Raw genomic sequence first — 57,671 nt, 5'->3', positions numbered from 1 at the left:
ATCTGGACAAATGTGGACCGATTTGAAAGGCTTGCAAGACTTTGTAGTTCCAAAAGAAATGACTGCGCAAGAAATACTTCATGCCCGAACAGAATATGTTGCCGCTGCAGAAAATGCTTTATTTGCCAAATTTGATGGCGTAGAATTACATTCGGCCAATGGCTATTTACTAGAAGAATTTCTTTCACCAATAAGCAACATCCGAACTGATAATTATGGTGGAAGTATTGAAAACCGATGCCGCTTTGTAATTGAAGTTGTTACTGCTGTTGCAAATGCCATTGGTAAAGATAAAACCGGGATTCGTTTATCACCTTATGGAGTAGCCAGTGATATGCCTCATTATCCTGAAATTGATGCTACTTACGATTACCTATCAAAGGAACTTAACAAACTGGACATTGCCTATATTCATCTTGTGGACCATTCTGCCATGGGGGCACCGCCAGTACCTTTAGAAATTAAAAAATTAATACGTAAGAATTTTAAAAACACCTTGATTCTTTGTGGTGGTTTTGACAAAGAATCAGCTGAAGCTACAATTGAAAGCGGTTTAGCTGACCTCATCGCTTTTGGACGCCCGTTTATCAATAATCCTGATTTAGTGGAACGATTCAAAAACAATTGGCCTTTGTCTGAAGACTTAAATATGGATTTGTTTTATACTGCTGATGAGAAAGGATATACTGATTATCCCGTTTATAAAGGTTAAATCAAAATAAGCATTTTTGTAAAAAATGTATTAGAAATTCATTCAATTCAAAGTTAAAATGAAAGATATAGCTCAATTATTGAATTTATTAGGCAATGAAAAAGACTCTTTGTTGAACCATATTTGTAAAACAATTTCGAAAGACCAGATTCACATCCCAACTCCTTTCCATATTGATACTAATTTTCTGCAAAGCAATCGTAATGCACAAACTCTTCGGAGTTTGAACCAATTATACCTACATGGACGACTTGGCAATACGGGCTATCTTTCTATTTTACCAGTAGATCAAGGAATTGAGCATACAGCTGGAAGTTCCTTTTCTCCAAATCCCATTTATTTTGACCCTGAAAACATTATAAAATTAGCTATCGAAGCTAATTGTAATGCTGTCGCTTCTACAATGGGAGGACTGGCAATGTTATCCAGAAAATATGCACATAAAATTCCGTTTGTGGTAAAATTGAATCATAACGAGCTAATGACTTATCCCAATAAATACAATCAAATTATGTTTGGAAGTGTTCGAGATGCTTGGAATATGGGAGCTGTTGCTGTTGGAGCAACTGTTTATTTTGGTTCAGCCGAATCAGACAGACAAATCATAGAAATAGCTAGCGCTTTTGAAGAAGCACATAATTTAGGAATGGCGACAATTCTTTGGTGTTATTCCAGAAACGACAGTTTTATAAAAAACGGTATTGATTATAATACGGCTGCTGATATTACCGGTCAGGCCAATTATTTAGGAGTTTCGATTCAGGCAGATATTATCAAACAAAAAGTGCCAACTAATAATGGTGGTTTTACAGCCATAAAATTTGCCAAAACAAATCCTGAAATGTATACCAAATTAGCCAGTGATCATCCAATCGATTTATGCCGTTATCAGGTTATGAATTGTTATTCAGGGCGCATTAGCATGATTAACTCCGGTGGGGAATCAAAAGGCGATACGGATTTGGCAGAAGCCATAAAAACAGCTGTAATAAATAAACGTGCCGGTGGAGCAGGAATGATAATGGGTCGAAAAGCTTTTCAGCGCCCCTTTAACGAAGGTGTTAAACTTATAAACGCCGTACAGGAAATTTACTTGACCAAAGAAGTATCTATTGCTTAATCTTTGTATCTATAGATATTTTACGTTTTTAATCTTTAGAGTAGAATCTAAATCATAAAGTCGGGGTGTTCCGGTGGGAATATCTATTTTGGTTATATCTATCCGGCTAATATTTTCTAAATACATCAATAAAGCTCTAAGACTATTGCCATGTGCCACTATCAAAATATTTTTACCGGATTTTAGCTTTGGCTCTATTTCTTGTTTATAATAGGGTACAATTCTATTGTAGGTATCTTCTAAACTTTCTCCATCTGGAGGGCGAACTTCATAACTTCTTCTCCATATTTCCACCTGATTCTCTCCGTATTTTTTTGCTACTTCTTCTTTATTAAGTCCTTGTAAACTGCCATACATTCTTTCATTTAGAGCTTTATCCTTAATCACAGGAATAGTATTTTGTTGCATTTCTTCTAAGATAATTTTCAAAGAGGCCACTGCCCTATTCAGTACTGAAGTATATGCATAAGAAAAGCTGAATTCCTTTAACTTGGTTCCTGCAAGTCTAGCTTCTTTTTCTCCTTGAGAAGTCAGTCCTATATCTAGATTTCCTGTGAAACGATTCTCTAAATTATAAATCGATTCTCCGTGTCGGATAAGTGCTAATAAGGCCATATTTTGTTATTTATTGTTTCATTTATACATTGGATATTCAGAAAAAAACATTCCATACAGCCTCAAAAAAAGTCTAAACAAGTACTTTTTTATATCCTACCAATATCGGTATAAAAACGATAATTAACTACTATTTAAATTAGTATTAAATTTAAAATAAATACATAAAATACTGATTATAAATAATATATACTCTTAAAAATCAATCTTTGTGTAATTTATTTTTGTAAATTTATAATGTTAACCAAATAAGGATACAATCCTATTTGAAGTGAATCTTTTTTAAATAAAAACAGCATAAAGTGATAGCATAGTAACAACATAGAAAAGCTCCAAAATGGAAACGCTTAAAACAAAGAAATATTTATTTTCTAAAGGAATCGATTCCTATTTAGAAGGCGTTCATAAAGGCTATCAATTTACCATTCGTTTTTTTAAACAAGTATTTACACTGCCTTTTCATTGGCGTGAAATTATTAATCAATGTTTCGAAATTGGATTAAAATCACTTTCATTAATAATATTGACAGGGTTTATTGTAGGAGTAGTTTTTACAAAACAATCACGACCTTCGTTGGAAACTTTTGGAGCAGTTTCGTGGCTGCCTTCCTTAATTGGGATTGCCATTGTAAGAGCGTTAGGGCCATTAGTAACAGCACTTATTTGTGCTGGTAAAGTAGGTTCCAGCATTAGTGCCGAATTAGGTTCCATGAAAGTTACGGAGCAAATTGAAGCGATGGAAGTTTCAGCAATTAATCCTTTTAAATACTTAGTGGTTACGCGGGTAATTGCAACAACTATTTCTATTCCCATACTTGCATTGTATTGCAGTTTTGTTGGACTATTGGGTTCGTACTACAATGTTCACAATGAAGAAATGACAAGTTTAGAAATTTTTTATAAAAATGCTTTTTCAAATATTTCTTTTCTGGATATTTTTTCATCATTAACTAAATCTATCGTTTATGGATTTACAATAGGAATTATAGGTTGTTACAAAGGTTTTTTTGCCACTCAAGGTACTCGTGGCGTAGGAAAAGCAACTAATCAAGCGGTCATACTTTCCATATTTCTTATTTTTTTTGAAGAAGTTGTCATTGTGCAGGTTGTAAATTGGATTCGATATTTTTAAACATGAAAAAGGATAAAATACAACATAGTATTAATAAAGAAGAATCCGTTATAACAATCAATGGTCTATACAAATCCTTTGGTGAATTGGACGTTTTGAAAGGCATAGACTTAAGCATTTATAGAGGTGAAAACGTAGCTGTTCTGGGTAAATCCGGTTCTGGTAAATCCGTATTAATAAAAATTATTGCGGGTTTATTACAACCTGACAAAGGGGAAGTTGCTGTATTAGGAAAAAAAGTTGCTGATTTAAATGGAAAAGAATTAGATGAACTACGACTACACATAGGATTTTCATTTCAAAACAGTGCTTTATATGATAGCATGGATGTATATCAAAATCTGGCTTTTCCATTAATTATGAATGTAAAACACTTGACGAGAAAACAAGTTGATTATTCTGTAGAAGAAGCATTGGATGCTGTAGGATTAAAAGATAAAATAAAGGAACTTCCTGCAGACCTTTCCGGAGGGCAGCGTAAGAGAATTGGCATAGCACGTACTTTGATTTTAAAGCCCGAGATAATGCTGTATGATGAGCCAACTTCAGGTTTAGACCCAATTACATCTGCTGAAATAAATACGCTTATTATTGAAGTACAGCAGCAATACAAAACAAGTGCTGTTATTATCACACACGATTTAACATGTGCAAAAAATACCAGCGATCGCATTGCAATGTTGATTGACGGTACGTTTTCGAAAGTAGGAACATTTGAAGACGTTTTACATGCAGATAATGATCAAGTCAAAAAGTTTTTTGCTTATAATTTTATACAGTAAACCATGAACGATTCATCAAACAAACGCGCTGTAATTGTAGGCCTTTTTATTTTTTTAGGGCTTACATTTCTTATTGTTGGAATTTTAATGGTGGGCAATTTACATGAAACCTTCAAAAAGAAAATGTTGTTGGTTTCTTTCTTTGATAATGTAAACGGACTTCAAAAAGGCGATAATGTTTGGTTTTCAGGTGTAAAAATAGGAACCGTAGGCGAAATAACTATTGATGGAAAAACACTTGTTTTAGTAAGTTTGAATGTTGAAAAAAAGGCACAAGATTATATTCGTAAAGATGCTAAAGCAAAAATAAGTACAGACGGACTCATTGGGAATAAAGTCATTGTTATATATGGTGGCACTCCACAATTCAATGCTGTTGAAGAAGGAGATACTTTAGCTGTTGAAAATTCATTTTCTACAGAGAATATTTTGAATACACTACAAAAGAACAATGAAAATCTGCTGGCAATAACCACTAATTTCAAAACAATCAGCAAAAAGCTCACCACAAGCGAAGGAACCGTTGGAAAATTATTGAATGATAACACCTTATACAACAATGTAAATTCAGTAACCGTTTCTCTTAATGATGCTTCCGCAAAAGCAAAACAACTTATTAGTTCCTTGAATGATTTTAGTTCAAAGCTAAACAACAAAGGAACTCTTGCTAATGAATTAGTAACCGATACAATCGTTTATGCTTCGATAAAAAAATCAGTTTTACAATTGCATCAAATGACTGAAACTGCTAATTTATTTGTGAATAATCTCAAAGAAGCCAGCAATAATCCCAACTCTACTATTGGCGTATTGTTGCATGATGAAGAATCAGGTGCTAATATGAAAAAAACTATTAGAAATTTAGAAAGCAGTTCTGAAAAACTAAATGAAGATCTAGAAGCCCTACAACATAATTTTTTACTGAAAGGCTATTTTAAAAAGAAAAATAAAAAAGCTGAAATCAACACCTCTGAAAAATAAAATGTGAGAATGTTGTAAGTTCTTTAAAAAGTTATATAACACTTTAAACTTATTAGATTTCCACCTTTGTAAGGTGAATTTTTAGTATTTACAACCCTTGAATTCAAAAGATGCAAGTCCTGTATTCAGGAAAAATCATCCATTAAAAAGCAATAGTTTAACATCAATAAAAAATCTAGAAAATATGAAACCACAAATAGGAATTACAGAAGAGCATTTAAAAAAAAGTATAACAGTTCTTTCTTCAATTTTAGCAAATGAAATGACGCTATATATTAAACTAAGAAAATTTCATTGGAATGTATCTGGTGAAAGTTTCATGGAACTTCATAAATTATTCGAAGGTCAATACAAACAACTAGAAGAATCAATCGATGAAATTGCAGAACGTATCAGTAAATTAGGCGGAAAAGCCATCGGAACAATGAAAGATTTTTCTGATTTGTCAACAATTAAAGAATCTCCAAATCAATATCCTGCTCAAAAAGAGATGCTAAAAGAATTATTAGCCGATCATGAAACAATCATCGTTCATTTACGAAAAGATGTTGACCTAAGTACTCAAGAAAACAAAGATGCAGGAACAGCTGATTTTCTAACAGGAATGATGGAGTCACATGAAACAATGTCTTGGATTTTAAGAAGATATTTAAACTAATTTAAATTAAAAAATTAACTCATAACAAAATGGAAAACTCAGAAAACGAAGTTTATTTAGCACATAATAGTTATTGCAAAGTTGGTAAAATTACCGCAAAAAAATCTTTTGAAGAATCAGAATCTGAAACTGAATTTGAAAAATTTGACGAAAATTTATCTTGCATAATGCTTTAATACTTTTTAAGTTTTGCGTTTTGACCATCATATATTACCAGCAAACATTTTGTTGTAGGGATTATGCATGCAACAGCTGTTGAGGATGTACCCAAAAAAAAATTAGGTTAGGTTTTTGTTTTGATTAAGGGCTGTTGACAACAACAGCCCTTTTTTTATGCTTAAAAAGCATTATAAAATTCAAATTTACAAACATGTAAATTATATAACTTTTATCAAAAGTTATATAATCATTTTAACGATTAAAATACTGAAATTTAACTTATTAATACAATTAAACAAGCTGTAATTGTAATACAATACCACGTCTAGGAACTATTAAAAAGAATATCATGAAAACTACAAAAAAATTAGGCATTTGGATGGATCACTCTATTGCTCATTTAATGGAATTTACATCTAAACATTTTGAAATAGAAACAATCGAATCAAATTTAACTACTGATCTCCAACATGAAAGTGTAGTGAAAAATAAAAATCTTACACCTAAAAAAGAGACCAAACAACTTTTTGATTATTATAAAAAAATAGCAGAGGCTATAAAAAATTATAAACGAGTAATTCTTTTTGGACCAACTGATGCTAAAATAGAATTATTTGACTTATTAAGTGAAGATGAGCGTTTCTTAAAAATCAAAATTGAAATTAAAAATACAGATAAAATGACTGAAAATCAAAAACATGATTTTGTAAGAGAATATTTTTCAAAAGCCTAAAAATTTTACTAATCAATTTTAAATTATAAAAAAATGCAAACACGTACTATAGGAATCGTAATGGTAATTATTGGAGTAATAATGATGCTTTATAACAGCTTTAATTATATAACAACTGAAAAAATAGTCGACATAGGTCCTATACAAATCAATAAAGAAGTAAATCATCCGATAGTATGGTCACCAATAGTTGGAATAGTACTGGCTACGGGAGGAATTGTTTTAATCCTTAGTAAAAACAAACAACTCTCCTAAAATTGATCTTAAAAAAACTGTGAATATTGTAATTTCTATAAAAATTTATGTAACAGATATTCTTTAGATAGTCACCAACTTTGTATAAAACTGATAGTCATTAATTTAAATTGAATAACAATGGATACTAATAAATCAATCGAAGTATTAAATACACTTGTAGAGATTAATAATGACAGAATAGAGGGTTATAAAACTGCTTTAAATTCTACTGAAAAAAAAGGGCTAAAAAAACTTTTTTTAGAATTTCAACAAACAAGCCTGAAATGCAAATCAGAACTTATAAAAGAAATTGAAAAATTAGGAGGAAATCCAAGAGATAACTATAAAAAAAATAACCGATTTTCGAAATTTTGGATTAATCTCAAAGCATCGCTTATTTGTAAAGATAGCCAGGATGTCATTAATTACTGCGAATCGTATGAACATATAGCTGGACAATATTATAAAAATGCATTAGTTTTTAAAATGAAACATTTAAGTTTTGAGCAACAAGTTATGTTACGAAAACAATATTCATTAATTACTGTTGATAATTCCAGAATAATAGAACTGCGAGACAGATTATTCAGTAATAAATATTTTAAATAAACTCCGTAAAAACAAAGGTTTTCTATTAAAAAATTGAAATATAAAATGTAAAACCTTTTCAAAAATTAAGTATTGATTTTATTGTTTTTATACCAAAGACAAATTTCACCAATCCTATTTTATTCTTTCAAAAAGGCTTATAAATAAATTATGATAGTATAACTATCATAATTTATAGGTTAATCAACTGCATCCAATCAATTAATCACAATTAAAATATTTTATTTTGATTCTATATTTAAAAAATACTTTTAACGATTTTGGTAAAGTAACACTATTTACGAAACGTTTTTTTAGTGAAGTTTTTATACCTCCTTATGAAATGCGAACGTTTATTAAACAATGCTATTCTATAGGATATAAATCTTTACCATTAGTGACTATAACTGGTTTTATAATGGGATTAGTCCTCACACTTCAATCCAGACCAACTTTAGCGAAATTTGGTGCCGAATCTTGGTTACCTGGAATGGTTGCGCTTTCCTTAATAAGAGAAATTGCACCTGTAATTACAGCATTAATTTGTGCAGGAAAGGTTTCTTCCGGCATTGGTGCAGAGTTAGGTTCGATGAAAGTTACGGAACAAATTGACGCCATGGAAGTTGCAGCCATAAATCCGTTCAAATATTTAGTAGTGACAAGGATATTAGCCACTACACTTATGATTCCGGTTTTAGTTATTTATGCTGATGGAATTGGAATATTTGGAGGATATATAGGCGTAAATATGCATAGTGATGTTAACCTGACACGGTATACTTCTCAAGTTTTTGAATCATTGACCTTTTTAGACATTATACCGGCCACGATTAAAACTTTTTTCTTTGGATTTTTCATCGGAATGATAGGATGTTATAAGGGTTTTAATGCTTCAAATGGAACTGAAAGCGTAGGTAAAGCAGCAAACTCAGCAGTAGTAACTGCATCACTGACTATATTTATTATAGACATGCTTGCAGTACAATTAACTGATTTATTCTTTTAAAATGATACAAGAAAAAGCAAACATAGCTATAGACAAAACTACTATTGAAAATACTCCTATAATAGAAATTAAGGATTTACATAAAGCTTTTGGAGATAACGAGGTGTTAAAGGGAGTTAATCTCTGCGTAAATAAAGGCGAAAATGTAGTTGTATTAGGAAAGTCAGGATCCGGAAAATCGATAACTATAAAATGCATAGTGGGATTAGTAATAGCGGACAAAGGTGAAATTACTGTATTTGATACTGATATTACCAAAATAGATACTAAAGAACTGAATGAAATTAGAGTCCGGATTGGATTTCTTTTTCAAAACGCAGCACTATACGACTCAATGAGTGTAAGAGAGAATCTTAGTTTTACTTTAAGACGACATGTTACCGGTTTATCAAAAGAAGAATTGCAAACTGAAATTTCAGAAGTATTACAAAGCGTAGGTTTAGCGGATGCTATTGATAAAATGCCTTCGGAATTATCAGGAGGTATGCGAAAAAGAGTTGGTCTGGCACGAACACTTATTTTAAAACCGGAAATAATCCTTTATGACGAACCCACCACTGGATTAGACACGATTACTTCCAGAGAAATAAGCGAATTAATATTAGATCTTCAGAAAAAAAATAAAACAAGTTCTATCATCATCACACACGATATGGCATGTGCAAAACATACTAGTGATAGGATAGTTATTTTAAAAGAAGGTATAATACATGCCGAAGGCAGTTATGAATCCTTAGAAAAAAGTGATGACGAATGGGTTCGCTCCTTTTTCATTTAAACAGAAAATTAAAAAAATAAATCAAAAACTATGAATAAAGAATCTGGGTTCCAATGGAAATTGGGAATGTTTGTAATAATTGGATTAGTACTCTTTATAGCCACAATTTATTTTGTAGGGAAACAGAAAAATATATTTGGTTCAACATTTCATTTAAAATCTAACTTTAAATCCGTAAGTGGTCTTGAAGTAGGAAATAATGTGCGCTTTTCAGGTATTAATATTGGGACTGTAAGTGAAATCGAATTAGTTACTGACACCTCGGTAGTAGTAAAATTTTTGATAAAAGATGAGGTACAACAGTTTATAAAAACGGATGCAATAGCCAGTATTGGCTCAGACGGGTTAATGGGAGACAAAGTATTAACAATATCGCCAGGAACCCATTCGAATAAATCAGTAAAAGATAATGACATCATTGCCTCAAGAAAACCCATTGATATGGAAGACATTATGAGTAGTGTGAAAACAAGCGTTGATAATGCCGGTATTATTACCGCTCAATTAGCACAATTTACCTATAATATGAACAATGGAAAAGGAACATTATCAAAATTAATGACCGATCAAGAATTTGCTGGTAGTCTAAAAAACACACTTGACAACTTAGAAAGCAGTTCAAATGAATTTGCAAGTTTTACAACAAAAATGAATAGCGGAAAAGGTGCTTTATCTAAACTGGTCAGTGATGAAAAGATGGGAAAAATGGTTGACTCAACCTTAACTAATGTCAACACTGGTACAAAGGGACTTAATGAAGTTATTGAGGCTGCTAAACATAATTTTTTATTAAGAGGTTATTTTAATAAACAGAAAAAAGCGGAAGAAAAAAAACAACAGGAATTAGATGACCAACAAGAATTAGAATTGAAAAAAGATTTAAAATTTGTTGATGAGAATACTACAAAAAAATAATTTTAACACTAAAATACTTAAACTTAAAGTCTTAAAAGTGAGAATATTACAATTTAAAAATAAAGTTATATAATACTGCGTTTTAAAGATGATACTACCTTTACATAATACTCAAAGTATTATTTATTATCTAAAAAATAAAATAAAATGAAAAAAATCAATCTTATTCTGTCTTTCATTCTTCTTGGATTCTTATTGAATTCATGCAATAATGATAATTCAACAGCTAGTTATCCGTACGCTGTACGAATGACTGATGCTCCAGGTCCATATGACGAAGTAAATGTAGATATTCTAGGTGTGGAAATAACTGGTGATGCTGGCCAAACAGTCTCATTAAATGTTCGAAAAGGGATTTACAATCTGCTTGATTTTTCTAATGGAGTGAGTACGTTAATTGCCACTGATTCATTAGAAATTTCTAAAGTAGAACAAATCAGACTTATACTAGGAACTGAAAACACAGTGAAAATTAACAATGTCAGCTATCCTTTAAGTACTCCTAGTGCAGATCAAACGGGATTAAAATTACAGGTTCATCAAACGCTTGAACAAGGTATATTGTATAGTGTACTCCTTGATTTTGATGCTAATAAATCTATTGTCAGTACTGGTAACGGGGCCTATAAATTGAAACCAGTTATTAGAACGATCGAAGCGGCTATAAGCGGTTCCATTAAAGGAAAAGTTACCCCTACAGGAAGTATAGCTGTAGTTACAGCTGTCGATGCAGTTACTAATTCATCCTATTCAACAAACGTAAATACAAGTGGCGAATTTTTAATTATGGGACTTCCTGCAGGTACCTATAATGTAACGATTACTCCTGTATTGCCTTTAGCTCCTGTTACCAAAACTACTATTGTAGTGACAACAGGTAATACAACTGATTTAGGAACTATAATTCTTTTGTAAGAATAGGTCTTATAGTACACTCTGTTTCTAATGAAACTAAGAGATTATCATAGGTTAATAAAAAATTAAACTATTTTGAAGCATCCTTGCAATGAGATACACTTCTGATAGTTTAATTTTTTTTATTTTATTAAAAAATTAAATCAAAATATCATGGAAACAGAAAAAGAGCTAAATGATGCTATCTTAAAAATGACTTTAAAAATACGAAATGAATATCCTGAATTATCCAAATATTTAATAGAAATGCCGGAAACAATCCCTGATAACAAAAATCCTAAAATCAATATTAAAATATTGAAAGATTATTACGAATCATTAAACTCTATACTAAAGAAATATGCACCAAATCATACTAAAACAGAAAATAAATAAACCTGTAAATATTTTTTATGATGAAGATATACAGCCGTTTGGAACAGCTTTTTGAAAAACTGACCTCAACAGTAACAGCTATACTTGGCAATCCTATTACATTTATTTTTGCACTATGCTTAGTGCTTTGGTGGTGGATTAATAATCTATTTACAACAATGGATATACATCAAATCATTGGAGATATTATTTTTGGAGTTACCTTTTTAAGTTTATTTATTATCCAAAAATCATTTAACCGATTTTCAGCTTCATTACATTTAAAAGTAAATGAATTAGTTTCATCTCATGAAACTGCCAGTAATGCTGTATTGAACGCTGACGTAAAAACTGAAAAAGAAATCACAGAACTTTCAAAAGAATACAGCGAATTAGCTGAAAAAATAAAAGAACTAGACGAAGAAGATAATTAATTATTATTTGTTTAAAAAACTACTTCTTGTCAGTAATCTGTGAATATTGCAAATCTTCACTGCAATTATATAATTCATTTTGACGCTTACTCCCTCAACTTTGTAACGTGGTGAATATTTTTTCAACACATAAATACAATAGCAATGGACAGTATAGAACTAGAAGGAAATTGGGAAGAGCAAAAAGGAAAATTGAAACAAAAATTTGCCGCTTTAACTGATAATGATTTACTTTTTAAGGAAAGTATGAAAGACGAAATGATCAGAAAACTACAAATAAAATTAGGCAAAACTAAAGAAGAATTACTGACCGTTATTAAAAACCTGTAAATCAATTATAGTATAAACATCCAATTTATTTACAGCTATTTCTCATAAATTAATAACTTGTCTAATCACATAAAATAACTCAAGACGGAATAACCTGATTGCCCTAGTTTGAATAATAAAAGGGGAATAATTTCTTTACTCCCAACATAAAAACTAAAATTACAGTAAAAAAACAATTTATTAGCTTCTAATTTAAAATAAATAACAATACACATCATTAAAAGGCGAGTTTTATTTAACTCGCCTTTTGTTATTTTAATTTCCCCCTACTGCAACAAAACCTTAAATAACTCATAATCATTCAAGAAAGTGTGAATAATGTAAATTATACAGAAAGTATTGTAACACTTTTCGCTGTTATCGTGCTGACCTTTGTAAGATAGAAATTACACTATAAATTAAATTTAAAGAAACAAAAATGAAAAAATCAAGAATATTAATCTCAGCTTCACTAATCCTAACTTTCATGGCTTTCACAGGAGTAAAAGCTCAAGAAAATGTACCTAAATTTGGTATTAAAGGTGGTGTGAATTTCTCTAACCTTTACACCGATAATGTAGATGACAACAATGTATTGACAGGCTTTAATGCAGGTTTCTTTGCTAAATTACCAGTATCAAATTTTATAGCTATTCAACCCGAAATTTCTTATACAGGAAAAGGAGCCGAACTTGTTTACAACAATGCATTAGTAAGCGGAACTGCACAATTTAAATTAGATTATATTGAAGTACCTATTTTATTAGTTGTAAACGTTACAAAGAATTTCAATATACATGCAGGCCCTTATGCTGCTTACTTAATTAGCGGAAAAACTACTAACAAATCAAATAACGGCAGTTATAATTTTGAAAATAACATTAACACTGATGACTTCAATCGCTTTGATGCAGGTCTTGCAGGAGGTGTGGGACTTGATTTAGAACCAGTAAGTTTTGGAGTTCGTTACAATTATGGATTAACCAAAATTGGTAAAGATAATACCAGTAGTAATTTCACTTCTCCAGATGCTAAAAACAGTGTCTTAAGTTTTTACGCAGCTTTTTCATTTTAATCAAAAAAATAATAGAATAAATTTCAGATTACGTTAAAAAAAAATATCACACAAAACACTGAAAAACAATACATTACGTTTTATTTTATTTTAACTTTACTAAATAACATTTTAAATACTAATCATTAAAAAACAGAAATCATGAGCAATCTTCTTTACACATTAGCAGTAATATTAATTATTTTTTGGGCAATTGGATTCTTTGCATACAGTGCAGGATCTATTATACACATATTATTAGTAATTGCAATAATTGCAATAATTTTAAGACTGATTCAAGGGCGAAGATTATAAAAATCAATATTTAAAAACAAAAAAATTAACTATGAAAACAGATAAAGTAATATTAGGAGTATTAGGTGGTCTTGCAGCAGGTGCATTAATGGGTATATTATTTGCTCCGGAAAAAGGAAAGAAAACAAGAAAAAGAATCTTAAGTAAAGGCAATGATTATGCTGATGACTTAAAAGATAAATATGATAATTTATTAGGCACAGTATCTAAAAAATATGAAGATATATGGTTAGAAGGTCAAGATCTGCTATCAGCAGGAAAAGACAAATTAGAAAAAACAAAAAAGGAAATTCAAAAATTAGAAATCTAAATTGAAGCAGTCAATTCATTAAAATTTCTAAACTATAATCTCAATTAAAATTAAATTATGGACAACTATGCAACAACAATAGAAACGCTTTTTGAAAAAGCGGAGAACTATACAAGAACAACCGCTGAATTGGTAAAGCTTAATGCAATTGATACATCAGCAGATGTTTTATCCTCTCTACTTTCCAGATTAACCGTAGCTATTGTTGTTGTAATGTTTGTTCTGCTTACTAATATTGGTCTCTCTTTATGGATAGGTGAATTAATGGGAAAACCATATTTAGGCTTTTTTATCGTAGGAAGTGCTTATTTTCTAGTTTCAATTATACTATACACTTTTAAGGATCAATGGATTAAAACCCCTATCAGTAATTTCATTATCACTAAAATGCTTAATAAAAAAATAGGATGAAAAAAAGCAACGAAACCGATAAGCTTAACGAAGCTATCGTTTTATTAGAAAACAAACAAGCCATAGAATTAATCTCTTTAAAACAACAGTTTGAATTAACTTATGAAAGTTTAAAACCTTTAAACATCATTAAAAGTGTTTTTAGCGAAATAACAACTTCATCTGAGATAAAAGGGAACTTAATTAGTAATGCCATTGGAATGTCTACAGGTTATTTGACAAAAAAAGTATTGTTAGGCTCTTCTCATAATCCAATAAAAAGACTATTAGGGACATTATTACAATTTGTAGTCACTAATGTGGTAACAAAGCATTCTGATAATATAAAGGTCTAAATTTAAACAGGTCACTCTCCAAATAACGATTGCATTTAATTGCAGAAGAAATCTTTTTTCATACTTAAAATAAATTTATAGCTAAGCAAAAAAAACGTAAAGGCTTTAAATTAAAAATTGACAAAATGATAAAAAAAGAAACGCTAATAATAACTAACAAACAACTTATTTTTCAAAACGATGAAAAAGAAAAACGAGCTGCTGAATTAGTTATTGCTAATATTGAACTTGCTTATCAAAATTTGGAAAAAGAGAAACGTGCTGCAGAATTAGTTATTGCCAATGAAGAACTTGCTTATCAAAATTTGGAAAAAGAGAAACGAGCCGCTGAATTAGTCATCGCCAATGAAGAACTAGCCTTTCAAAACATAGAAAAAGAAAAAAGAGCCGCTGAATTAGTCATCGCCAATGAAGAACTGGTATTTCAAAATGAAGAAAAAGAAAAACGAGCAATTGAATTAATTATTGCCAATGAAGAACTTGCTTATCAAAATAAAGAAAAAGAGAAACGTGCCGCAGAATTAGTTATTGCCAATGAAGAACTAGTATTTCAAAATGATGAAAAAGAAAAAAGAGCCGCTGAATTAGCAATTGCCAATGAGGAACTGGTATTTCAAAATGATGAAAAAGAAAAACGAGCAATCGAATTAATTATTGCCAATAAAGAACTTGCTTATCAAAATAAAGAAAAAGAAAAAAGAGCAATTGATTTAATTAAAATCAATTTAGAACTTAAAAAAGCACAACAATATCAAAAAGAATACATCAACGGATTAGAGCATTTGATGTTTATAACCTCGCATAAAGTGAGACAACCCATTGCTAATATTCTCGGGTTATCGTTATTGCTGGAACAGGAGATAAATTCTCCAAATGAACTAAAAGAATATACAAATTTGATCTTACAATCTGCTTTAGTACTCGATTCTTTCACACAAGAACTTACTGAATATATTTCTAATTTGGGTGAAAAAGGAAAAAATAAAATTGAAAATAAATAAAATTAATACATACAATTTTTATGACTCTATCCTAAAGAGTATGTAAATTTTAAAAATATAGGGGTTTGACTTTTTAAAAAAGTTAGACCCTTTTTTATTATATAATTTAAAACTGCTAGAAAATTAATCTTCAGTTTTGAATTGGCATCACCGATTTTTATTAGTTTGCCAACTAACCATATCCTCCATTTTTTTTCCCTTAAACGTATTTTGTCGCAAAAAATTTAAGCAATTTATACCCTTATTTTACGGTATAAATTATTTGTTCTAACATTTTTTTAACAAATATAAAGATTCAAATATCTGATTATCAATATATTGAATAAATTTTAACATTTTAAATATGTGAATTTCACAAGTTATACTTCTAATTGTATAATACTTAAAGTCAGTAACTAACCAACCTTTGCGATATAAAACATTTAATCCCCTAAAATCAAAAAAAATGAAAACTAAAAATTTACTATTAACCTTTGCAATACTATTTATTGCATTAATTTCTGGCTGTGCAAAAGACGATTTCCAAGAGATTGTTGGTGTTTGTCCAGTAGTTTCCTCTACTGTACCGCTTAATGGTGCATTAGGAGTTCCTTTCAGGCAAGTTATTTCTGCAACATTTAATGAAGCGATGAATGCCTCAACGATTAACGCGGCTACTTTTACTGTTACTGAAGCTGGCGGTACAGCCATTACTGGTACTATTGCTTACAGCGCAACAACAGCAACATTTACTCCAACAAGTCCTCTTAAACCTAATACAACCTACACAGGTAGAATTAAAACTGGAGTAAAAGACTTAACGGGTAATGCACTTCAAACCGATTATACATGGACATTCACTACAGGAATGATATTAGTACCAGTGGTAACTTCTACAGACCCTATTGCCAATGAAATAAACGTTGTTCTGAATAAAACAATTACGGCAACATTCAGTGTACCAATGGATCCTTTGACTTTAAATAACACTACTTTTATTGTAAAACGAGGAACAAATACAGTTAGTGGGGCAATTACTTATACTGGATCAACAGTATCTTTTACACCTACAACTCCATTGATAGACAATACAATCTATACTGTTACCATAACTAATGGTGCTAAAAATTTAGAAGGAACATCATTGGCTGGTAATTACGTATGGAGTTTCACAACAGCAATAGCTCCTACAGTAACCACCACAGACCCTCTTGATAATGCAACAGGAGTTAATTTAAACAAAACTGTTACAGCTAAATTTAGCATAGTTATGGATCCTTTAACTATTAGTACTGCAACTTTTACTTTAAAACAAGGTACAACAGTAATTCCAGGTGTAGTTACTTATTCAGGTACAACGGCTTCATTTAACCCAGTTAATCCGTTAGACACAGGACTTACTTATAGAGCAACCATTACAACGGGTGCTAAAAGTTCACTAGGTATTCCAATGGCTAACAATTATGTATGGGATTTCACTACAGTGAATGCAGCAATTGTTACTCCTGCTCCAACAGCTGCTAGCGGTCTATATTTTGGAGTTTTTGGAGGAAATGCAGGAATCACTAATCAGGGTTTAAATACCGTAATTAATGGACGTATCGGAACTACTGCAGCTTCTACTTTAATAACTGGATTCCACGATGGCCTATCGGCTGCAGTCTATACAGAAACACCTTTAAATAAAGGACTTGTATCTGGTGGAATATATACGGCTCCGCCTGCACCAGGAACAGCTACATCTGAAGCAATTGCAACTCAGGGACTAATTGATGCAAATGCAGCTTATATCAGTATTTCTCCAGCTTCAAAACCAGGAGGAATCGATCCCGGAGCAGGTGAGCTAGGAAACTTAGTATTAGCACCAGGGATTTATAAATCAGCAAGCGGTACTTTTAAAATATCAAATGGAGATTTAACTTTAGATGCCAAAGGCGATGCTAATGCAGTTTGGATTTTTCAAACAGCAGCTGGCTTAACAGTAGGAATTGCTGGCCCAACAGGTGCTAAAAGTGTTAAATTGGTCAATGGAGCTTTAGCTAAAAATGTTTATTGGTACGTAGGCAGTCAAGCGGTTATCAATGGCGCTGGTGGTGGAGTAATGACTGGTACGATTATCGCATCTGCTGGAGTTACCTTCTCAACAGCAGGAAATGCTGCACAAACAGTATTAAATGGTAGAGCTATTTCCCTTGTTGCTTCAGTTACTATGGTAAATACAACTATTAATGTACCTGCTAACTAAATTTAAGATTTTACAAATAAATGATTTCATCCCGTCGTAAGGCGGGATTATAAAAAAGAAACAATCAAAATAAAAAAATATGAACATTAAAACTAATTTAAAAAAGGGATTACGCCTAGCTTGGTCCCCTAATAGCTTGCCTATCAAAGGTCTTTTATTAGTCTCTTTGACGTGGTTAAGTATTCAAACTCCTATTCAATCTCAAGAAACTCAAGTACTCAAGTACACAAAACCTTCATGGTACTTTGGAGTTGCAGGCGGTGCCAATTTTAATTTTTATCGTGGCTCTACCCAACAATTGAATGCTGATTTTACCCCTCCAGCTGCTTTTCATGATGGAAATGGTGTGGGACTTTTCATAGCACCACTTTTAGAATATCGCCCTGCTGATTCCAGATGGGGTGTAATGCTTCAAGCTGGATATGATAATCGCAAAGGAACTTTTGACCAAATTGTTACTCCATGTGACTGTCCGGCAGATTTATCTACAAACGTAAGTTATATTACTGTGGAACCTAGTTTACGCTTCGCTCCTTTTAAATCTAATTTTTATCTTTATGGTGGACCACGTTTGGCTTTCAATATGGATAAATCATTTACGTATCAATTAGGAATCAATCCTGCATATCCGGATCAAGTACCAAGTCCTGCAGTAACAGGTGATTTAAGTGATGTCAAAAAAACTATTATTTCAATGCAAATTGGAGCCGGTTATGATATTCCTCTTTCATCTGATACAAATAAGACACAGTTTGTACTATCCCCTTTTGTTGCTTTTCAGCCTTATTTTGGTCAAAATCCACGTTCAACAGAAACATGGAACATAACAACTCTTAGAGCAGGTATAGCCCTAAAAATGGGACAAGGACATAATATCCAAGAATCAACAGATCTATTGAAGGATCCTGAAGTTCAGTTTTCTGTAAACTCGCCAAGTAATGTTCCTGGTGAACGAAGAATGACTGAAATATTCCCACTTAGAAACTATGTGTTTTTTAATGTAGGATCAACTGAAATCCCAAATCGGTATGTTATATTGAATAAAGATCAAGTTAAAGACTTCAAAGAAGACCAATTGGAAGTTTTTGCTCCAAAAAACTTGTCAGACCGTTCAAAAAGACAAATGATTGTTTATTATAATGTTTTAAACATCCTTGGAGATCGTATGCAAAAAAATCCTTCATCGACAATTACTTTGGTGGGCTCATCAGAAAAAGGTCCTGAAGATGGTCTTGCTTTATCAGAATCTATCAAAACCTACTTGGTCAATGTCTTTGCAATAAATCCTTCCAGAATAACTACTAAAGGCCAAAACAAACCTAATATTCCATCAGAACAACCAGGTGGGACACTTGAATTAGAACTGTTACGTGAAGGAGATCGCAGAGTTTCAATCGAAAGCACTTCTCCAGATTTGTTAATGGAATTTCAAAGCGGTCCTGATGCGCAATTGAAACCTGTACAAATTGTTCCTCTACAAGAAGCACCAGCTGAAAGCTATGTTACTTTCAATAATAAAGGAGCAAACGAAGCTTTATCTTCATGGTCATTACAAATAGCTGATGAACAAGGAAAAGTACAAGCTTTTGGACCTTATACACAAGAGGAAGTAAGTATTCCTGGAAAATCAATTTTAGGTAGTCGTCCAGAAGGTAATTACAAAGTAAAAATGATTGGTCAAACCAAAAGTGGTAAAATTGTAGAGAACGAAACTCCAGTACACATAGTACTTTGGACTCCTGCAAAAATGGAAGAAGGTACGAGATATAGTATTATTTATGAATTTAATAAATCTAAAGCAATAACTATCTATGAAAAATACCTTACTGAAGTAGTAACACCAAAAATCCCTATTGGAGCAACAGTTACAATTCATGGTCATACTGATATTATAGGTGAAGAAGTACATAATCAAGATTTGTCTCTAGCTCGTGCTAATGATGTTAAAAGTATTCTTGAAAGTAGTCTATCTAAATCTGGTAGAAACGACGTGAAATTTGAAGTACTTGGATATGGAGAAGACGAAAATAAATCTCCTTTTGAAAACAAAACTCCAGAAGAACGTTTTTACAATCGTACCGTAATAATTGATATTATTCCTGCTGCTAAATAAGTCATAGGAATAAAGAATATAATTTTGATAAATACTAAAAGAGGATAGAAACTTAAAAGACTATCCTCTTTTTTTTTATCTTATTTTTAAATCCATAAGAAACAAACTCAATGAATAATTACTAATTTACGTGTATCAAAAAATGAAATTAGGAATAAATAATATTTATTTTTTTAAAATTACTATTTAAAACTGAAATTTTAACAAAAAATCATTATTTTTACTAATCACTTTATGTAAATATGACCGCAAACGAAAAAATCATTACTAAGTTCTATACTGCTTTTGCAAATGCTGACGCCACTACAATGTGTGAATGTTATCATCCGGATATTCAATTTCGGGACTCTGTATTTGGTTTATTAAAAGGAAATGATGTGTGTCAAATGTGGAAAATGCTCATAGAAAACAACAAAGGAAATATAAAAATTGAATTCTCAGATATAAAAGCGGATGAATACATTGGTTCTGCTCGATGGATAGCTACCTATAATTTTAGTAAAACCAACAGAAAAGTTGTGAACGTTATTCAGGCAAAATTTCAGTTTAAAGAGGGGCTAATCGTAAAACATTCTGATTACTTTGATATTTGGAAATGGTCCAAACAAGCATTAGGAACTAAAGGGTATCTATTTGGATGGACAGGTTTTTTCCAAAACAAAATACAACAAAAAGCACTGTTGTCATTGAAAAAGTACAAAGAAACGAATCATGCTAATTGAAACTTTAAAATCGCTATTCGATAGAGATCTAAACAAATTAAAATTAGAGATTGAGTTATACCAATATGAAAATGAAATTTGGCATATTCAAAAAGGAATCACTAATTCAGCAGGAAATCTTTGCCTGCATATAATAGGAAATCTTAATACGTATATTGGAGCCGAATATGGAAAGACAGGCTATATCAGAAACAGAGCGCTTGAATTTTCTCTCAAGAATGTCCCAAGAGCAGAATTAATAAACAAAATTGAAGAAACCATTGTTACCGTTAACAATGCACTTAATACCATATCAGAAGAAGATTTAAAAAAAGAATACCCTCTTTTAGTTTTTGAAACCAAAACGTCTACTGAATTTATGCTAATCCATTTGACTACCCACCTCACCTATCATCTGGGCCAGATCAATTACCACAGGCGTTTATTAGATTAATAAAAAAAGATTTATTTATTCCATTCGCTCAAATAACTGATTAAGCGAATATAAATCTAAAATACTCCTATAAAAAAACGGAAATGAAATAATAGTTATAATACAAGATTTGTATGATACAGTTTTCTAAAAATCCCGTTCCATTTGAGTCAAACAGAAAATATGCTGCACTGGAAATTCTTCAGTTAATCGTATTATCCTGCTTGATACTCTATTTTGGAAAAACATTATTTATCCCGCTGAGCTTTTCATTACTTATTAGTTTTATTTTGTACCCCGTTTGTAAGTGGATGGAAACAAAAGGCATAAACAAAGCTGTTGCAATCATAATTGCTATTTTAGGAGTACTAATTTTAGTAGGAACAATTATTTATTTACTGTTTACACAGTTTATAGAATTTTTAAATGATTGGCAATTATTGCGAATAAAGCTTCTGGAAACAATAAATTCAATAAGCTTTTCAATCTATGAAAGGTTTGATATAAGCATCGAAAAACAATTAGAATTCATCAAAAACATCTTTAACAATTCTGGTTCAGAAACTTTTTCACTATTACGTAGCTTTGCCTACTCTTTATCTGAATCCGTTTTTTCACTATTAATTATTCCTGTTTTTTCAGCACTGATTTTATATCATCGTCAAATGCTGTCCAATGCGCTCTACGCTCTTTTTCCTTTAGAAAATACAAAAATAATTCACGAAATTCTTATCGAAACGATTCATGCTTATTATAATTTTATCAAAGGAATGCTATTGGTATATCTTATTGTTGGGATTTTAAATAGTATTGGCTTATTAATCATTGGGATACCACATCCTTTTCTGTTCGGATTTATAGCTTCAATCCTAACTTTTATTCCTTATGTAGGAATCATGATATCGTCGCTCTTGCCTATTGCTGTTTCCTGGATAACGTATAATTCTATTTGGTATCCAATAGGTGTTGTAATCGTATTTTCAATCGTACAAATACTTGAAGCTTATATTATATTTCCTTTTGCAGTAGGAAGCCGCTTAAAAATAAACACGCTTGTCATTATAACAATGGTAATTGCAGGAGGCATTTTATGGGGCGCCGCAGGAATGATATTATTCATTCCCTTCGTTAGCATAATAAAATTGATTGCAGACCGCACACCTAGCTTAAAGACATTATCGGTTTTATTAGGAGACGGCGAGCAAAAAAAAGCTACGAAATAATCTACTTCAAAAGATCAAAATCAAACACCCAATCCAACTCTTTTTTATACCATAATTGTCCTTGTGAAACTTCCAGCGGGCAATCAAAATTATTGGTATAAAGCGCTCCTGTCCCTAAACCCTGAGGCATTAAATTATGTTGTAAAAACGTCCATTGTGCAATCGCATTCAGTCCAATGTTACTCTCTAAAGCTGAAGTAATCCACCACCCTATTTTATGCTTTTCAGCCAAAGAAATCCATTCTTGTGTACCTCTAAATCCGCCTACAAAACTAGGCTTCAAAATAATGTATTGCGGTTTAATTTTCTCCAATAATTGTTCTTTATCTTCCAATGTAAACACACCAATCAGCTCTTCATCCAAAGCAATAGGAAATGGAGTGATTTTACACAACTCTGCCATCCTGTCGGTGTGATTTTTTTGTATCGGTTGCTCAATACTATGCAATTCAAATTCAGACAGTTGCGTTAATTTGTCTAAAGCTAAAATTTCATCAAAAGCACCATTCGCATCAACACGAATTTCAACTTGCTCCGGAGTAAAATGTTCCCGAATAAACCGTAATAATTGCAATTCTTTATCGAAATCTATCGCTCCTATTTTAAGTTTAATACATAGAAAGCCCTGCGCTAATTTCTCCTCGATTTGTTGCTTCATAAACAACTCCTCACCCATCCAAACTAAGCCGTTAATCAATATGGATTTTACACCATTTGTAAAGCCCGAAGGGAAAAGCAAAAAAGGAGTCTCACTCACTAAAGATTGGAATGCCATTTCGACTCCAAATTGGATGGAAGGAAACTCCAATAATGATTCCCAAAGTTGCTCTTTACCAAGATAAATATTGTCGCAGGTCCATTGCAATTTTTCTTCATAATCCAGACGATCATCAATACTTAATCCGCGAAGAATTCCACATTCCCCTATTCCCTTTTTACCTTCTTGCTCCAAGACGATAAACCAAGTTTCTTTTTCGGTCATTACGCCACGGGAAGTTCCTGACGGACGTTTAAAATCAAGAATATATTTGTGATAAGTTGCTTTCAAAAAAAATTATGAATTATGAGTTATAAATTTTGAGTTACATATTCGTATGAAAAAAATAAGCAATACCTAATCTTGTCAAGTCGAGCGCAGTCGAGACCTAATTGACGAGTCTCGACTGCGCTCGACTTGACAAATCCTTAAAGAGAATAATTTTACTTTTCCATCAACTTCAAAACTCTTTCAAAGTCATTAGAAATTATTCCTGCCTTTTTAAAAGCTTCGAAATCTTGTTTCACTTTTTCAGTCCAACTCAAAGTATCTGTTACGTTTTGAGATTGGTATTCCTTATAAATAGCTTTCGCTGATGAATAGTTATTATTCAATAAATAAGCGTGCGCTAAATTCAATTTTATCAATAGCTCAGAATCATCAAGCTTCTCGCCTTCTTTTAGAAATTTAATTGCTTTGCCGTATTGTTTTGTCAAAATATAACTATTCCCAATTGCATTATAATCCAAAGCGGTTGCCTTATTGTTATTAATAATCGCATTCCATTTAGTGATTGCAGCACCATAAAGCCCTTGTTTCGCTAAATCTGATGCCTGTTTACGTAAAGTCCCATAAAATACATTAGAAGCCCCTGTTTCGTTATAACAGCTGTTTCCAAAATCCTTAAAAGCTTTTGAACGCTCTATAGCTAATAGTTTTTGGAATTCCTTAAACTTATATTTAGATTGGATTTTATCAAGAATACAAACACAAAAATCATCTGAATTGGTCATTTTTTGTGCCATATTCGATGTTTTACATTGGTCAATGATTACTTTTCTATTCTCAAGCGTCCAACCGCGACTAAGTTTGCTATCGACCCAAGGCACGACTTCCAAAATAATTTTTTGGTTCATAATCCAGTTTTTACTTTCGAAACCAAACCATAAATTCCCAGAATTCAATTTCATACAAGCCGATTTATCCGTAGAAAGTCGTTTGGCATCTTTACTAACTGGCGTATCCTGAACCAGACAAGCGTCATCTGTTTTTCCGTCTGCTTTGTATTTTGCAGCTAAATCACTACTTGAAAAAACGGCATACTTGCATTTATCATCTCCTGATATTTTAGACAAGATGAAAACTGCTCCGGCAGAACCTTGGCTTATTCCTGTTGGGTCAGGAATGGCCTTTAAAACCGAAACCAAACTACCCGCCATTTGCTGATTTTTATCAAGAAGTGTTATTCTATAAATCACTTCGGTAGTTCCTTCAGGGAAATCTTGGGTTTTAATAATTATTCTGTCTCTGGCTGAAACTAAAATTTCTTCAGTTGTTGCGCGAGCTTTATCCCAATAACCGTCTTTTTGAGAAAAAACGGCATTTGTTGCAATTAAAAACAGAAATAAAGCAATGAAATTCTTTTTTTGCATGATTGAATTACGTTCTTAAAAAAAATTTAACCTCAAAATTCGCAAAGTTTATTGCAAGATTCTCAAGGTTTTAAATCAACGAAAGCCCTAGCCCTGATAAAAGCGGCATCCTTTTCTTGCTTTCTTTAAGCAAGAAAAGATACAAGCGGATAGCAGGAAATTGCTCCACCTTTGACTGCGCTCAGGCTAACATAAATTATAATTCTATAAAATCCCCTATTTCCAGTAACATCAAATCTTTTCCTTTATCGAAGAATTTGCGAATAGCAGCTTCATGATCGATTTCTATATAACCAAAAGTGTCGTAATGATACCCCAGAATTTTATCACAATCCAGGAAATCAGAAGCAATAATGGCATCGTCAACATCCATCGTGAAATTATCACCTATTGGCAGAATCGCTAAATCTAGTTTAGTACGCATAGGAATTAGCTTCATGTCCATTGTAAGCGCCGTATCACCAGCAATGTAGATATTTTTATGCTCCCCTTCAATAACAAAACCACCAGGATTTCCTCCATAACTTCCGTCAGGAAATGAACTGGAATGAATTGCACTTACAAATTTTAGTTTCCCAAAGTCAAAATTCCAGCTTCCGCCATGATTCATAGGATGTGCCTTATACCCTTTTTGAGAATAATAAGTGGCAATTTCAGCATTGGAAACAATTACTGCATTGGTTCTTTTGGCAATTGCCTCCACATCCAGAATATGATCTCCATGGGCGTGCGTTACTAAAATGTAATCTGCTTTTAAGGTTTCGACATCAACATGACCCGCTTTTAAATTAGCAGAAATATAAGGATCAACAATAATGTGTTTGCCACCAACTTCTATACCCAATGAAGCGTGACCGTAAAATGTTATTTTCATTTGAATTAAATTTTAAAATAGAGAGATTTTAGTTTAATAATTATTGACAAGCAAATCCGAAAAGAAGAAAATCATACAGAAGGCAAGTAATACAGAAAGTGCAAAAGTACTTAGTGCCAGTTTTTTTAATTCGGGATCTAATTCCTTAGGGTTGTTGTTTTTATAAACAGTAATTAAATGTTTAGTTAAAGGGATGTACGCTAGCAAAAACAAGTATTGATCAAAGTGAAAATGGTCTAAAATTGCAAAACCTATCACTAAAACCATTGCTGTAACAATCAAGAAATAATGGTATTTCTTAGCCTTAGCACCGCCAATTTTCACAACAATTGTATTTTTATTTGACTTTCTATCCGATGCTTCGTCACGCATATTGTTCAGATTTAAAACACCGACGCTCAATAATCCAATAGCAATTGCAGGCAAAAACAAGTCGAAATCCAATTGTTTTGAATACAAAAAGTTAACTCCCAAAGTACTTACCAGCCCAAAAAACACAAAGACAAAGATATCACCAAACCCCCGGTAACCGTAAGCTGTATTTCCTACCGTATAACGAATTGCCGAAGCAATGGCTAAAATACCTAAAACCAAATAGAATAAGGAATACCACAAATTAGTATCTTTAAATGCATAATATATTAACAGTATCGCTGAAAGCAATGTCAGTGCAGATGTTATTATAATAGCGCGCTTCATGGATTCAGGAGTAATTACTCCACTTTGTATAGCACGTTTTGGCCCTATTCTGTCTTCATTATCAGTTCCTTTTACCCCATCACCATAATCATTGGCAAAATTAGACAGAATTTGAAGTCCAAGTGTTGTCAATATGGCAAAGCCAAATATTCTCCAGTTAAAAACTTCTGTTGGGGTTAATATTTCATCCGTTGGGTGTGCCAAAGCATACATGCTTCCAACAATTATTCCCGAAACCGATAATGGTAATGTACGCAAACGTGCAGCTTCAATCCAGTGTTTCATTATTTTATTTTTAAATTTTAAAGTTCAAAAAGCTAAAAGTCAAGTGTTTTTAACAAAACAATTAACCAAAAACTTTAACCCTTTTTTATGGCAACCACTTTTTTTCAAAATTTGGTTTTCTCTTTTCTAAGAATGCATTTCTACCTTCTTTGGCTTCTTCAGTCATATAAGCAAGACGTGTGGCTTCACCAGCAAAAACCTGCTGCCCCACCATTCCATCATCGGTAAGGTTCATTGCAAATTTTAGCATTTTGATAGCCATCGGCGATTTTTGCAAAATTTCTTGCGCCCATTCGTAAGCAGTATCTTCTAACTCGGCATGCGGAATAACGGCATTAACCATTCCCATATCCATAGCGTCTTGAGCTGAATAATTGCGTCCAAGGAAGAAAATCTCACGAGCTTTTTTTTGTCCAACCATTTTAGCCAAATATGCCGAACCGTATCCGCCATCAAAACTCGTTACATCAGCATCGGTTTGTTTGAAGATTGCGTGCTCTTTACTTGCCAAAGTCAAATCGCAAACTACATGTAAACTGTGTCCACCACCTACTGCCCAACCTGGAACTACAGCGATAACAACTTTTGGCATGAATCGGATTAATCGTTGTACTTCCAAGATATTCAAACGGTGCTGTCCATCCTCTCCCACATAGCCTTGATGACCGCGTGCGTTTTGATCTCCGCCACTGCAAAAAGAATACACGCCATCTTTAGACGATGGACCTTCGGCAGACAGTAAAACTACTCCTATCGACGTATCTTCCTGAGCGTCATAAAAAGCATTATACAATTCAGCAGTCGTTTTTGGACGGAACGCATTGCGTACATCCGGCCTGTTGAAAGCAATTCTGGCAACGCCATTGCATTTCTTATAAGTGATATCTTCGTATTCTTTAGCAGTGATCCAATCCATTGTAATTGATTTAAATTATTTCAGTGTAAAAATAAATCATTTTTTACATTTTATCTATTCTAATTAAAGAAGCTTATGGTAATCCTTCTCTGATTAAAGACTTTAAAATGTTAAAAAAGAACAAAAAAATAACATTTTAACAGTTGGCAATTCAAATTATTTTTAATTTTAGAATAAGCTAATCAGATAAATACCTTTTTTTTATCCTAATTAATTATTGATTCAGAACTGATTTATTAACCTAAAAAAAAGAATGTATTGAATGCAATTAAAAATGTTGTCACTCCTTTTTCTGCGGTAATAACTTATAACAGTATTATAAAAGCCCCGATAAGTGAGTTAATGAAAAAATCATTTGCCCCAGCAGTAAAAAATAAAAAGTAACACCTACGGTTAACCAAAGAGCTATTTTTCTTGTTCTTGCAAAAGTGAGACATTAATAAACGATTGTTTAGAAAATTATCTTCCATTAAAAACAAAACCAACGGCTTTATTGTGAAATTATTTCCAAAACTTCTAGACAACCGATTGGACATTTAAAGACAAAAAAGTTCCTTAAAGTACTTTGCGCTTAAGTTAATATTTTTAAAATAGTATATGAACTCTATTGCATTGCAGGCGAATAAAGTTACTTTAAAACTTCAATTTATTTTAACGCTGATAGAATTTAATATCCTAAAACAGCATTAAAAAGAGAAAGACTAACCGTTACGATTAGTCTTTCTTTTTTTTATTCCTTAACCAAGTAAATTCCGTCTTCCTTGATTTCGATTAATTTCTCTCTATATAAAGCACCAATTGCTTTCTTGAAGGTTTTCTTACTCATCTTCAAAACCGTTTTAATATCTTCAGGATGTGAATTATCCGTCAAGCGCAAGAAACCTCTGCTGGCTCTTAATTCATCAAGAATTTTTTCGGCATTTGGTTCGATACTTTGATAGCCTTGAACTTGTAATGCCACATCGATTTTATTGTCAGGACGAATCGTTTTTATATAGCCGCGCATGCGGTCTCCCGTACGAATTGCATCATCATAAACCTCATCTTTGTACAACAATCCTTTGTGCTTCTCGTTAATAATCACATTGATTCCTAATTCAGTGATATGAGAAACAATCAAATCTACTTCTTCTCCTTTTTCAACTGTTAGGTGGTCATTTTTCAAAAACTGATTCAATTTACTTGAAGCAACTAAACGATTCGTTTTTTCATCCATATATAGATAAACCAAGTAGCGTTTTCCTTTTTCCATAGGACGCGCTTGCTCTTTAAAAGGAACCAAAATATCTTTTTCCATTCCCCAATCCATAAAAGCACCTACTTGATTCGTATAATTCACACGCAAAAGTGCAAATTCATTCAATAAAATATAAGGTTCTAATGTTGTGGCAACGGGTCTTTCTTCGTGGTCTAAATAAACGAAAACAATCAGCTCCTCACCTATTTCAAATTCGTTTGGAACGTATTTGTTAGGCAAAAGAATATCATGTATTCCTTCCGGATCTTTTTCTGGATTTCCCAGAAACAAACCCACTTTGGTATCGCGTAGTATGGTAAGCGTATTGTATTTTCCTATTTCAATCATTTTCTTTCAATTTCTAATGCGCAAAGGTACGAAGTTTGAAAATAGTAAATTAAGAAACGTCACACAAAAAAACGAAGCCTAAATTCGACTGTTTTTTAGTTTTACAGGAGCATGACTTTCCGTTATTTCATTACGAGTCGTCCCGCTGTCCGCAGTATCTTTTTCTCTGGTTCTCGATACTCGCTTTTCAAGCGAACTCGAACTGACGAGAAAAAGGATACTTACTCCCATCGGGGCTAGATTAGGACGTTTTGTTTTTCAGAATAACGAAAAATCACTTCATAAAAAAAGCGCCAACAAAGGCGCTTTTCATTTTTATATCTATTATTAATTGTAAACACTCTCTTTTCCAAAATGAACTGCCAATAAATAATATACCACAACTCGGTATTTATTTTTATTGGAACGACCGTATTTTTCCATTACGGCATCAATTCCTGCATCTAAATCTGTACTATCAGCGAGCCCTAATTTCTTAATTAGAAAATTATTTTTCACCGTGTCCAATTCTGATTGTTGGCTTCCAGCAACTGTTGCCGAATCGGCATTATAAATTGATGGACCACAACCAATTGTTACTTTTGTCAATAAATCCATATCAGGATTAACGCCACATTTGTCTTTCAAATCGGCTGCATACTTTACAATTAATTCATCTCTTGCACTCATAAATAAAAGTTTAATATTTGATTGATAATTTTTAACAATCTCAAATTTAAACATTTAATCATATGTTTTAACGAATAAATAAAATAATTAAACCAATTCTTTAAAATACTGTAACAAAATTCTATCGTTATCTAATGTTGGTGTAAAAACTTCCAGAATACCAGGTTTTTCATTTTGACTATAAAAAGCATCTAGTTCCGTCACTAGACCTTTTTCATCACTAGCAACAGCATATTCAAAACCATACATTTTAGCCAAATGCTCTGCAGTAAGACCATGTGATGTTTCAAAGAAAGTATTAAAAACAGGAGTTTCTTCATGTCCGGGCAGAATTCTAAAAATACCTCCTCCACCGTTATTAATCAAAATTATTTTGAAATTTTTCGGAATATAATTGTTCCATAATGCATTGCTATCATACAAGAACCCAATATCTCCTGTTATGAAAACCGTTTGTTTTTTATTGGCCACAGCCGCACCAATAGCTGTAGAAGTGCTTCCGTCGATTCCGCTGGTACCTCGATTGCAATACACTTCAATCGATGAATCAATGTCTATTAATTGTGCGTATCGAATCGCTGAACTGTTACTGATTTGTAATTGACTGTTTCTTGGTAAACTTTGAATTATTTTTTCGAAAACTTTAAAATCTGAAAATTGAATTTTTCCCAAATAGATTTCATGTTTTTGCTTTCGCAAAAGTTTCACTGCTTCTAATTTTTCAAAATAATCGCTTTTTATAGCAACTGTTAAAGGTAAAAATGCTTCGAAAAAAGTATTAGGATTTACTTCAAAATGTTTCGTCAAAGCATTAAAAGTATCGTACGCTCTCAATGAGTCAATATGCCAATGGTGTTTTGGCTTGTATTTTCTCAAAAAAGCCTTGATTCTTTTAGAAACAATCATTCCACCAAAAGTCACCAATATTTCTGGTCGAAAATCCTCAAAATCTTCATTACTAAAAGGGGTAATTATAGTATCGATATTGTTGATAAAGGAAGGATGATGCAAGTTAGACGTAGTTTCCGTCATAACAACAACCGATTCATCTTGAGCCAATGCAGCGATTGTTTTTTCGCTAATCAAGTTGGGTTCATTCACACCAACTAAAATCATTTTTTTAGTTGAATTGTTCCAAATATCAGCAAAATCCGAAACGTTTTCTACAGTGCTCAATGCATTCAAATTTGCAAAACCATTAACCATAACATCTATTGAAAGTTCTGAAACGGTTTCGTATAAAGGCTCTTCAAATGGCGCATTGATATGAACAGGACCTTTTTTATGCACGGCAAAATCTATCGCTTCATTTATTTTGAAATCATTTGCTTTTGAAACAGCTTCATTTAAATTAGCATTGTATAAAGAATGGTTTGCAAACACATTTTCCTGTCGGATGGTTTGTCCGTCTCCAATGTCTATTTTACTTTGTGGTCTGTCCGCCGAGATTACTATTAAAGGAATCTGACTGTAAAATGCTTCCGCAAAAGCAGGATAATAATTCAGTAATGCGGAACCCGATGTACAAACTAAGGCGACTGGATGTTTTGTTTGCTGCGCAATTCCAAGTGCAAAAAAAGCAGCGGAACGTTCATCAGCTATACTGTAACATTGAAAAGCAGGATTGCTCACAAAACCAATTGTTAGCGGAGCATTACGAGAACCTGGGGAAATTATTATGGTGTTGATTCCTTTGGCCAAACAAATCTCAATGATGCTTTGCGCTAAAGGTATTTTGGGGTAAATCATTTGTTTATTTTTCTGATTACAAAGTTACAAACTTGCTCTTGCTTTTCGGCTCATTTTGGCTCATTTTTCTTAAATTTGAAAACAAATAATACAGTACATGGAAATCAAGTTAAGAGACTATCAAACTGAAGACACACAAGAGATATTAGCTATTATAAATTACAATATTCTTAATTCTACAGCGCTTTACGATTACAAAACACGAAGCTATGAACAGCAAAAAGCACTATTAGAAGAAAAAATCACTAAAAACTTCCCTGTTATTATAGCTGAATTAGACGGAGTTGTTGTTGGTTTTGGTATGTATAGCGAATTTAGATTCAGAGAAGCCTATAAATTTACCGTTGAACATTCCGTTTATGTCAATAAAGATTTTCATGGCAAAGGTATTGGCAAAATGCTGTTGCAAGAATTAATTGGACTAGCAAAAAAACAAGGATTACACACTATGATTGCCGTTATTGACTCAGAAAATCAAAGCAGTATTGATTTTCATCAAAAATTTGGTTTTAAAACGGTTGGAATTATTAAAGAATCCGGTTTTAAATTTGATCGCTGGTTGCATTCTGTCTTTATGCAATTAATTTTAGAATAAAAAAAGGCTAATTTGAAAAACAAGATTATTCAAGAAAACAATTACAGTTTAAAGAATGGTATATTTGCACAATTAAAAATTTCATGGACTATACCTTACTCTCATCGCCTTTACAAGGATTTACTGATTTTCGTTTTAGAAATGCCCAAAACAAATTGTTTGGTGGTATTGATACCTACTATTCCCCATACATTCGTTTAAACGGAAAACTTGTCATTAAGCCGTCCTATGAACGCGACCTTCTTCCTGAAAACAATGTAGGTTTAGAGGTAATTCCGCAAGTTATAACAAACGATGCCGATGAGTTTTTATTTGTAGCCAAATATGTTCGGGAATTGGGATACAAAGAATTAAACTGGAATTTAGGCTGTCCGTATCCTATGGTTACAAAATCTGGTATGGGTTCCGGTTTGATCAGTAATCCTGAGAAAATTAACAACATTCTTCACAGAGCACATTCTGAATCTGACATTATTGTGTCTATGAAGATGCGTTTGGGTTATGATAATAGTGAAGAAATTCTTGATGTTTTGCCCATTTTAGATACGTATCCAATTAAAAATATTGCCATACATGCGCGCATTGGCAAGCAACTGTATAAAGGTGGTGTAAACTTAGATGCGTTTCAACTATGTATTGACAACACGAAACATAAATTGTATTATAATGGTGATATCACTTCGGTGGCTAAGTTTCAGGAAATGCAGCAACGTTTTCCTTCTATTGACCACTGGATGATAGGACGAGGATTAATTTCTGATCCTTTTTTACCGAGTATGATAAAAAACAATACTATGGAATATCCAGCAAATAAAATGGAATTATTCAGTGCATTTCATGACACTTTATATGCCATATACAGTGAATCTTTATCTGGATCAGCCCATATTTTACTGAAGATGTATCATTTATGGGAATATTTTTCAGCTACTTTTTCAAATCCACATAAAGTATTGAAACAAATAAAAAAAGCGCAGAGTATTCGAAACTATGAAGCAGCTGTTGCAGCAATTTTCAAAAATGAGAAAATTTAATTTTTAACTGTTTATAAAAACAAAAAGCGATTTTCAGTTTCCCGAAAATCGCTTTTTTTATGCTATATAAAAGCTATGCTTTAATCCAGTTTATTACTTCAGGATCTGTAGGTAACATTTTTGGAGAAATTACTTTTTCTAATTCTCCTTTTTCATTGATTAAGTATTTTTGAAAATTCCATTCTACTTCTGAATCTTGTAATCCATTTTTTGATTTTTGAGTCAAAAACTGATATACTGCACACATATCATCTCCTTTTACTGAAACTTTATCCATCATAGGAAAAGTCACGCCATAATTCAATTGGCAAAAAGTAGCAATTTCTTCATTAGTTCCAGGTTCTTGAGAAGCAAAGTTATTGGCTGGAAAGCCAACAATAACAAATCCTTTAGAAGAATATTGCTTATAGATAGCCTCAAGGTCTTTGTATTGAGGCGTCAAACCACATTTTGAAGCGGTATTCACAATCATTACTTTTTTACCTTTCAAGGACGCAAAATCAAAAATCTTTCCTGATAAATCCTCGACTTTAAATTGATAAATGGTTTCCTTGGTCATAGTAGTATTACTTTTATTTAATTTTGTTTTTTTTGTTTGTGCCTGGTTTTGGCAACTAAATAGAAATAACATAGAACATGTTAAGAATAATAGGTTTTTCATTTTTTATATTTTTTATAAAATTAAAACAATTAATTGTTGGTTAAAAATTTATTTTGGTTAAACACAAGTTAAAAAAGAAGCCTGATATCAAACAAAATACCAGGCTAACAAACAAAACAAACTAATCTTGATTATAGTAAGCTAAAACGTATACGTAATTTTTCCTTTCATGAAAAAAGGCGTTCCCGGTGTAAAATGTATTTCTTCTACACTTGTTGGTTCATTTTTTAATCTTGATTCAGTGGCAAACTGGGTTTCATTCCATTTGGTATTGAATAAATTATCAATTACTATTCCAAAAGAAATATTTTTTAGTTTGTAATTGATGTTGAAATCCGAAACAAAATAGCCTTTCGCAACTATTGAATTATCTTCGTTTGCTGGACGATTTTTTAAATAGCGATAATGAATTCCACCCGAAAAACCATTTAAATTCTGAAAACTTAAACCTCCCGTCGAAGTAAAATCAGGTGCTAATGGAATGTAATCTTGTCCTTTTGGCTCATCAATACTTCTGGCATAGGTATAATTAGCATCTGTATCCAAAAAAAACCAATCATTCAATTGATACCGCAATCCTAAATCAAATCCCATGCGTTTTGATTTTCCGCTTGGTTGAATAACTCCGGCATCACCCACATAAACAAACTCTTGTTCCAGATACAAATACCATAAAGCGGAATTCACGATTAACTTTGGAAATGGTTTCCAAATCGTACCAATATCGGTTCCTATTGCTGTAGGTAAAATTTGTTTACCACTATTTTGAACCACAACGCGAGTATCATTCGAATGAAATCCCATTCCTGATTTTATATAAAACTGCAAATTGTTATTTTGGGAATAAATGAAATTCACTTTTGGTGAAATTTTCACTTTACTTTCTGTTTGCGTATTATAATCCGTAGTCAATTTATCTTGGTAATTAAATTTAAAATAATCCAATCGCACTGCGGGATTAATCATTAATTTTCCAAAACTGAATTCTGAATTCACATACGAGAATAAATTAGACTCATCAATATCCCCTAATTTAATTTGCTGCAAAGTAGTAATTCTATTTAATGTATGTGAAAGCTCAGTATCTTTTGTAGCATCAGCACGAAAACCAACGCCATATTGTAATGAAATATCTACATCGTTTAGCTTAGTTTTTTTATTCAGTTCCGCATTCATTCCGTAAATATCTCTATTTTCTTTCTGTTTAATCTGGTCTCCATTAATAGGATCATCTAAAAAGAACGTGAAATTAGAATACAATTCAAATTGATAATTCGAATAAAAAGCATTGGCTTTCAAGAATGTATTTTCATCAATAGGTTTATTTAAAGAAGCATTTATATTTGTTCTCGAAGTACTTCCTCCTTCCGTATCATCCACTGAACCAAATCTAGAAATAGTTCCATTATCGACCAACCGTTGCGGTATTTGTCCTGAAGCATCCCACTTACTGGAAAAACGAGAAGCTGCTACTGAAATTTTGCTGTTATCTTCCAAAATAGCAGAATATTTACCTAACAAATTGATTCTGTTAAAATTTTGGGGGGAATCAAATGGACCATCCGTCAGTATATATTCAGTCGCAATGTAAGCGCTCTGCTTTTTTTGGTTTCCCAAAAGATTAAATAACCCTACTGTTCTTAATGTATTGAATTGACCAACTTCGAGACCAATACTACTTTTTTCAATTTTATCTTTAGTTTGGAAAGCAACGTATCCTGCTGTAGCAAAATCCCCTTTGTTAGCATAATACGTTCCTTTTCCAAAATCTATTTTCTCTACTGTTTCCGGAATTACAAAATGCAAATCAGCGTAACCTTGACCGTGCGCATGCGAAACCATATTTACAGGCATTCCGTCCACTGAAATCGCTATATCAGTTCCATGATCGATATCAAAACCTCTCAAAAATAGTTGCTCCGCTTTTCCCCCACCAGCATGTTGACCGATGAATAATCCTGGTACTTTTCGTAAAATCTCCTGTGAAGAATTTACAGGTGTTGTTTGCAAATCTATTTTTGAAATCACATTCATAGCCGAAAGCTTGGCCTGAATTACCACTTCATTCAATCTAAAGCTATCACCTTCTAAGCTTACAATAATTTCTGATGACGTAACGATAAAACTTGTTTTTTTATACCCTAAAGCAGTTACTTTCAACACATCTTTCAGGCCAGTTTTATCAATACTGAACATCCCAAATTCATCGGTATGTGCATGACTTTCGGAACTTATATTATAGATGTATGCATTTTCTACAGAAGTTCCATCGCTATCAACTACTATTCCTTTTCGAATCTGGGCATACGTTGTCAAACCCAAAAGAGTTATCAGGATAATAAAAAAGTTCTTCATTTGGAAATTTATAATTGATTTACCTTTTTCTCTAAATTTGGTCCTAATTCATATACACTGGAAAGCAATTCTTGTTTAATAGGTTCAACTTTCTCGACTTCTTTATTAGACTTATAAATCATAGCCAAATGGTATTGTACTTTTGGTTCAAATGATTGTCCAACGACATATTTTTGAGCAATTTCCAATGCTTTTTTATTTTCGCCTAAATTAAAATACGACCATGCCAGTAAATCATAGGAATCAGGAGTTGGACGGTGATCCACTTCAACTTTGGCAATTTCAAGTGCTTTCGAAGCCGTTTCTTTTGCATCAGCATAAATCAAGACATTGTATTTGTTATACATCGCGCCATAATTATTCTCTTTTAGCATTGCGAAATAAGCATTCCTATTTTCTACTTCCTTGGCTTTATTCCCCTCAAATTGTGCAATTTGAGATTTCAACAAATAAAAATCAGGTGTATTGTGCGTCACTTCAATCGCTTCAACAATTCTTTTTGCTTCGACAGTATTTCGTTCATGAGAGAATACAATCCAAGCAATTCCTTTTAAAGCATACGAATAATTAGGATCTATTGCCAATGTTTTTAAATAGCTGTCATACGATTCTTGGATTCTTCCTGCATGACCATAAAAATCACCTAGGTTAGAATAAGACCAGATTTTAAGCACTTTATTATCTTCTTTCTCAGCAATATCTCTAGCTTTTTCCATAAAAGTTATCGCTGTTTTCAAGTCGCCTTTGTGATCATTCCATTTTGCTAAGCGAATGAGATAATCATAATCTTTCATATCTCGCATGGCGTTCAAATTTCGTACAGCTTCAGGAAAATTTCCCAATTCCATTTGAACATCGAATAATAATTTTTGAGTTTCTTTCTTTCCTTCGCCTATAGCCAATGCTTTATTGGCCAATGCTAAAGCTTCTTTAAAACGGTGTTGCGCAATATAATTTCTTGCCAAAGATCGAATAGTAGAAACCTTAGAATAATTATAAGTTTCATTCGATTTTGTTAATAGTTCTTCGGTTTTATATAAGTTTTTTATACCTCCGGTATATTCAAAAAGAGTTGCATAATTTGACGCTATCATACTTAAATAGCTGATTTGATTAGGAGCTGCATCGAATTTTTTTTGCCAGAAATCAATTTCGTTTTTGGCAAAAGTCAATGATTTATTCCCTTTTACATTCAGATATTTATTGTAATCTGAAGTATTTGTAATTTGACTTGGTTTTTTCTCGCAACTAAAAAGAGATAGGATTGTAAAAACCAATAATGGAATTATTTTTAAAGTTTTCATAATCTGTTTTGTTTGTTTGTTTGTTTGTTTGTTTTGAAAAGAAAAAAAACAGAGTTAAAATTAAATTATTCGAACTCTGTTTTTTTTTAAAAATATTACCAGGCTGTTGCCAAATAAGGAAATGAAACTCCGAATGCTTTATCATTTGCATCTACGTGATCAGAAGTTAGCCCTGCATTAGAAGCACCAGTTGGTCCTCCAAAAATCAATAACAATTCCACGTCAATAACATCATCAGCCAAAGCTCTACCTGTAAGAATATTTGTTCCGTCAAAGAATGTTGTTTTTGCAGTTTTTGAAACACCTAAAACATCGGTTGCCAAAAGACCTGTTAATTGATCTGCAGTTTGCCCTAACGCATTAGTAGTATACCCCGCATTTAAAGCTAATAATCTAGATTTAAAAATAGATTGGTATTTAGCGCCCATCATGGATGGAATCGCTGCATTAAATTCGTCTTTTGGTGCTCCCGACGCAATAAATACAGTGTTTATTGCCGGTCTGGCCATTTGATCTTGCTGAACAAAAGTACCTGAAAAATCAAGACTTGCTACAGGATCTGTTGTTGAATCATTATTATCACAATTTACTGAAACAACTGCACAAACTATTGCTACAGCTATTAATTTGAATTTATTAGATTTCATATCTTTATGTTTTAAAATAAAATTAGTTATTGTTTTTTCTTAGTTTCTGCCCATACATTCAAAGTACTAGAAGTACCTAACATTGCTTTTGGAACTTCAACTACTAACGAAAGTACATTTGTCCCTGCAAAAGTATCTGTGCCCGGATTATTGAATCCAGAAGCTGTTCCACCAAGTATTGCTTTGAATTGCCCTAAGTCAAAAAAGAAAGGATCGTCTCTTGGCCCTGCAAAAAATTTCATTCCGTTTTTCTCCGCTATTATAGGAGTAGCTCCATAAGTAGAAATAGTTACATTTCCTGAAGCAGCTTCCTTTTTAATTGTACTTGAAATTCCCGTAGCTGTTGGAGCATAAGGACCAAAGAAATACATCTTGTCATCTCTTTTGATAGCCTGAATAACTAAATCCTCAACATTGTCACCGGTGTTATCAATGTTGATTTCAATCATAACATTTTCATTAAATGTTGCCGCGGCTGTAGCATTAGGACTTAACAATCCTTGTGTGTTTACTGCAAATGCAAGATTGTTTGTGTCTTGTCCCTGAAAAGTGTATACATCAGTGATGTCTGCTGCATTCCCTGTTACTGCTGGTGCATCTACGTGATCAGCTGCTACTAAAATTAAGCCCGAAACCGCAACTAGCGATAGACCTAATATCATTTTTGTTTTTTTCATTTTGTTTAGAATTAAAAGGTTATAAGAGCATTTACGGGATTGTTTTCGTTTTGGTTTTGAAAACCATAAAAAAAAATTAAATAATTATTTAAAATATTGATTTTCACATATTTAAACATTTAAATAAAACACAATTATTTTCTTTTAAGATTTATTTTGAAGTAGCTATTCACAAAATTTACCAATTGTAAATAAGAATGTATAAGTTTGTAAAAGCAAAATGAAAAATATATGACTCAAGATGAATTGTTAGTATTAATTTATAAGAAAGACGAAAAGGCATTCACACATCTTTATGATATGTATTCAAAAAGCTTGTTTGCAGTAATCAATGTTCTTGTAAAAAATAGAGAAGAAGCCGAAGATGTTCTTCAGGAAGTATTTGTCAAAATTTGGAAAAATATTGATTCCTACCATGAAAGCAAAGGGCGTTTCTATACTTGGATTCTAAATATTGCCAGAAATACTTCTATTGATAAACTGCGTTCTAAAAATTTTAATAACAGTCAAAAAAACCTTTCTTCAGATAATTTCGTACATCTATTTGACGATAGTAACAAACTAGTCAATAAAATTGATAGCATTGGGATTCAAGAGTTTGTAAAAAAGCTAAAACCCAAGTGTATTCAAATAATAGATTTACTGTTTTTTAAAGGGTATACCCAACAAGAAGCTTCGGAGGAATTGGAAATTCCTTTGGGAACCGTTAAAACTCACAATCGAAACTGCATTAATGATTTAAGAAATTACTTGAAAGTATAATGGAAGCAAAAGAATATATAGAATCCGGTATTTTAGAACTCTACGTTTATGGTTTACTCTCTGAAACCGAAAATGAAGAAGTAGCCACTATGGCAAAAAATAATCCCGAAATAAACGACGAAATTATCGCAATAGAAAAAGCTATCGTGGCTTTGTCTTCAAGTTTTTCACCATTTATTTCTGCGGAACACTATGAAAAAATAAAAGAGAAATTAGAGCTCAAACATTCAAAAGTTATCGAGTTGGAATCTACTCGCAACTGGTCACAATATATTGGTTGGGCAGCAGCGGTATTATTGTTAGTTGGTATTGGTTACCAATACAATCAGTTAGAGCAAACTAATACTCAAGTTGCAAATACTGAAGTGGAGAAAGCAAAAATGGAAAAAGATTTGAATGCTTTACAATTAAAAAGCAAAGCAAATGAAACTAGCTTAGCGGTTATAAGAGATGTTAATAATACTGTGGTACCTTTAGGTGGACAGGCAGTTGCCCCACAATCTTCGGCTAAAGTATATTGGAACAAAGAAACCAAAGTGGTTTATGTAGATGCTGCAGGATTACCGGAGCCTCCAGAAGGAATGGTATACCAAGTTTGGGCATTAAAATTGAATCCATTAACTCCTACAAGCATAGGATTATTGGACAATTTCAAGGTTAATGATCAAAAAATATTTGCCGTTGATAACGCAACTGATGCAGAAGCTTTTGGAATTACATTAGAACCTAAAGGCGGAAGTTTAACTCCTACAATGGAACAATTATATACGCTAGGAAAAGTATAAACAGCTTTTTTTCTATTGAAAATAAAAAAGGTTCAACCGTAAAGTTGAACCTTTTTTTTGGAATTAATCCAATTATTTTTTCTTATAATACTTTCTGTATTTTGGATAGGAAATAGCTCCAAACAATGCAATCGTACCTAACGAATACCAAATCCATCCTAACGATTTTGCCTCACCACTTGCATAAGAATGTAATCCTACCAAATGAAAATTAACACCATAATACGTAAACAAAATGGATACAAACGCAAACATACTCATCAGGTTAAAAATCCATTTACCTCGTAAAGAAGGTACAAATCTGGCGTGAATTACAAAAGCATAAACCATGATACTAATTAAAGCCCAAGTTTCTTTTGGATCCCATCCCCAGTATCGTCCCCAACTTTCATTAGCCCATTGCCCACCAAGGAAGTTTCCGATAGTAAGCATAATCAAACCTATAGTCAAAGCCATTTCGTTGATATAGGTGATTTCCTGAATATTCAAATCCATCTTAACTTTGTTTTTTTCATTGGTAAACAAAATCAACAGCAGCGAAACAGTTCCTAAAATCATACCTAATGCAAATGGACCATAACTTGCAACAATTACCGCTACGTGAATCATTAACCAATACGAATTAAGAACGGGTTGTAAATTAGCAATTTCAGGATCTATCCAGTTCATAAAAGCCGCAAACAAAATCATAGAAGTCACAAATGCCGATGCAGCAACTGTAAGTTTTGACTTCCTGTCAAAAGCCAAACCAAAAAACATTGTCGCCCAAGCCACATATATAATCGATTCGTAAGCATTACTCCAAGGCGCATGTCCAGATATAAACCATCTCGCTATTAACCCAATAGTATGCAACCCAAATAAGACCCCAATGATTACGTGAAAGGAATTAATAAAAATACGTAATATCTTTTTCTCTAGTATAATGTTAAGGATAGTAAAAACAAGCATCAAACAGCCAATTGTAAAATAAGCCATGAAAAGATTCTTAAAAATATCAGATTTATTATACAAGATTTCCAATGAGATTTTATCTTCACTTGGTCTTACTTTAGCACCAAATTTCTTCTGAAAACCATTGATGCTTTCTAATAGTTCGTTTGCTGTTTTATAATCTTTAGATTCAGCAGCAGCATTTAAAGTTCCAAAATACAATGGCAATACACTTTTAGTATAAGTTGCATCCATTCCTTTCATTCCTGATTCATTCAGTTCTAAATAAGAAATCCATTTATTATTTACATCGTTCGGAATAGGGAAAATTTTCAATATTCGTCCGCTTAAAGCCGATTCCATTAAATTTACTTTTTTGTCCGTTTCGATAAAATCCTTTTGGAATTGATCTGGATTGGCAGTTTTAAACGCATCATCTAAATAAGTTGACAGTTTATAATTCCCTTTTTCATCAAAAAAAGATATAAAAGGAGCATATTTTGCTTCTTTATCAATTCCTATAATTTTACGAATACTATCATTTCCAGCTTTAATATAAATGATAGGAACTTCAATCCAAACTTTAGCATATTGTGTCATAGACAATAATACCTGATCTGAATTCATTCCTTTATACGTTTCCATATGACTTACTTTTCGAAGCAATTCAGATGAAAAAGTATTAACCGGTTTCATTCTTCCTCCAGCATCCTGAATAATTAATCGTCCAAATTTAGCGGCGTGATCATCTGGAACTTTATATTTATTCAATAAAGAATCAATTTGTTTTTCACTTGGTGCTTGGTGCTGATGCTCGTCATGACCTTGGCTAAAACTAGTAAAACTAAGCATTAAAACTAAAACCGTAATTAACTTCGCTTTTTTAGCTTTGACAACTTCCAATTTCCTTTTTAAATCAGCAAAACGAGAATATTTAGTAAACATAATTGACATCATAGCAAAAAACAACATAAAATAACCGGCATAAGTAATGGCTGTACCCCAAAAATCATGATTTACTGATAGAACGGTTCCCTTTTCATCAGGATCGAATGACGATTGAAAAAAGCGAAACTGCTTGTAATCCAGAACATGATTCATATAAATTCGGGCATCAAATGAGTCTGCAGAATCTTGAACGGTAACCTGGCTTTCAAATGAAGAATAGCTTTTCTCCGTTCCTGGATATTTCTTAGCGATAAATTTATTCAGTTTTATCTTGAAAGGCAAAACGTATGCTTTACTTCCATAAAACAATGTATAATCTATATTCCCAATTTTTACTGTTTTAGATTCGCCTATTTTACCTTTGGAACCTAAAATTGTAACTTCTTTTTCTTTTCCGTCAGCTGTAACACTTAATACCAAAGCATCTTCATGATTCTTAGCTTTAAAATCATTTTTAGATTGATAATCTATTATTCCTTTTACAGCGGGATCAGGAAATACAAATCGCATTTCACCAATTGTATAAAGCGATCGCATCATCAATGGTTGTGCATCTCCTTTAGTTACTTTTCCTTGTAATTTATCAGCCATACGCATAAAATTACCTTCAAACGGCGTTTGAATCGTACTAGTATCGCCCTTAATAGTAATGTTTATTGCACCCTCAGTAAATTTATTCAATGAAAATAAAACGTTGTGGATATTTTGTATTTCACCTTCTTTCAACATGTGTTCATGTCGACCACCATCACCTGCCTCTACAATTTTAAAATACAATGAACCTTTAGGATCCGGTTTTATATATTCAGTAGCACCCATAATGAAGTTTTTGTATTTTACCTCAAAATTAGTGTTGGCAAATTTATCTGAAATGGTAAAATTATTGTTGGTAGCTGGTGAAAGTAACAAAGGTTTTTCAAAAACTCTGCGTTTCATTTCTCCTTTGTAATCTCCATCAACAAAAACGGTAAGAAAGGTTTTATCTGAAAAAACTTGATTTTCTGCTGCGCCTTCGCGAATGGGCATCATCCCTTCATAGCTTATATATCGTGTTACGAAAGCTCCTAAAAGTATAAATACGAAAGCCAAATGAAGCAATAATGTAGCCCATTTTTCTTTTTTTAACAATTGATATCTTTTAATGTTTCCAATGAAATTAATCATAAAAAACACCATTATAGCTTCAAACCACCAAGCATTATAAACCCAAATTTTAGCAGTATCAGTGTTATATTTACTTTCGATAAAAGTTCCTGCTCCCATTGCAATTGCAAATGTTAAGAAAAGCATGGCCATTAATCGGGTAGAAAACAAAATAGAGTATATTTTTTTAATCATTTGTAAGGGATTACGTTTTATTAAAGTGCGACAAAAGTACTTAAAAATGTTGACTTCTATATTCGTACAATTGTTAATTTAATCCAAAATTAAGCATTCATTTTTTTGATAAAAAAGCATATTTCATTGCTAATTTCGGTTTATAACCTGTGATAAATTCGACTAAAACTCTTAATATTTTTTTGCTAATTTTGTCAAATGATTAAAGTAATAATTATTGGCTCTGGAAATGTAGCGCAACATCTGATTGCGGCATTTCAGGATTCTCAAAATTTGGGATCAGAAATCGAATTGGTTCAAGTCTTTTCAAGACAGGTTGCGAATGTATCGCAGTTACTTGATTACGGTAAAATCACGGATGATTGGAATGCTTTGACAGAAGCTGATTTGTGTATCATAGCCGTTTCAGATGATTCGATTGCCGATGTTTCATCAAAACTTCCGTTCAAAAATCGTTTGGTAGTCCATACTTCTGGTAGTGTTTCCTTGAATGCTTTGAATGATAATAATAGAAAAGGCGTTTTTTATCCCTTGCAAACATTCACTAAGAACAAAAAAGTAGATTTTAAAACAATTCCAATTTGTTTAGAAAGCGAAAACGCAACAGACTTTCAATTATTGGATAAAGTAGCCAAATCAATTTCTGATAAAGTTTTCGCAATCAATTCAGAACAACGCAAAGCATTGCACGTTGCGGCAGTTTTTGTCAATAATTTCACCAATCATTTATACCAAATAGGAAGTGAAATTTGCCAGGAAAATCAAGTTCCATTTGAAATTCTTAAACCTCTTATTGCCGAAACTGCCCAGAAAATAATGATCCTTTCGCCCGAAGATGCGCAAACAGGACCGGCAAAACGCAATGATAGAGCTACTATCGAAGCGCATGAAGCCTTTTTATTGAACGAAAATCATCTAAAAATTTATAAAACACTAACACAATCAATACAGCATAATGGCAAAAAGTTATAAAGAAATAATGAATGATATTACTACGTTTATATTTGACGTAGATGGCGTACTCACTGATAGTTCTGTTTTTGTAACCAATGAAGGAGAAATTCTGAGAACCATGAATATTCGTGACGGTTATGCTATGAAAGCAGCTGTAGAAAGCGGTTATAATGTTTGCATAATTTCGGGAGGAAGCAACGAAGGCGTTCGGGTTCGACTAAGAAATCTAGGAATTACGGATATCCATTTAGGAACACCAAATAAAGTGGAAACATTCGATGAATATACTGATGTATATCAAATTAATCCTGAACACGTTCTCTATATGGGAGATGATATTCCTGATTATCACGTAATGAAATTAGTCGGATTACCTGCTTGTCCGCAAGATGCAAGCCCAGAAATCAAGGCTATTTCAAGATATATTTCACATAAAAATGGAGGAAAAGGTGCCGCTCGTGATGTAATCGAACAAGTGATGAAAGCACAAGGAAAATGGATGGCGCATTTTAACGGGAAACACGATTAATTATTATTTTAAAATATTGAATTATAAATTTTAAATGAAATAAATGTTCCCATTTATAAAACTAATTCGTTATCAAAATCTGCTCATGCTTGCTTTTATGCAACTTGTTTTCAGGTATGGATTTTTTAAATTTCAGAATATTCCGTTGGCTTTAAATGACTGGCAATATACACTATTAGTCCTATCTACCGTTTTGCTTGCTGCAGGTGGATATGTTATTAATAATATATTTGATCAAGATACAGATACCATAAATAAGCCTGCCAACGTAATAGTAGGCAAAAGTATTTCAGAAACAAAAGCTTATAATATATATGTTGCGCTGAATTGTGCTGGCGTTGGTATTGGTTTTTATTTATCTAATGTTATCCAAAAACCGGGCTTTGCTTCTATTTTTATCCTCATTGCTGCTACACTGTATTTTTACGCTACAAGTCTAAAACAAATGATACTCATTGGGAATACCGTTATTGCTTTGTTGCTTGCGTTTAGTGTAATTATCGTTGGGATTTTCGATTTATATCCAGCAACTTATGAAGGCAATCAACAGCAAATGGCTGTTATTTTCTCTATTCTTCTTGACTATGCTTTGTTTACGTTTATACTTAATTTCATCAGGGAAATAGTAAAAGATTTAGAAGATGTACATGGCGATTTCAGTCAAGGAATGAATACATTACCTATTGCAATAGGAATCAATCGAACGTCAAAAATTATTTTTGGGTTAAGTTTCATTCCTATTCTGGCTATACTTTTTTACATAAACAATTATCTATTTCAGTTGCAGTTTGCCACACTTTATTTAATGCTTTCAGTATTAGGCCCGCTTCTTTATTTTACTTTTAAAATTTGGAATGCCAAAACAAAAAACGAATTTCAAAAATTGAGTTTATTACTGAAATGGATTCTCCTCTTTGGGATTGTATCCATTGTTGTAATAACTTTAAATATGCACTATAATGCTTAAAAATAAATTAAAAAAATACAACTTGATCCTAGCTTCAGGTTCTCCAAGACGCCAACAATTTTTCAAAGATTTAGATTTAGACTTTGAAATTAAGTTAAAAGAAATTGAAGAAATTTACCCTCCTGAATTAAAAGCGTCAGCAATAACTGATTATTTGGCTGAATTAAAAGCCAGCGCTTTTGAAGGAGAATTACAACCCGGCGACATCCTAATAACCAGTGATACTATTGTTTGGCACAATGACAAAGCTTTGGGCAAACCAAAAGATCAACAGGATGCTTTTGAAATCCTAAAATCATTATCGAATACTACCCATGAAGTGATTACCTCTGTTTGTTTCAAAACCGCTTCAGAAACCACTGTTCTTAATGAACTGACGAAAGTTACTTTTAATGAATTAAGCGACGAAGCGATTCAATATTATCTTGAAAATTACAAACCGTATGACAAAGCAGGAGCTTATGGAATTCAGGAATGGATTGGTTTTATAGGTGTTTCAAAAATTGAAGGTTCTTATGCTAATGTTATGGGTATGCCAACTGATAAAGTTTATGAATATTTTTGTAAATTAGCATAAAACCTAAAATATGCTTTTTTTAAATGATTTTACCCGAGAACTAATTGGAACTGGAATTGTTTTAGTTTTTTTAATTTCATTGCGAATTATCTCTACAAAACTGGTAAGACGCTATGCTAAATCGAGTCATACTATTGAACATAGAACTAATTTAGTCATCAAATACATTCACTTATTAATCAATATATTGACAGTAAGTGCTTTAATAATAATATGGGGAGTTCAAACTAAAGATATTTTTATTGCACTTTCCTCTATTACAACAGTTGTAGGTGTTGCCATGTTTGCACAATGGTCCATATTGAGTAACATCACATCTGGTGTTATATTGTTTTTTTCTTTTCCGTTTAAAATTGGTGATGTAATAAAAATCCATGATAAAGATTTCCCAATAGAAGCTGAGATTGAAGACATTGGGGCTTTTCATGTCTACTTAAGAACTCATACGGGAGAAATGGTTATCTTTCCTAATAATTTGCTTTTGCAAAAAGGAATTTCAATTATGAAAAATCATTTTGATGATACAGAATTTATAGATTAATTTTATTTTAAACACTTCGGTTTAATTCGTTCTATCGTAAAATTTATGGTTTTATAAGTGTAAATTATATAACTATTTTAAGAAAATCTATAACGCTTTAGATTTTTTATTCTACCAAATTTGCTTGTAAAATTTAGAAATAGTTTCAACATCTATAAAAACTAAAATATGAACGAAATCATAAAACTACCTTTCTATGCAAAGTTTGCATTAGTTTTATTAAGTTTAATAAGTATCACTTATATTTTTTACATTGGTCAAGACGTATTAATTCCTATATTAATGTCGTTTTTGTTTGCCATATTATTAGGTCCCATAGTGCTGTTTTTTAAAAATAAATTACGGTTCCCCCATGTTTTGGCAGTAATGATTACTGTACTTTTTTTTGTATTGGTGATTGTAGGTATCCTTATATTCTTATCTTTTCAAATAAGTACTATCACAGATGATTTTGACAAAATAGAAAAGAATTTCAATATTCATTTCGATCATATTCAGCATTTTGTAAAAGAGAATTTTCAAATAAGCTCCAGAGAACAAAATAAATATCTTGACAGCGCCACTAAGGACTCGATGGAAAAAGGGAAGGAAATAATTGGTACTACTTTATTATCCTTTACCGACACATTACTAAATTTAATTCTGATTCCTATATATATCTTTTTAATTCTTTTATACCGAACTCATTTCATGTTATTTTTCGCTAAACTCGTTAGAAAAGAATATCATACACAACTGAAAGATATTTTAAATCAAATTAAAGTAGCAGTAAAAAGCTACATCATTGGTTTAATTCTCGAAATGATTGTCGTTTCTATATTAACAACTTTAGGGTTTATGTTAATTGGACTTAAATATGCTATCCTATTAGGAATTATTACTGGTATTCTTAATCTCATTCCCTATATAGGAATTCTTTTTGCAGGAGTATTGAGTATTGTAGCTTCTCTGACAGGTACACCGGATTTATCTATTATGCTTGGTGTTGTTGTAGTAAATATAGTTGTTCAATTGATAGACAATAATATACTTGTTCCTATGATTGTGAGTTCTAAAGTTGAAATAAATGCTTTTGTTTCGATAATTGGAATTATTATTGGAGGCGCAATTGCTGGAATTTCAGGAATGTTTTTAGCCATACCGCTATTAGCGATTTTAAAAGCAATTTTTGACAGAATTGAATCCTTAGAACCTTGGGGCTATTTAATGGGGGATCATTTACCCAAAACCTATACGTGGCGCAATATAAAATTACCACTTTTTGATTCAGATTCATCAACAGAAACAATCATAATTAAAACAGATATTGCAGTTCCGGTATTTACGGAAACAACCACAGAAACAACTACAGAATCTGATATAAATCGGACTGAAAACTAGGCGCTTAAATTTAAAATCTATTTTAAATTTAATTTTTTTAAGATGCTACAAAAACAAAAATTGATTTTAATTTTTTCTTTACTCTGTTATTCTCAGGTTTCTTTTTCTCAGGTAAATAAGCCTAAAAAAGATTCTTCTGAAGTGTACAAGGATATTCAAACCTATTCCAAAAAAAGAAAGTTCACTAAAATGTTGCACCATTTAATTTTTGAACCCGTTAATGTAAAAACTAAAAAGAAAAAAGTAATCCACAAAAAATACCTTGCTTTTGAAGGCAGAACCATTAGAAATATAAACATTACTACACTTGATCCTTTTGGATTTTCCGAAATTGATTCTACAAAAGAAGCTAGAAATTGGGCAGAAAGAAGCGGAAATAGAATACACATTAAGACAAATAGACTGGCGATTCGAAACTTATTACTGATAAGAGAAAATGAACCGCTAGATTCCTTATTAGTAAAAGAATCAGAACGTTTAATTAGAACCCAAAGATTCGTTAGCAGGGTTAGTATAACGCCTCAATTAATTAAAAACAATCCTGATTCAGTTGATGTTTATATTCGAGTATTAGATACTTGGAGTATTATTCCTAAAGGATCTGTTTCTAATTCGAGAGCTACTTTTGAATTAAACGAACGAAATTTTTTGGGATCTGGGCATGAAATTGATAATAAATATAAAACCAGATTCAGCGATGGCAAAAAAGCGTATAGTTTGACCTATAGTATTCCCAACATCAAGAATACGTTTATCAAGACTACTTTTAATTATCAAATAGATTTGGATAATTATTATGGCAAAAGTGTGAATATTGATCGTCCTTTTTATTCGCCTTTTACAAAATGGGCCGCTGGAATTTACCTAGATCAGCAATTTAGAAAAGATACACTTCAGGATTCCAATTTGATATATGCCAAACAAAATTTTAAATACAATTCACAAGATATATGGGCGGGACACGCTTTTAAAATATTTAATGGAAATACTGAGGGAGACAGAACCACAAATTTAATATTATCAGGCCGATTTTTAAATGTAAAATACATAGAAAGTCCTACAATGGCATATGATCCAATTAATTTCTATTCTGGAGAGAAATTTTTTCTTACTGGAATCGGTGTCACTTCACGACTATTTGTTGAAGACAAATACATTTTTAAAAATGGAATTATAGAGGATGTACCTATTGGAAAAATTTATGGAATAACCGGGGGATATCAATATAAAAACAATATTGGTCGTTTTTATCTGGGTGGCAGAGCAGCATTTGGAAATTTTTATAAATGGGGCTTTTTAAGCACCAATATAGAAATAGGTTCTTTTTTTGATAAATCAACAACAAACCAAACTGCTTTTTCTTTTCAGGCAAATTATTTCACTAATTTGATTACTATTGGGAAATGGAAAGTAAGACAGTTTGTTAAGCCACAACTCATTTTAGGGATAAACCGATTGAACTCTATTGGAGATAAGTTATCAATTAATGAAAATAATGGACTAATCGGTTTTACGAGCGCTGAATATGGCACACAAAAAGCCATTTTGACTTTACAAACTCAATCATATTCACCATGGGATTTATGGGGATTTCGTATAAATCCTTATTTTAACTATTCAATTGCTATGCTTGGGAATCCACAAAAGGGACTTGGTGAAAGTAAAACATATTCAAAAATTGGAATTGGTTTTATTATAAATAATGATTATTTAGTTTTTAGTTCTTTCCAAATATCACTTTCCTATTACCCATCAATTCCAGATATAGGAGAAAATGTATTCAAAACTAATTCTTTTGAAACTACTGATTTTGGATTTCAGGATTTTGAATTAGCTAAACCTCGAACTGTTATTTATAAATAAAATAAACTTTTTATTATTCTATTTTAAAATACATTGCATAAAATTCAATATTTTATGATAAGGTGTGAATTATATAATTTTAAGCAAAAATTGTATAAGTACTATCTTGGAGGATCATTTTATCTTTACATTAATAATAAAACATATAACTAATCCTAAAAAAAACAAGATGAAAAAAATTTCCTTCTATTTAATGATGATGGTATTGTCATTAACTTTTGTTCCAACAACTACTTTTGCTGCTGAAAAAAATCTAACTACAGTAACAAGCAATACAAAAGAAATTCCAGAAAACGTTAAAAAAATGCTTTCTCGTTTAGATGAAATCAAAGCAATGGATAAATCATCCATGAAATCATCAGAGAAAAAAGCTCTTCGTAAAGAAGTTCGTGCAATTAATGCTGAGTTAAGATCTACAGGAAATGGTGTTTATTTATCTGTTGGTGCAATTATAATCGTTATCCTTTTATTGATTCTTTTATTGTAATCCGGTTTCCAAAATAAATTTAAAGAGAAGCTAGAAAACTTCTCTTTTTTTATGAAAACTAAAACCCATTAATATGTTAACCTCTTTCTACTGGCATAGTTCTTGGATTTACAGATAAAGTATTGACATAAATAGTGAATACAAAATAATTATTAATTAAATATTTGAAGAATGAAAACATTAAAATTAATTGCGGTAGGGATAATCCTTTTAGTAACAAGTTCGATACACGCACAAGTTTCAGTAAATGTAAATATAGGTACACCTCCCTCATGGGGTCCGTCAGGATATTCTAATGTCGATTATTATTACTTACCTGATGTAGAAGCTTATTACGACATAAGAGCAACCCAGTTTATTTATTTTAATGGAGGAAGATGGATTCGTTCAAGATACCTACCAGTACAATACAGAAACTATGATCTGTACAATGGATATAAAGTTGTATTAAATGATTATCATGGCTCAAGACCCTACAGTAACTTTAAAAATCATAAAGCGAAATATTACAAAGGATACCATGGTGCTCCTCAAAGAGCAATAGGCAAAGGGAAAAACAACAATAAAGCATATAAAAATATCGGTAATAATGGTAATCGTGGTAATGAAAACCATGGTGGAGGAAATAGTGGTCATGAAAAAGGAAATAATGGCCATGGAAATGGAAAACATTAAAACTGAATTAAAATAAAAGAACCAAAAGAGAAGCTTTACCGCTTCTCTTTATTTTTACTATCAATCCTTAATTAAATGTTAAAAAAATTATATTGGCACAGTTGTTGGCTTAACTAAAAAGTAACAACAAATGAGTTTATATAAAATTATAGCTAATTAAATATTTGAAAAATGAGAACATTAAAATTAATCGCCCTAGGAATTATACTTTTTGCATCCAGTACAATACATGCACAAGTTTCAGTAAGTTTAAACATTGGCACACGGCCAGATTGGGGTCCTTCAGGATATGCTGAAGCTGAGTATTATTATCTACCAGATGTTGAAGCCTATTATGATGTAAGAGCAACTCAATTTATTTATTTTGGAGATGAAAGATGGATTAGATCCAGATATTTACCAAGACAATATAGAAATTACGATTTGTATAGTGGCTACAAAGTAGTCTTAAATGATTATCATGGTTCAAGACCTTACAGAAACTTTAATAATGACAGATCAAGATATTACAGAGGTTACCGTGGTAATGAGCAAAGAAATGTAGGTTATAACAATAATCGCAGAGAATATGAAAACAGAAGAGGTAATGATAATCACCGAGAATACGACAACCGAAGAGGACACGATAATCATGGAAACAACGACAACCGAAGAGGTAATGAAGGTAATGGGCACGGAAATGGTAATGGACATGGAAGACACTAATACTCTATAATATCATACTAAAAGAGAGAACCAAAATTGGTTCTCTCTTTTTTTTAGGTAGTATCATAAAAAATAGGACACATACACTTTTTGGGATACTATCAAAATAAAATTATAATAAATACTATTTCAATTCATCATCCTATATTCATTTGGCGTAAAGCCAGTACTCTTTTTAAACATGCGATTAAAATGCTGAGGGTATTTAAAACCAAGTTCAAAAGCGATCTGACTAATTGATTTTTCAGGATCGAAAATCTTTTCCTTGGCAACATCAATTAATTTTAATTGCATGTGTTCCTGTGCTGATTTTCCCGTCTCTTTTTTAATTAAATCCCCAAAATAGTTTGGAGAAAGATGCAAACGATCCGCAAAATATCCAACAGAAGGCAACCCTAAATCTTGGGTGGTATCTGACAGGAAATAATCATTCAATAAGTTTTCAAATTTGGATAGAATATCCGTGTTTATATTTTCTCTGGTGATAAATTGCCTATCATAAAATCGAATACAATAATTTAATAGTAATTCGATATTATTAGTCATAATACTTTTGCTGTGTTTATCAATAGACTGATCCAATTCATACTCCAATTTGCTAAATAAATCTTTAATGATTTGTTGCTCTTTCAAAGACAAATGCAATGCTTCATTTGAATCATACGAAAAAAATGAATATTGACTCATCTGTTTACCAAGAGCAGTTCCTTTTATTAAATCAGGATGAAAAAGTAATGCTAAACCAGTAGGTTGATAATTATCTTCATTATTGATTTCAATAACTTGTCCTGGGCTAATAAAAACCAGTGTTCCATCATCATAATCATAAGTATTTCTACCATATTTCAATTCACCACAATTCCCAGCTTTTAAAAAAATTGCATAAAAACCAAAATGCATTTTGCAATGATTAGGTAAGTTTTTGGTATTTGTATTATCAAAAACACTAATCAATGGATGTTTTGTTTCAATATCCTTTAATGCATTATATTGAGAAATTTTTTCAACTTTAATAATGGAATCCATAACAATTCTTTTAATTACAACACAAATATAGTACACACATTTTAAATAAGTTATACCAAAAAGCAATATCAGTAATAATGGTAATAACAGCCGTAATATGTATGTTAAATGAGAAATGTTATTGATGATATTTGTAATGCCAAAATTCTATCAAACAGTAGGGAAATAAAAATAAACTAAAATGAAAAAAGTAAACGTAATTGTAGTAATCGGTGCAGGATCTATAGGTCAAGCTATTGCTCGCCGTGTAGGTGCAGGAAATCATATTTTACTTGCCGATATTCATCAGAAAAACAGTGATGCAGCCGCAAAAGTTCTAAATGATGCAGGTTTTAAAGTAAGCACTGCTGTTGTCGATATTTCCTCAAGGGCTTCGGTTCAGGCGCTTGTAGCAATAGCCACAGCAATGGGAAGCGTAACAGGATTGATTCACGCTGCAGGCGTTTCGCCATCACAAGCATCACCATCCACTATAATTCTGGTTGATTTATATGGAACAGCATTAATCTTGGAAGAATTTGGTAATGTCATTGCCGATGGTGGCTCAGGTGTTGTTATTGCATCGCAATCTGGACATCGATTGCCATCCTTAACACCCGAACAAGATAAAGCACTGGCAACCACACCAGCAGAAGAATTGCTTTCACTTCCATTTTTACATTCAGATGCTATAGACAGTTCATTATTTGCCTATCAATTATCCAAAAAAGGGAATTCATTACGAGTAAAGGCCGAAGCAGTACGTTGGGGAAAACGAGGAGCCCGTATCAATACTATCAGTCCGGGAATTATCATCACGCCTCTTGCTAATGAAGAATTGAATGGCCCCCGCGGAGAAACATACCGCAAAATGCTAGAAATTTCTCCTGCTGGAAGAGCTGGAACTCCTGACGAGGTGGGCGTGATTGGCGCTTTGTTGATGGGAAGAGAGGGTGCTTTTATCACCGGAAGCGATTTCTTGATGGATGGTGGTGTAACATCTGCCTATTGGTATGGTGAATTGAATAGCTGAAACTACAATCAACCCATCTTAGAGTAAATTATATACGATAGTTTGTCAGAAGTATTATCAAGATTCATAAAAATCCTGCGTGTTTTCCGTTTGAGTTAAAACCCCTTTCAAAACTTCTCTTATCTGTAACTTGGACGCATACCTTAATTGAAAACTCAGCACAGAACAACTACTAAACCGAACCTTGTTATATGCAAAGATAGACTAACTCTGTGAACCTAATAAATTGGCTTAACGATACTAATTAAACATTGTCAAGACATAAAATATCAAAAATATCAGTAAATAAAAGTTTGTTTATTATAACTTTGTAAAATGGAAAACAAAACGATACGTTCGGTTTCAGAATTCAATACTGAATTAAAGCTAAAGGGATTTAATGTATTCGAAATCGAAAGTGATGGTAATGCAACACGCACTTACAGCAGAAAGGACTTTTATAAAATTTGCCTGACTACTGGAAAGAGCATCATTCATTATGCAGACAAAAGTTTTGATGCCGAGGGAACCGTTTTGTTTTTTGGTAACCCCCATATTCCTTATTCTTGGGAAACTATATCTACCAGTTATGTAGGTTACACTTGTTTATTTTCGGAAGCGTTTTTAAAATCAGATCGTTCCGAAAGTTTGCAAAACTCCCCTTTCTTTAAGATTGACGGTACGCCTATTTTACAAATAACCGAGCAGCAGCGAGAGTTTTTGAACACGTTATTCAAGAAAATACTGGAAGAACAACAAACTGATTATGTTTATAAAGACGAACTAATCCGTAACTATATTAATTTAATAATTCACGAGGCTCTGAAGCTACAGCCTTTGCAAAATTTTGACCAACACAAAAATGCTTCGTCCAGAGTTGCTTCAGTATTTTTGGAACTTTTGGAAAGGCAATTTCCAATTGAATCCAATGAAAACCCACTATTGTTAAAAACAGCACAAGATTATTCAAATGCGCTATGTCTTCACGTTAATTATCTGAATCGTGCCATAAAAAGTGTTACCGGAAAATCTACCACTACTCATATTTCTGAACGTATTATTAGCGAAGCCAAAGCACTTTTACAACATACCGATTGGAATATTTCTGAAATTGCTTATGCCCTTGGCTTTGAATACCCAACCTATTTCAACAATTTTTTCAAGAAGAACACTGGGACAAATCCTAAAAATTTCCGTTTAGAATCGGTTTGAAATTCTTAACTATTGGTTTGATTGTTATTAACATCTGAACCCAGTTTCATTTTAATTTTGTATTCACAATAAATACAAAGATATATGGAAACTACAACTATTTTTACGAGAGACCTAGCAGGCGAAACTATTCGGCTAAATGACCCTGAATATCCAATATTATTTAAAGTCATTCAAAAGGCTATTCTCACTACTGCCAAATTGAACAGTCTTGTTACCGATGATTTACAGGAAATTAATTCTGTTTTCAGGGAACTCATCGGCAAAAAAGTAGATGACACTTTTTTTATTATTCCGCCATTCTATTCCGATTTTGGAGAAAACATAACCATCGGTAAAAACGTTTTTGTAAATCACGCCTGCACTTTTATGGACAGAGGAGGCATTACGATTGAAGATAATGTCCTTATTGGACCAAAAGTAAATTTAATTACAACCAATCACCCCATAAATCCTGAAGAAAGACGCGCTACCATTTCTAATCCTATTTTAATAAAAAAAGGCGCTTGGATTGGCGTGGGCGTCACTATACTGCCCGGAGTAACTATTGGCAAAAATTCTATTGTCGCAGCTGGAGCAGTTGTTTCCAAAGATGTTCCTGACAATGTAATCGTGGGTGGTATTCCTGCAAAATTCATTAAATCAATTTAACCTTAAAGTATAAAATAGTATGCCCAACAATAGCACCAATTCTCGAAGAAAATTTATTGAACAAACCGCAATTTTAGGAGGAGGTATAATTCTTGCCAACCCAATTGCACTTTTTTCACAAACTAATAAAACAGACAAAATGAAAAATATAGTATCAAAAGGTTACGCAGGTAAAGACGAAGAAGGAAAACTAGCGTTATGGAATTTTGAACGCAGAGCTGTTGGTGACAATGATATTTTAATTGAAATCAAATTTTCAGGAATTTGCCATTCCGACATTCATACAATTAAAGGACACTGGGGCAAACAACAATATCCACAAGTTCCCGGACACGAAATTGCGGGTATTGTAACTGCTATTGGGAAAAATGTAACCCAATTTAAAATTGGTGATAAAGCTGGTGTAGGCTGTATGGTAAACAGTTGTATGCAATGTGAAAGTTGCAAAAACGGTGAAGAACATCATTGCGAAACTACAGGAATGACAGGTACTTATGGTTCACCCGAAAAATTATCCCCAACAGGAATTACACAAGGTGGCTATTCGAATAATATAGTAGTAACCGAACATTTTGCCATTAAAATTCCTAAAAATATGGATTTGGAATTTGCAGCCCCTTTGCTTTGTGCTGGGATCACCACCTATTCGCCATTAATGAAAGTAAAAATGAAAAAAGGTGATAAAATTGGTGTAGTTGGCATTGGAGGATTAGGCCATATGGCGGTAAAATTGGCAGTTTCAAAAGGTGCCGAAGTATATGCTTTTACTACATCGCCTTCAAAAGTGAATGACATCAAAGGATTTGGCGCAAAAGAAGTGATTGTTGTGAATTCAGCTGAAGATTTAAAACCTTGGAAAGGCAAGCTCGATTTTATGATTTCTACCGTTCCTTATGCTTATGAAATGTCTTCTTATATAGATTGCGTAAAACCTTATGGTTTTTTCACGCAAGTAGGACAACCTATTAACGGCGAACTGATGATTAATAATTTCAATATGATTTTTAATAGGGTAAATTTCAACGCTTCATTAATTGGTGGTATTCCCGAAACACAAGAGGTAATGGATTATTGTGCAGAACATAAAATCTATCCGCAAATAGAAATCATTAAAGCGGAAGAAATTAACGATGCTTGGAAAAAAGTAGTAAATAAAGAAGCTCGTTACCGTTATGTAATTGATGCTGCAACATTTTAAACCTTATTAAAATGAAGCGAAAATCCTTTTTAATTTTTTTTACCTTACTCTTTTTTTCATTCTCTTTTGGTTATACGAGTTGCCATAAGAAAAGCTCTAATGATATCAGTAAAAATAACAATATAAGTAATAAAATGAAAGT

At 32.3% G+C, this 57,671-nt stretch carries 64 protein-coding genes (2 of these 64 cut by a window edge); 47 read left to right on the top strand and 17 right to left on the bottom strand.

What is annotated here, in order from left to right; all coding sequences use genetic code 11:
- Both T410_RS11925 and T410_RS11920 read left to right on the top strand, forming a co-directional pair.
- A protein-coding gene (locus tag T410_RS11925) for an alkene reductase (protein ID WP_035672011.1) crosses the window boundary here: on the top strand, positions 1-712 show its 3' portion. 377 nt of this gene lie to the left of the window's left edge; 712 of the gene's 1,089 nt are visible here — the last part of the coding sequence; its start codon lies off the left edge, out of view; its stop codon occupies positions 710-712.
- A gap of 58 nt (positions 713-770) precedes the next feature.
- Positions 771-1,832, top strand: a complete 1,062-nt coding sequence (locus T410_RS11920; RefSeq protein ID WP_035672009.1) for a class I fructose-bisphosphate aldolase — start codon at positions 771-773, stop codon at positions 1,830-1,832.
- 9 nt (positions 1,833-1,841) lie between these two features.
- On the opposite strand, the gene T410_RS11915 is transcribed toward T410_RS11920, so the two are convergent.
- On the bottom strand, positions 1,842-2,447 hold the full coding sequence (locus tag T410_RS11915) for a 2,3-diphosphoglycerate-dependent phosphoglycerate mutase (RefSeq protein ID WP_035672006.1): 606 nt from the start codon (positions 2,445-2,447) through the stop codon (positions 1,842-1,844).
- A gap of 337 nt (positions 2,448-2,784) precedes the next feature.
- Between T410_RS11915 and T410_RS11910 the strand changes: the two genes are divergently transcribed.
- The 26 genes from T410_RS11910 (at position 2,785) to T410_RS11795 (ending at position 22,548) form a co-directional block, all read left to right on the top strand.
- The gene (locus T410_RS11910; protein ID WP_035672004.1) at positions 2,785-3,579 is read left to right on the top strand and encodes an ABC transporter permease; all 795 of its coding nucleotides are present in this window, start codon (positions 2,785-2,787) and stop codon (positions 3,577-3,579) included.
- Positions 3,580-3,581: 2 nt separating this feature from the next.
- Complete coding sequence (locus tag T410_RS11905) at positions 3,582-4,361, top strand: ABC transporter ATP-binding protein (RefSeq protein WP_035674473.1); 780 nt, start codon at positions 3,582-3,584, stop codon at positions 4,359-4,361.
- Positions 4,362-4,364: 3 nt separating this feature from the next.
- Positions 4,365-5,342: an MlaD family protein gene (locus T410_RS11900; RefSeq protein WP_035672002.1), complete on the top strand. Its 978-nt coding sequence runs from the start codon at positions 4,365-4,367 to the stop codon at positions 5,340-5,342.
- A 184-nt stretch (positions 5,343-5,526) separates the two neighbouring features.
- Entirely contained in the window at positions 5,527-6,000 is a 474-nt protein-coding gene (locus T410_RS11895) for a Dps family protein (protein ID WP_035674471.1), read from the top strand.
- Between the two features lie 29 nt (positions 6,001-6,029).
- Positions 6,030-6,176: a hypothetical protein gene (locus T410_RS17095; RefSeq protein WP_193743743.1), complete on the top strand. Its 147-nt coding sequence runs from the start codon at positions 6,030-6,032 to the stop codon at positions 6,174-6,176.
- A gap of 332 nt (positions 6,177-6,508) precedes the next feature.
- Positions 6,509-6,892, top strand: coding sequence for a hypothetical protein (locus T410_RS11890; RefSeq protein ID WP_035671999.1), 384 nt, complete (start codon positions 6,509-6,511; stop codon positions 6,890-6,892).
- A gap of 33 nt (positions 6,893-6,925) precedes the next feature.
- Positions 6,926-7,147, top strand: a complete 222-nt coding sequence (locus T410_RS11885) for a hypothetical protein (RefSeq protein WP_035671996.1) — start codon at positions 6,926-6,928, stop codon at positions 7,145-7,147.
- A gap of 120 nt (positions 7,148-7,267) precedes the next feature.
- Positions 7,268-7,738 carry a PA2169 family four-helix-bundle protein gene (locus tag T410_RS11880; RefSeq protein WP_035671993.1) on the top strand — a complete coding sequence of 157 codons (471 nt, stop codon included), beginning with the start codon at positions 7,268-7,270 and terminating at the stop codon, positions 7,736-7,738.
- 226 nt (positions 7,739-7,964) lie between these two features.
- Positions 7,965-8,723: an ABC transporter permease gene (locus T410_RS11875; RefSeq protein ID WP_035671991.1), complete on the top strand. Its 759-nt coding sequence runs from the start codon at positions 7,965-7,967 to the stop codon at positions 8,721-8,723.
- Position 8,724: 1 nt separating this feature from the next.
- Positions 8,725-9,501 (top strand): ABC transporter ATP-binding protein, encoded by a 777-nt coding sequence (locus T410_RS11870; protein ID WP_035671990.1) that lies wholly within the window; start codon positions 8,725-8,727, stop codon positions 9,499-9,501.
- Positions 9,502-9,531: 30 nt separating this feature from the next.
- Positions 9,532-10,416 carry an MlaD family protein gene (locus T410_RS11865; protein ID WP_035671988.1) on the top strand — a complete coding sequence of 295 codons (885 nt, stop codon included), beginning with the start codon at positions 9,532-9,534 and terminating at the stop codon, positions 10,414-10,416.
- A gap of 147 nt (positions 10,417-10,563) precedes the next feature.
- Positions 10,564-11,331: a DUF4382 domain-containing protein gene (locus tag T410_RS11860; protein ID WP_035671985.1), complete on the top strand. Its 768-nt coding sequence runs from the start codon at positions 10,564-10,566 to the stop codon at positions 11,329-11,331.
- Positions 11,332-11,484: 153 nt separating this feature from the next.
- Complete coding sequence (locus tag T410_RS11855) at positions 11,485-11,706, top strand: hypothetical protein (protein WP_035671983.1); 222 nt, start codon at positions 11,485-11,487, stop codon at positions 11,704-11,706.
- Positions 11,707-11,723: 17 nt separating this feature from the next.
- Positions 11,724-12,119 (top strand): low affinity iron permease family protein, encoded by a 396-nt coding sequence (locus T410_RS11850; RefSeq protein WP_081897835.1) that lies wholly within the window; start codon positions 11,724-11,726, stop codon positions 12,117-12,119.
- Between the two features lie 144 nt (positions 12,120-12,263).
- Positions 12,264-12,449, top strand: a complete 186-nt coding sequence (locus tag T410_RS11845) for a general stress protein CsbD (RefSeq protein ID WP_035671980.1) — start codon at positions 12,264-12,266, stop codon at positions 12,447-12,449.
- Between the two features lie 418 nt (positions 12,450-12,867).
- Complete coding sequence (locus T410_RS11840) at positions 12,868-13,503, top strand: porin family protein (protein ID WP_238567372.1); 636 nt, start codon at positions 12,868-12,870, stop codon at positions 13,501-13,503.
- A gap of 141 nt (positions 13,504-13,644) precedes the next feature.
- Positions 13,645-13,797, top strand: a complete 153-nt coding sequence (locus T410_RS16930; protein WP_152556953.1) for a lmo0937 family membrane protein — start codon at positions 13,645-13,647, stop codon at positions 13,795-13,797.
- A 31-nt stretch (positions 13,798-13,828) separates the two neighbouring features.
- Positions 13,829-14,107 carry a YtxH domain-containing protein gene (locus tag T410_RS11835; RefSeq protein ID WP_035671976.1) on the top strand — a complete coding sequence of 93 codons (279 nt, stop codon included), beginning with the start codon at positions 13,829-13,831 and terminating at the stop codon, positions 14,105-14,107.
- Between the two features lie 57 nt (positions 14,108-14,164).
- Complete coding sequence (locus tag T410_RS11830) at positions 14,165-14,518, top strand: hypothetical protein (protein WP_035671972.1); 354 nt, start codon at positions 14,165-14,167, stop codon at positions 14,516-14,518.
- The gene (locus tag T410_RS11825; protein ID WP_035671970.1) at positions 14,515-14,853 is read left to right on the top strand and encodes a hypothetical protein; all 339 of its coding nucleotides are present in this window, start codon (positions 14,515-14,517) and stop codon (positions 14,851-14,853) included. Before T410_RS11830 ends, T410_RS11825 begins: the two co-directional genes overlap by 4 nt.
- A gap of 125 nt (positions 14,854-14,978) precedes the next feature.
- Positions 14,979-15,854, top strand: a complete 876-nt coding sequence (locus T410_RS11820; protein ID WP_035671968.1) for a hypothetical protein — start codon at positions 14,979-14,981, stop codon at positions 15,852-15,854.
- 445 nt (positions 15,855-16,299) lie between these two features.
- Positions 16,300-18,078, top strand: coding sequence for an Ig-like domain-containing protein (locus T410_RS11815; protein ID WP_035671967.1), 1,779 nt, complete (start codon positions 16,300-16,302; stop codon positions 18,076-18,078).
- A 79-nt stretch (positions 18,079-18,157) separates the two neighbouring features.
- Positions 18,158-20,191 carry an OmpA family protein gene (locus tag T410_RS11810; RefSeq protein WP_035671965.1) on the top strand — a complete coding sequence of 678 codons (2,034 nt, stop codon included), beginning with the start codon at positions 18,158-18,160 and terminating at the stop codon, positions 20,189-20,191.
- Positions 20,192-20,433: 242 nt separating this feature from the next.
- On the top strand, positions 20,434-20,913 hold the full coding sequence (locus T410_RS11805; RefSeq protein WP_035671962.1) for a nuclear transport factor 2 family protein: 480 nt from the start codon (positions 20,434-20,436) through the stop codon (positions 20,911-20,913).
- A complete protein-coding gene (locus tag T410_RS11800; RefSeq protein WP_035671960.1) occupies positions 20,903-21,346 on the top strand; it encodes a DinB family protein in 444 nt (147 codons plus the stop codon). The genes T410_RS11805 and T410_RS11800 overlap by 11 nt, the downstream gene beginning before the upstream one ends.
- Positions 21,347-21,459: 113 nt before the next feature.
- Complete coding sequence (locus T410_RS11795) at positions 21,460-22,548, top strand: AI-2E family transporter (RefSeq protein ID WP_035671958.1); 1,089 nt, start codon at positions 21,460-21,462, stop codon at positions 22,546-22,548.
- 1 nt (position 22,549) lies between these two features.
- Here T410_RS11795 and T410_RS11790 read toward each other — a convergent pair whose 3' ends face one another.
- The 9 genes from T410_RS11790 to menD all read right to left on the bottom strand — a co-directional run bounded on the left by T410_RS11790 (position 22,550) and on the right by menD (position 31,734).
- Positions 22,550-23,596: an o-succinylbenzoate synthase gene (locus T410_RS11790; RefSeq protein WP_035671955.1), complete on the bottom strand. Its 1,047-nt coding sequence runs from the start codon at positions 23,594-23,596 to the stop codon at positions 22,550-22,552.
- A 152-nt stretch (positions 23,597-23,748) separates the two neighbouring features.
- Positions 23,749-24,957, bottom strand: a complete 1,209-nt coding sequence (locus T410_RS11785) for a M48 family metallopeptidase (RefSeq protein ID WP_035671952.1) — start codon at positions 24,955-24,957, stop codon at positions 23,749-23,751.
- Positions 24,958-25,153: 196 nt separating this feature from the next.
- Positions 25,154-25,831: a metal-dependent hydrolase gene (locus tag T410_RS11780; RefSeq protein ID WP_035671949.1), complete on the bottom strand. Its 678-nt coding sequence runs from the start codon at positions 25,829-25,831 to the stop codon at positions 25,154-25,156.
- A gap of 33 nt (positions 25,832-25,864) precedes the next feature.
- On the bottom strand, positions 25,865-26,815 hold the full coding sequence (gene menA, locus T410_RS11775; RefSeq protein WP_035671946.1) for a 1,4-dihydroxy-2-naphthoate octaprenyltransferase: 951 nt from the start codon (positions 26,813-26,815) through the stop codon (positions 25,865-25,867).
- A gap of 85 nt (positions 26,816-26,900) precedes the next feature.
- Complete coding sequence (locus T410_RS11770) at positions 26,901-27,731, bottom strand: 1,4-dihydroxy-2-naphthoyl-CoA synthase (protein WP_035671944.1); 831 nt, start codon at positions 27,729-27,731, stop codon at positions 26,901-26,903.
- Positions 27,732-28,461: 730 nt separating this feature from the next.
- A complete protein-coding gene (locus T410_RS11765; protein WP_035671942.1) occupies positions 28,462-29,316 on the bottom strand; it encodes a S1 RNA-binding domain-containing protein in 855 nt (284 codons plus the stop codon).
- 78 nt (positions 29,317-29,394) lie between these two features.
- Complete coding sequence (locus T410_RS17090) at positions 29,395-29,547, bottom strand: hypothetical protein (RefSeq protein WP_193743742.1); 153 nt, start codon at positions 29,545-29,547, stop codon at positions 29,395-29,397.
- Between the two features lie 96 nt (positions 29,548-29,643).
- Positions 29,644-29,985 (bottom strand): DUF2853 family protein, encoded by a 342-nt coding sequence (locus tag T410_RS11760; RefSeq protein WP_035674465.1) that lies wholly within the window; start codon positions 29,983-29,985, stop codon positions 29,644-29,646.
- 87 nt (positions 29,986-30,072) lie between these two features.
- Positions 30,073-31,734, bottom strand: coding sequence for a 2-succinyl-5-enolpyruvyl-6-hydroxy-3-cyclohexene-1-carboxylic-acid synthase (gene menD, locus T410_RS11755; protein ID WP_035671940.1), 1,662 nt, complete (start codon positions 31,732-31,734; stop codon positions 30,073-30,075).
- Between the two features lie 97 nt (positions 31,735-31,831).
- Between menD and T410_RS11750 the strand changes: the two genes are divergently transcribed.
- Together T410_RS11750 and T410_RS11745 are read left to right on the top strand one after the other, a co-directional pair.
- Complete coding sequence (locus T410_RS11750) at positions 31,832-32,329, top strand: GNAT family N-acetyltransferase (RefSeq protein ID WP_035671937.1); 498 nt, start codon at positions 31,832-31,834, stop codon at positions 32,327-32,329.
- Positions 32,330-32,412: 83 nt separating this feature from the next.
- A complete protein-coding gene (locus T410_RS11745) occupies positions 32,413-33,363 on the top strand; it encodes a tRNA-dihydrouridine synthase (protein WP_035671935.1) in 951 nt (316 codons plus the stop codon).
- 73 nt (positions 33,364-33,436) lie between these two features.
- Here T410_RS11745 and T410_RS11740 read toward each other — a convergent pair whose 3' ends face one another.
- The 5 genes from T410_RS11740 to T410_RS11720 form a co-directional block, all read right to left on the bottom strand.
- On the bottom strand, positions 33,437-34,024 hold the full coding sequence (locus tag T410_RS11740; protein ID WP_035671933.1) for a glutathione peroxidase: 588 nt from the start codon (positions 34,022-34,024) through the stop codon (positions 33,437-33,439).
- Between the two features lie 141 nt (positions 34,025-34,165).
- Entirely contained in the window at positions 34,166-36,379 is a 2,214-nt protein-coding gene (locus T410_RS11735; protein ID WP_035671930.1) for a TonB-dependent receptor plug domain-containing protein, read from the bottom strand.
- A gap of 8 nt (positions 36,380-36,387) precedes the next feature.
- Complete coding sequence (locus T410_RS11730; protein ID WP_035671928.1) at positions 36,388-37,683, bottom strand: tetratricopeptide repeat protein; 1,296 nt, start codon at positions 37,681-37,683, stop codon at positions 36,388-36,390.
- A 95-nt stretch (positions 37,684-37,778) separates the two neighbouring features.
- The gene (locus tag T410_RS11725) at positions 37,779-38,330 is read right to left on the bottom strand and encodes a DUF4331 family protein (RefSeq protein WP_035671926.1); all 552 of its coding nucleotides are present in this window, start codon (positions 38,328-38,330) and stop codon (positions 37,779-37,781) included.
- Positions 38,331-38,356: 26 nt separating this feature from the next.
- The gene (locus tag T410_RS11720) at positions 38,357-39,007 is read right to left on the bottom strand and encodes a DUF4331 family protein (protein WP_035671924.1); all 651 of its coding nucleotides are present in this window, start codon (positions 39,005-39,007) and stop codon (positions 38,357-38,359) included.
- A gap of 231 nt (positions 39,008-39,238) precedes the next feature.
- On the opposite strand from T410_RS11720, the gene T410_RS11715 reads away from it, so the two are divergent.
- Positions 39,239-39,769, top strand: coding sequence for an RNA polymerase sigma factor (locus T410_RS11715; RefSeq protein ID WP_035671921.1), 531 nt, complete (start codon positions 39,239-39,241; stop codon positions 39,767-39,769).
- Positions 39,769-40,554 (top strand): anti-sigma factor domain-containing protein, encoded by a 786-nt coding sequence (locus T410_RS11710; protein WP_035671919.1) that lies wholly within the window; start codon positions 39,769-39,771, stop codon positions 40,552-40,554. Before T410_RS11715 ends, T410_RS11710 begins: the two co-directional genes overlap by 1 nt.
- A gap of 72 nt (positions 40,555-40,626) precedes the next feature.
- Here T410_RS11710 and ccsA read toward each other — a convergent pair whose 3' ends face one another.
- On the bottom strand, positions 40,627-43,773 hold the full coding sequence (gene ccsA / locus T410_RS11705; RefSeq protein ID WP_035671916.1) for a cytochrome c biogenesis protein CcsA: 3,147 nt from the start codon (positions 43,771-43,773) through the stop codon (positions 40,627-40,629).
- A gap of 198 nt (positions 43,774-43,971) precedes the next feature.
- Here ccsA and T410_RS11700 point away from each other — a divergent pair, with 198 nt between their 5' ends.
- The 10 genes from T410_RS11700 (at position 43,972) to T410_RS11655 (ending at position 52,451) form a co-directional block, all read left to right on the top strand.
- A complete protein-coding gene (locus T410_RS11700) occupies positions 43,972-44,745 on the top strand; it encodes a Rossmann-like and DUF2520 domain-containing protein (protein ID WP_035671913.1) in 774 nt (257 codons plus the stop codon).
- A complete protein-coding gene (locus T410_RS11695; RefSeq protein ID WP_035671910.1) occupies positions 44,729-45,256 on the top strand; it encodes an HAD family hydrolase in 528 nt (175 codons plus the stop codon). The genes T410_RS11700 and T410_RS11695 overlap by 17 nt, the downstream gene beginning before the upstream one ends.
- Positions 45,257-45,299: 43 nt before the next feature.
- Positions 45,300-46,223 (top strand): geranylgeranylglycerol-phosphate geranylgeranyltransferase, encoded by a 924-nt coding sequence (locus T410_RS11690; RefSeq protein WP_081897834.1) that lies wholly within the window; start codon positions 45,300-45,302, stop codon positions 46,221-46,223.
- Complete coding sequence (locus T410_RS11685; RefSeq protein WP_035671904.1) at positions 46,216-46,800, top strand: Maf-like protein; 585 nt, start codon at positions 46,216-46,218, stop codon at positions 46,798-46,800. Before T410_RS11690 ends, T410_RS11685 begins: the two co-directional genes overlap by 8 nt.
- A 10-nt stretch (positions 46,801-46,810) precedes the next feature.
- On the top strand, positions 46,811-47,341 hold the full coding sequence (locus T410_RS11680) for a mechanosensitive ion channel family protein (RefSeq protein ID WP_035671901.1): 531 nt from the start codon (positions 46,811-46,813) through the stop codon (positions 47,339-47,341).
- A gap of 168 nt (positions 47,342-47,509) precedes the next feature.
- Entirely contained in the window at positions 47,510-48,721 is a 1,212-nt protein-coding gene (locus T410_RS11675) for an AI-2E family transporter (protein WP_051929405.1), read from the top strand.
- Positions 48,722-48,763: 42 nt separating this feature from the next.
- Entirely contained in the window at positions 48,764-50,584 is a 1,821-nt protein-coding gene (locus tag T410_RS17085) for a hypothetical protein (protein WP_035671898.1), read from the top strand.
- Positions 50,585-50,753: 169 nt separating this feature from the next.
- Positions 50,754-51,071: a hypothetical protein gene (locus tag T410_RS11665; protein WP_035674460.1), complete on the top strand. Its 318-nt coding sequence runs from the start codon at positions 50,754-50,756 to the stop codon at positions 51,069-51,071.
- A gap of 171 nt (positions 51,072-51,242) precedes the next feature.
- Positions 51,243-51,746 carry a hypothetical protein gene (locus T410_RS11660; protein WP_035671896.1) on the top strand — a complete coding sequence of 168 codons (504 nt, stop codon included), beginning with the start codon at positions 51,243-51,245 and terminating at the stop codon, positions 51,744-51,746.
- Positions 51,747-51,917: 171 nt separating this feature from the next.
- A complete protein-coding gene (locus T410_RS11655; RefSeq protein WP_035671894.1) occupies positions 51,918-52,451 on the top strand; it encodes a hypothetical protein in 534 nt (177 codons plus the stop codon).
- A 129-nt stretch (positions 52,452-52,580) separates the two neighbouring features.
- Here the strand turns inward: T410_RS11655 and T410_RS11650 are convergent, their stop codons facing one another.
- Positions 52,581-53,477: an AraC family transcriptional regulator gene (locus tag T410_RS11650; RefSeq protein WP_035671892.1), complete on the bottom strand. Its 897-nt coding sequence runs from the start codon at positions 53,475-53,477 to the stop codon at positions 52,581-52,583.
- Positions 53,478-53,658: 181 nt separating this feature from the next.
- Between T410_RS11650 and T410_RS11645 the strand changes: the two genes are divergently transcribed.
- The 5 genes from T410_RS11645 to T410_RS11625 all read left to right on the top strand — a co-directional run.
- Entirely contained in the window at positions 53,659-54,489 is an 831-nt protein-coding gene (locus tag T410_RS11645; protein WP_035671889.1) for an SDR family oxidoreductase, read from the top strand.
- A 315-nt stretch (positions 54,490-54,804) separates the two neighbouring features.
- A complete protein-coding gene (locus T410_RS11640; RefSeq protein WP_035671886.1) occupies positions 54,805-55,680 on the top strand; it encodes an AraC family transcriptional regulator in 876 nt (291 codons plus the stop codon).
- 84 nt (positions 55,681-55,764) lie between these two features.
- The gene (locus tag T410_RS11635; RefSeq protein WP_035671884.1) at positions 55,765-56,331 is read left to right on the top strand and encodes a sugar O-acetyltransferase; all 567 of its coding nucleotides are present in this window, start codon (positions 55,765-55,767) and stop codon (positions 56,329-56,331) included.
- A gap of 139 nt (positions 56,332-56,470) precedes the next feature.
- Positions 56,471-57,529 (top strand): NAD(P)-dependent alcohol dehydrogenase, encoded by a 1,059-nt coding sequence (locus T410_RS11630; RefSeq protein WP_238567371.1) that lies wholly within the window; start codon positions 56,471-56,473, stop codon positions 57,527-57,529.
- A gap of 134 nt (positions 57,530-57,663) precedes the next feature.
- Positions 57,664-57,671 carry the 5' end (the start) of a cyclophilin-like fold protein gene (locus T410_RS11625; RefSeq protein WP_202963246.1) on the top strand. The gene runs 334 nt beyond the window's last position, so only the first 8 of its 342 coding nucleotides appear in the window; it begins with the start codon at positions 57,664-57,666; its stop codon lies beyond the right edge, outside the window.

The sequence above is a fragment of the Flavobacterium sp. 83 genome (assembly GCF_000744835.1).
GTDB lineage: Bacteria > Bacteroidota > Bacteroidia > Flavobacteriales > Flavobacteriaceae > Flavobacterium.
Note: the sequence above shows the minus strand (reverse complement) of the source record. Positions and strands in the feature narration are given on the sequence as shown.

Excerpts from the sequence above, each read along its gene's own strand:
- T410_RS11920 (WP_035672009.1), top strand. The coding sequence starts at position 771 with ATGAAAGATATAGCTCAATTATTGAATTTATTAGGCAATGAAAAAGAC.
- T410_RS11915 (WP_035672006.1), bottom strand. The coding sequence starts at position 2,447 with ATGGCCTTATTAGCACTTATCCGACACGGAGAATCGATTTATAATTTA.
- T410_RS11910 (WP_035672004.1), top strand. The coding sequence starts at position 2,785 with ATGGAAACGCTTAAAACAAAGAAATATTTATTTTCTAAAGGAATCGAT.
- T410_RS11905 (WP_035674473.1), top strand. The coding sequence starts at position 3,582 with ATGAAAAAGGATAAAATACAACATAGTATTAATAAAGAAGAATCCGTT.
- T410_RS11900 (WP_035672002.1), top strand. The coding sequence starts at position 4,365 with ATGAACGATTCATCAAACAAACGCGCTGTAATTGTAGGCCTTTTTATT.
- T410_RS11895 (WP_035674471.1), top strand. The coding sequence starts at position 5,527 with ATGAAACCACAAATAGGAATTACAGAAGAGCATTTAAAAAAAAGTATA.
- T410_RS17095 (WP_193743743.1), top strand. The coding sequence starts at position 6,030 with ATGGAAAACTCAGAAAACGAAGTTTATTTAGCACATAATAGTTATTGC.
- T410_RS11890 (WP_035671999.1), top strand. The coding sequence starts at position 6,509 with ATGAAAACTACAAAAAAATTAGGCATTTGGATGGATCACTCTATTGCT.
- T410_RS11885 (WP_035671996.1), top strand. The coding sequence starts at position 6,926 with ATGCAAACACGTACTATAGGAATCGTAATGGTAATTATTGGAGTAATA.
- T410_RS11880 (WP_035671993.1), top strand. The coding sequence starts at position 7,268 with ATGGATACTAATAAATCAATCGAAGTATTAAATACACTTGTAGAGATT.
- T410_RS11870 (WP_035671990.1), top strand. The coding sequence starts at position 8,725 with ATGATACAAGAAAAAGCAAACATAGCTATAGACAAAACTACTATTGAA.
- T410_RS11865 (WP_035671988.1), top strand. The coding sequence starts at position 9,532 with ATGAATAAAGAATCTGGGTTCCAATGGAAATTGGGAATGTTTGTAATA.
- T410_RS11860 (WP_035671985.1), top strand. The coding sequence starts at position 10,564 with ATGAAAAAAATCAATCTTATTCTGTCTTTCATTCTTCTTGGATTCTTA.
- T410_RS11855 (WP_035671983.1), top strand. The coding sequence starts at position 11,485 with ATGGAAACAGAAAAAGAGCTAAATGATGCTATCTTAAAAATGACTTTA.
- T410_RS11850 (WP_081897835.1), top strand. The coding sequence starts at position 11,724 with ATGATGAAGATATACAGCCGTTTGGAACAGCTTTTTGAAAAACTGACC.
- T410_RS11845 (WP_035671980.1), top strand. The coding sequence starts at position 12,264 with ATGGACAGTATAGAACTAGAAGGAAATTGGGAAGAGCAAAAAGGAAAA.
- T410_RS11840 (WP_238567372.1), top strand. The coding sequence starts at position 12,868 with ATGAAAAAATCAAGAATATTAATCTCAGCTTCACTAATCCTAACTTTC.
- T410_RS16930 (WP_152556953.1), top strand. The coding sequence starts at position 13,645 with ATGAGCAATCTTCTTTACACATTAGCAGTAATATTAATTATTTTTTGG.
- T410_RS11835 (WP_035671976.1), top strand. The coding sequence starts at position 13,829 with ATGAAAACAGATAAAGTAATATTAGGAGTATTAGGTGGTCTTGCAGCA.
- T410_RS11830 (WP_035671972.1), top strand. The coding sequence starts at position 14,165 with ATGGACAACTATGCAACAACAATAGAAACGCTTTTTGAAAAAGCGGAG.
- T410_RS11825 (WP_035671970.1), top strand. The coding sequence starts at position 14,515 with ATGAAAAAAAGCAACGAAACCGATAAGCTTAACGAAGCTATCGTTTTA.
- T410_RS11820 (WP_035671968.1), top strand. The coding sequence starts at position 14,979 with ATGATAAAAAAAGAAACGCTAATAATAACTAACAAACAACTTATTTTT.
- T410_RS11815 (WP_035671967.1), top strand. The coding sequence starts at position 16,300 with ATGAAAACTAAAAATTTACTATTAACCTTTGCAATACTATTTATTGCA.
- T410_RS11810 (WP_035671965.1), top strand. The coding sequence starts at position 18,158 with ATGAACATTAAAACTAATTTAAAAAAGGGATTACGCCTAGCTTGGTCC.
- T410_RS11805 (WP_035671962.1), top strand. The coding sequence starts at position 20,434 with ATGACCGCAAACGAAAAAATCATTACTAAGTTCTATACTGCTTTTGCA.
- T410_RS11800 (WP_035671960.1), top strand. The coding sequence starts at position 20,903 with ATGCTAATTGAAACTTTAAAATCGCTATTCGATAGAGATCTAAACAAA.
- T410_RS11795 (WP_035671958.1), top strand. The coding sequence starts at position 21,460 with ATGATACAGTTTTCTAAAAATCCCGTTCCATTTGAGTCAAACAGAAAA.
- T410_RS11785 (WP_035671952.1), bottom strand. The coding sequence starts at position 24,957 with ATGCAAAAAAAGAATTTCATTGCTTTATTTCTGTTTTTAATTGCAACA.
- T410_RS11780 (WP_035671949.1), bottom strand. The coding sequence starts at position 25,831 with ATGAAAATAACATTTTACGGTCACGCTTCATTGGGTATAGAAGTTGGT.
- menA (WP_035671946.1), bottom strand. The coding sequence starts at position 26,815 with ATGAAACACTGGATTGAAGCTGCACGTTTGCGTACATTACCATTATCG.
- T410_RS11770 (WP_035671944.1), bottom strand. The coding sequence starts at position 27,731 with ATGGATTGGATCACTGCTAAAGAATACGAAGATATCACTTATAAGAAA.
- T410_RS11765 (WP_035671942.1), bottom strand. The coding sequence starts at position 29,316 with ATGATTGAAATAGGAAAATACAATACGCTTACCATACTACGCGATACC.
- T410_RS17090 (WP_193743742.1), bottom strand. The coding sequence starts at position 29,547 with ATGGGAGTAAGTATCCTTTTTCTCGTCAGTTCGAGTTCGCTTGAAAAG.
- T410_RS11760 (WP_035674465.1), bottom strand. The coding sequence starts at position 29,985 with ATGAGTGCAAGAGATGAATTAATTGTAAAGTATGCAGCCGATTTGAAA.
- menD (WP_035671940.1), bottom strand. The coding sequence starts at position 31,734 with ATGATTTACCCCAAAATACCTTTAGCGCAAAGCATCATTGAGATTTGT.
- T410_RS11750 (WP_035671937.1), top strand. The coding sequence starts at position 31,832 with ATGGAAATCAAGTTAAGAGACTATCAAACTGAAGACACACAAGAGATA.
- T410_RS11745 (WP_035671935.1), top strand. The coding sequence starts at position 32,413 with ATGGACTATACCTTACTCTCATCGCCTTTACAAGGATTTACTGATTTT.
- T410_RS11740 (WP_035671933.1), bottom strand. The coding sequence starts at position 34,024 with ATGAAAAACCTATTATTCTTAACATGTTCTATGTTATTTCTATTTAGT.
- T410_RS11735 (WP_035671930.1), bottom strand. The coding sequence starts at position 36,379 with ATGAAGAACTTTTTTATTATCCTGATAACTCTTTTGGGTTTGACAACG.
- T410_RS11730 (WP_035671928.1), bottom strand. The coding sequence starts at position 37,683 with ATGAAAACTTTAAAAATAATTCCATTATTGGTTTTTACAATCCTATCT.
- T410_RS11725 (WP_035671926.1), bottom strand. The coding sequence starts at position 38,330 with ATGAAATCTAATAAATTCAAATTAATAGCTGTAGCAATAGTTTGTGCA.
- T410_RS11720 (WP_035671924.1), bottom strand. The coding sequence starts at position 39,007 with ATGAAAAAAACAAAAATGATATTAGGTCTATCGCTAGTTGCGGTTTCG.
- T410_RS11715 (WP_035671921.1), top strand. The coding sequence starts at position 39,239 with ATGACTCAAGATGAATTGTTAGTATTAATTTATAAGAAAGACGAAAAG.
- T410_RS11710 (WP_035671919.1), top strand. The coding sequence starts at position 39,769 with ATGGAAGCAAAAGAATATATAGAATCCGGTATTTTAGAACTCTACGTT.
- ccsA (WP_035671916.1), bottom strand. The coding sequence starts at position 43,773 with ATGATTAAAAAAATATACTCTATTTTGTTTTCTACCCGATTAATGGCC.
- T410_RS11700 (WP_035671913.1), top strand. The coding sequence starts at position 43,972 with ATGATTAAAGTAATAATTATTGGCTCTGGAAATGTAGCGCAACATCTG.
- T410_RS11695 (WP_035671910.1), top strand. The coding sequence starts at position 44,729 with ATGGCAAAAAGTTATAAAGAAATAATGAATGATATTACTACGTTTATA.
- T410_RS11690 (WP_081897834.1), top strand. The coding sequence starts at position 45,300 with ATGTTCCCATTTATAAAACTAATTCGTTATCAAAATCTGCTCATGCTT.
- T410_RS11685 (WP_035671904.1), top strand. The coding sequence starts at position 46,216 with ATGCTTAAAAATAAATTAAAAAAATACAACTTGATCCTAGCTTCAGGT.
- T410_RS11680 (WP_035671901.1), top strand. The coding sequence starts at position 46,811 with ATGCTTTTTTTAAATGATTTTACCCGAGAACTAATTGGAACTGGAATT.
- T410_RS11675 (WP_051929405.1), top strand. The coding sequence starts at position 47,510 with ATGAACGAAATCATAAAACTACCTTTCTATGCAAAGTTTGCATTAGTT.
- T410_RS17085 (WP_035671898.1), top strand. The coding sequence starts at position 48,764 with ATGCTACAAAAACAAAAATTGATTTTAATTTTTTCTTTACTCTGTTAT.
- T410_RS11665 (WP_035674460.1), top strand. The coding sequence starts at position 50,754 with ATGAAAAAAATTTCCTTCTATTTAATGATGATGGTATTGTCATTAACT.
- T410_RS11660 (WP_035671896.1), top strand. The coding sequence starts at position 51,243 with ATGAAAACATTAAAATTAATTGCGGTAGGGATAATCCTTTTAGTAACA.
- T410_RS11655 (WP_035671894.1), top strand. The coding sequence starts at position 51,918 with ATGAGAACATTAAAATTAATCGCCCTAGGAATTATACTTTTTGCATCC.
- T410_RS11650 (WP_035671892.1), bottom strand. The coding sequence starts at position 53,477 with ATGGATTCCATTATTAAAGTTGAAAAAATTTCTCAATATAATGCATTA.
- T410_RS11645 (WP_035671889.1), top strand. The coding sequence starts at position 53,659 with ATGAAAAAAGTAAACGTAATTGTAGTAATCGGTGCAGGATCTATAGGT.
- T410_RS11640 (WP_035671886.1), top strand. The coding sequence starts at position 54,805 with ATGGAAAACAAAACGATACGTTCGGTTTCAGAATTCAATACTGAATTA.
- T410_RS11635 (WP_035671884.1), top strand. The coding sequence starts at position 55,765 with ATGGAAACTACAACTATTTTTACGAGAGACCTAGCAGGCGAAACTATT.
- T410_RS11630 (WP_238567371.1), top strand. The coding sequence starts at position 56,471 with ATGAAAAATATAGTATCAAAAGGTTACGCAGGTAAAGACGAAGAAGGA.